Below are 55,788 nucleotides of genomic sequence, written 5' to 3'. Positions count from 1 at the left end.
GCTGATCCTGTCCGGCATGTGCCTGATGGGCTGGCACATGTGGAAGACCTGGAAGATGGCGTCCGGCGTTGCCGAACATCCGGTCATGGCACCCGACGTCGCCGAAGCGCAGGGCTGAGGACAAGACATGGCAATCGCACACGAGAAACTCGAGAAGAACATCGGCCTGCTGGCCGTGCTGGTGGCCGTCGCCGTCTCCCTCGGTGGCCTGGCCGAGATCGTCCCGCTGATGTTCCAGGCCGAGGCGATCAAGCCGCTGCCGGGGGTCAAGCCGTACCCGGCGCTGGAGCTGGCCGGGCGCGACGTCTACGTCCGCGAAGGCTGCTACAACTGCCACTCGCAGATGGTGCGCACGCTGCGCTTCGAAACCGAGCGCTACGGCCACTATTCGCTGGCCGGCGAATCGGTCTATGACCGTCCGTTCCAGTGGGGTTCCAAGCGCACCGGCCCGGACCTGGCCCGCGTCGGCGGCCGCTACTCCGACGACTGGCACCGGGTGCACCTGATCAATCCGCGCGACGTGGTTCCGGAATCGAACATGCCGTCGTTCCCGTGGCTGCAGAAGAACACCCTGGACGGCGTCACCGTGCAGTCGCACATGCGCGCGCTCAAGCGCCTGGGCGATCCCTACACCGACGCCGAGATCGCGGCCGCGCCGGCAGCCGTCGACGGCAAGACCGAACTGGATGCGCTGGTGGCCTATTTGCAGGGCCTCGGCAAGCACGCGCCGCGGGGGAACTGAGCAGATGATTTCCGGAATCGTGACAACGCTGCTGCTGCTGTTGTTCGTCGGCCTGTGGGTCTGGGCCTGGCAGCCGCGCCTGCGCAGCGGCTTCGACGCCACCGCGCGACTGGCGGTGGATGACGGCGTGCCGGCGGGCGAAGCCCTGGCCGGCGACAACGGGAGGACGAAGGCATGACCACCGCATGGAACTGGTACGTCATCATCCTGGTGCTGTTCAACCTGCTGGGCGTCACCTGGCTGCTGTGGTGGACGGCCAAGCGCCGCCCCGGCGATCCCAAGCCGGAAGACACCAGCCACTACTGGGACGGCGACATCACCGAATACAACAAGCCGATGCCGCGCTGGTGGATCAACGGCTTCTACATCGCCATCGTGTTCGCCTTCGGCTACCTGTTCTGGTACGGCGGCTTCGGCACTTACCAGGGTTTCGGCAAGTGGAGCTCGCAGGGCGAACATGACCGCCAGGCAGCCGTCGCCAACGCGCGGCTGGAACAGACCTTCGCTCCCTACAAGGGCCTGGCGATCGATGCGCTGGCGCGCGATCCGCAGGCGCTCAAGCTGGGCAAGTCGATCTTCGCCAACACCTGCGCAACCTGCCACGGCTCGTCGGCGAAGGGCGCGGTGGGTTATCCCGACCTGACCGACGACATCTGGCACTGGGGCGGTGCACCCGAGCAGATCCTGCACACGGTGGTGCAAGGCCGCGAAGGCGTGATGCCGCCGTGGGGCAAGGTGCTGCAGGGCATGGGCGGCCCGGATGCGGTGGACTACGTGATCGCCTACGTGCACCAGCTGGGCGAGCCGGCCGGCGGCAACCGCAACGATTACGCCGCGGCCCGTGGCAAGACCCTGTACGAGGGCGTCTGCGTGGCCTGCCACGGCAAGGACGGCAAGGGCGATGCGAAGGTCGGCGCGCCGGACCTGACCGACGGTTACTGGCTGTACGGCGACGGCCGCGAAGCGCTGCGGGTCACCATCGGCGACGGTCGCCATGGGGTGATGCCGGCGTGGGGTAAAATACTGGGCGATACCCGTTCACGCCTGGTCGCGGCCTATGTCTGGTCGCTCTCCCACCAGGCCAAACCCGGCGCCCAGACCCAGCAATGACCTCGTTCACCACCCCGGATTTCGACCATCCGCCGCGCCCGATGGCGCAGCGGATCGGGGCCATCCTGTGGCCCAGCTTCTTCGCGGCCGGGGTGGCGACGATGGTGTTCTTCGCCTTCATCGATCCGCTGGAACTGCGTGACCTGACCTTCCCCGGCCTGGCGATCACCCGCGGGCTGGGCTACAGCATCGGCTTCTTCACCTTCTGGCTGGCGACGGCGTCGTCCAGCCTTTTCACCTGGATCCTGCTGCGGCCTTCCAGCCGCTTCAACGGACCCAGCACCAGGTAACAGGCAGTGAGCAAACGCATCGACATCGACCTGCTGGATTCCGGCGGCGATTCCGTCTATGTGAGCGAGCGGAAGGTCTATCCGCGCGACGTTTCCGGGCGCTTCGACCGCCTGCGCAAGTTGGCGGTGTTCTGGCTGCTCGGGATGTACTACCTGTTCCCGTGGTTGAACTGGGACGGCCGCCAGGCGGTGCTGTTCGACCTGCCGGCGCGCAAGTTCCACGTGTTCGGACTGACCTTCTGGCCGCAGGACTTCAGCCTGCTGGCGCTGCTGCTGATGATCCTGGCCTTCACCCTGTTCTTCACCACCGCGCTGGCCGGCCGCCTGTGGTGCGGCTACGCCTGCCCGCAGACGGTGTGGACCGAGTGCTTCCTGTGGATGGAACGCTGGACCGAAGGCGACCGCGCCAAGCGGATGAAGCTGGATGCCGGCCCGTGGAATCGGGAAAAGATCCTGCGCAAGGGCGGCAAGCACCTGCTGTGGCTGCTGTTCGCGCTGTGGACCGGGTTCACCTTCGTCGGCTTCTTCACCCCCATCGCCAGCCTGGGCGCGCGCCTGCTGCCGTTCGACTGGAATGGCTGGGAGTTGTTCTGGGTGCTGTTCTACTCGCTGGCCACCTGGGGCAACGCCGGCATCCTGCGCGAGCAGGTGTGCAAGTACATGTGCCCGTACGCGCGCTTCCAGAGCGCGATGTTCGACCGCGACACCCTGATCATCGCCTACGACCCGATGCGCGGCGAGCCGCGCGGCCCGCGCAAGAAGGGCCTGGCCAGCGTGCTCGAACGCGCGCGCGGCCTGCTCGACGTGCGCACCGCCTACGACTATGTGTTCCGCGCCAGCAAGCATCCCAGCGCCGCTGCGTCGCGGCTGCAGGCCGCCGGCACGGTGATGCTGGACGGCACCGATGCCGCGCCGCTGCCGAAGTTCCAGACCGAGGAGCTGGGCGACTGCATCGACTGCACCATGTGCGTGCAGGTCTGCCCGGTCGGCATCGACATCCGCAACGGCCTGCAGTACGAGTGCATCGCCTGCGGCGCCTGCATCGACGCCTGCGACGACGTCATGGACAAGATGGGGATGCCGCACGGTCTGATCCGCTACACCACCCAGCACGCGCTGGACGGTAATTCCGGCCGGGTGCTGCGCCCACGCATCTTCGTCTATGGCTTCCTGCTCACTGCGCTGGTCGGGGCCTGGACCTGGGGCGTGTTCAACCGCAGCCCGCTGATCGCCGACGTGCTGCGCGACCGCAATGCGCTGTACCAGCAGCAGGGCGACCGCACCGCCAACGGCTACACCCTGAAGCTGGTCAACAAGACCGACGCCGACCGCAGCTACCGGGTGCGGATCGAATCAGCCGACGCCGCCTCGCTGGTGCTCAAGGATGCGCCGCTGGACGTGCGCGTGCCGGCCGGCGAAGTGGTGTCGCAGGCGGTCGAGGTGGGCGCGCCCGCCACCCTGCGCGGCCGCCACGCGCTGGTCTTCGTGATCGAGGCCGACGACGGCAGTGCCAAGGCGCGCGTTGACAGCACGTTCTTTGGCCCCATGTAACCCTCATCGTTGCGAACTGCTGCGCTTCCCGCAGCGGCCCGCGCACTGGCTTCCAGGAGAATCCGGATGGAACGCGAATCGTCGTCGCCGTGGCGGCAACCCATCGTCTGGCTGATGGTGGTACTGGTCGGCGCCGTGGTCGTGGGCAGCGTCTGGATGCTCAAGGTCGCCGGCAATGGCGACGCGATCGACGCGGTGCCCGACGAGGTCCAGCGCACCGGCCAGACCCAGCAGACCGATCTCGGCCCCGATGCGCGCGCGGCCGAGCGCAAGCTGGGCGCGATCGTGCGCATCGACGAGGAACACGGCTTCGTCGAAGTGCTGCCGGTGAGCGGCGACTTCGACCACGCGGCCGCGCTCACGCTGCGCCTGCACCACCCCACCCGCGCCGAGCAGGACCTGTCGCTGGCGCTGGCCGCCACCGACACCGGTTGGCGCGCCGATGCCAAGCCGGCCGGCGACCACGACTGGCTGATCCAGCTGCAGCCGGCCACCGGCGACGCCTGGCGCCTGCGCGGGCGGATGCCGAAGGGCCAGCTTGCCGCGCAGCTGCGGCCGTCCCTGGACGACGGGCAACCGTAGCGCGGTGAATGCCGTGGCCGGGGTCTGCCACCACTGCGGCGAAACGCTGCCGCAGTCGCCGGTGCGCGCCGACGCCGAAGGCGGCACGCGCGAATTCTGCTGCGAAGGCTGCGCCGCCGCTGCGCGCTGGATCGCGGACGCCCACCTGGATGACTACTACCGCCTGCGCAGCGCGCCGGGCGGACGGGTCGATGCCGACGCGCCGGCGCTGGCCGCCTGGGACCGCGAGGAACTGCTGGCCGGCCACGCCCGCGAGGTGGACGGCGGCCGCGAGATCACCGTGCTCACCGACGGCATGCGCTGCGCCGCCTGCGCCTGGCTGATCGACCGCGCGCTGGCGCGCGAGCCGGGCGTGCTGGAGTCCTCCGCCAACGCCATCACCGGGCGCATCCGCATCGCCTGGGATCCTGCGCGTACCGCATTGTCGAAGCCACTGGCGCGGCTGGCCGCGCTCGGCTACCGGCCCTACCTCGCCACCGGCCAGGCGCGCGAAGCGGCGCGCCGGCGCGAACGCAACCGCGACCTGCTGCGGATCGGCCTGGCCGGCATCGGCGCGATGCAGGCGATGATGTTCGCCGAAGCGCTGTATCTCGATACCCGCGGCGAAATGCCGCTGCCCACCCGCGATTTCTTCCGCTGGATCACCTTCATGGTGTCGACCCCGGTGGTGTTCTGGGCCGGCTGGCCGTTCATCGTCGGCGCGTGGAACGAACTGCGCGGGCGCCGCCTGGGCATGGACGTGCTGATCGCCGGTTCCACCCTGCTGGCGTGGGCGGTGAGCACCATCGAAACCGTGCGCGGCGGCGTCCACGTCTGGTTCGATGCGGCGGTGATGTTCGTGTTCCTGCTGCTGGTGGCGCGCCAGCTGGAGCAGCGCGCGCGCGGCATCGCTTCCGCGCAGGTGGATGCGCTGGCACGGGCGCGGCCGGCGTTCGCCACCCGCGAACTGGCCGACGGCAGCCGCGAGTCGGTGCCGATCGATGCGCTGGCGGTGGGCGACGTGGTGCGGATCGCGGTGGGCGAGCCGGTGCCGGCCGACGGCGTGCTGCTGGAAGACGAGGCGCATTTCGAGGAGTCCCTGCTGACCGGCGAATCGGTGCCGGTCACCCGCCATGCCGGCGATGCGGTGTTTGCCGGCACCGCCTGCCGCGAGCACGCGGCGAAAATCCGCGTGACCGGCGTCGGCACCGGCACCCGCCTGGCCGAGCTGGCACGGCTGGTGGAAAGCGCGCAGGCGCACCGCCCGGCGCTGGCACGGGGCACCGAACGCATCGCCGGCTGGTTCGTCGCCGGGCTGCTGCTGGCCGCGGTGGCGGTGTATGCGTGGTGGCGCGTGCATGAGCCCGCGCGCGCCTTCGAAGTGGTGCTGGCGCTGCTGGTGATCAGCTGCCCGTGCGCGCTGTCGCTGGCGGTGCCGGCGGCGCTGGCCGCCGCCCACGGCGCGCTGGCCAGGATCGGCGTGCTGTCGGTGCGGCCGGACGCATTGCAGCGGCTGGCGCAGGCCACCGACGTGGTGTTCGACAAGACCGGCACCCTCGGCGACGGCAAGCCGCACCTGCAAGGCGTGGATGCCTGCCGCGGCATCGACGCCGATGCCGCGCTGCGCATCGCCGCCGCGCTGGAACGCGACAGCAACCATCCGCTGGCCGCCGCATTCGCGCAGGTGGCCGACGCGCAGGTGGCAGGCGGCGTCCGCGCCATTGCCGGACGCGGCGTGGAAGGCACGGTCGAGGGCGTGCGCTGGCGCATCGGCACCGCGCCGTTCGCGACCGGCAGCGATGACGACGGCGCGGTCTGGCTGGGCAATGACGCAGGCGCGCGCGCGCGCTTCACTTTCGCCGAACACCAGCGCGTGGACGCCGCGCAGGCGCTGCAGCGATTGCGCGAACAGGGCCTGACACTGCATCTGGCCAGTGGCGACGCCGCCGCGCCGGTGGCGCGCTTCGCCAGCGCAATGGGAATCGCCGACCCGCATGCGCGCCAGTCGCCGGAAGACAAGCTGGCACTGGTACGCGCGATGCAGCGCGATGGCCGGGTGGTGGCGATGGTCGGCGATGGTCTCAACGACGCGCCGGTGCTGGCCGGCGCCGATGTCTCGCTGGCAATCGGCGATGGCGCCGCGCTGGCCCAGCGCTCGGCGGATCTGGTGCTGTCCGGCAGTTCGCTGGGCAACGTGCCGGCCGCCATCGAGATCGCCCGCCGCACCCATCGCATCGTCCGCCAGAACCTGGCCTGGGCGATCGGCTACAACCTGCTGGCGCTGCCGCTGGCCGCCGCCGGCATGGTCACCCCGTGGCTGGCGGCGCTGGGCATGGCATTGTCCTCGCTGGCGGTCACCGCCAACGCCCTGCGCCTGACCAAGGTTCCGCCGCGATGAACATCCTGCTGTTCCTGATTCCCATCAGCCTGGTGATGATCGGCGCCGCCGCGCTGCTGTTCGCCTGGGCGGTGAAGCACGGCCAGTTCGAGGATCTGGACACTCCCGCGCTGGATATCCTGCGCGACGACGACAGGCCACCGCCCCCCGCGCAGGACGCGCCAGCGGAAGACCGCGATGCCGGTTGACCTGCTGGTGCTGGGCGCGGCGCTGCTGACCGGCCTGCTGGGCGGCGCGCACTGCGTGGCGATGTGCGGCGGCATCGCCACCGGGTTCTCGGTGCATTCGCGCGGCTGGTTCGCGGCGTTGCAGCCGAACCTCGGCCGGGTCAGCGGCTACGTGCTGGCCGGCGCGCTGGTCGGCGGCCTCGGCGGCGGACTGCTGGGCGTGGCCCGCATCCCGCAGCTGGGCATCGCGATGCGCGCGCTGGTCGGGATCGTGCTGGTCATCGCCGGGCTGCGCATGCTGGATGCCAAGGGGCGACTGCCGCGCTTCTCCGGCGGCCCCGGTAATCGCCTGTGGCGTGCGCTTGCCCCATTGCAGCGCCGACTGCTGCCGGCCGACACCGCCGGCAAACGGTTCCTGCTCGGGATGCTCTGGGGCTGGATGCCCTGCGGCCTGTCCACCACCCTGCTGGCCGCCGCGTGGCTGAGCGCCAGCCCGCTGCACGGCGCGCTGACCATGGCCGCGTTCGGGCTGGGCACGCTGCCGGTGATGGTGTCGCTGACCTGGGCCGGCGCGCGCATCGGCCAGCGCCTGCAGCGCGGCGCGCTGCGCAACGCCGCCGGCGTGCTGGTGATCGGCGCCGGCCTGCTCACGATCGCCGCGCCCTGGCTGATGCAGCTGCCGGCGATGCACGGTCTGCTCGCCGCGCTAGGCTGCCGCAGCCTGCCGGTCTGACCCGGCTCAAGGCCTGCGCTGATTCCACGTCGCGGCTGCTGCATAATCGGGATGGCCGCAAGGCAGTCACACCGCGCCAGCACTTCCACAGGAACCCTCCCGATGCCGGCCGGATTCGCTTTGGCCAACGCCCGCCAACCCATCGCCGCCCTGCCCCAGCGCATCCTGCTGCTGGAGAATTCGCGCGCCTACACCTCGATGTTGCGCGAAGCCATCGAGCAGCGCATGCAGCTGCCGATCAGCGTGGCCTCCACGCTGGCGGAAGCGCGCGAACTGCTGGACCGCGAATCCGACTGGTTCCTCGCCCTGACCGGGCTGGTGCTGGCCGACGGCGACCGCGACCAGGTCATCGATTTCTTCGTCGAGCGGCGCATGCCCACCATCGTGGTCAGCGGCGTGTACGACGACGCGCTGCGCGAACGCGCGCTGCAGCAGCACATCATCGACTACGTGCTGAAGAGCACGCCGGACAGCCTCGACTACTTGGTCTGGCTGGTGCAGCGGCTGGAGCGCAACCGCCGGATCAGCGCGCTGGTGGTGGACGATTCGCTGTCGGCCCGCTCCTACATCGCCTCGCTGCTGTCGCTGCAGGGCTACCGCGTGTCCCACGTCGCCGACGGCCAGTCGGCGCTGCGCATGATCGAAGCCGATCCCGACATCCGCCTGGCCATCGTCGACCAGGAAATGCCGGGCATGGACGGGATCGAGCTGACCCGCCGCCTGCGCCAGCTGCGCGCACGCGACCGGATGGCGGTGATCGGCGTGTCCGGCAGCACCGATGCCTCGCTGATCCCGCGCTTCCTCAAGAACGGCGCCAACGACTTCCTGCGCAAGCCGTTCTCGCGCGAGGAATTCTTCTGCCGGGTCTCGCAGAACATCGACCAGCTGGAGCTGATCGGCACCCTGCAGGACCTGGCCACCCGCGATTTCCTGACCGGCCTGCCCAACCGCCGCAGCTTCCTCGAGCAGAGCGAGAAGCACATCGCCCGCAGCAGCAGCGGCGACGTGACCGTGGCGATGATCGACATCGACCACTTCAAGCACATCAACGACAGTTTCGGCCACGAGGCCGGCGACCGCGCGTTGCGGGCGATGGCCGACATCCTGCACGCCCACAACCGCCCGGAGGACTACTGCGGGCGCTTCGGCGGCGAGGAGTTCTGCATGCTGATCGACGGCCTCGACGCACAGGCCAGCCTGCGCCACCTGGAGGGCCTGCGGCAGGCGGTGGAAGCGATGGAAATCGACATCGACGGCCGGCCGCTGCGGATGACCATCAGCATCGGCGCCAGCCGGCGCTCGCCGCAGTTCCCCAACCTGCACAAACTGCTGGGCGAGGCCGACCGCCAGCTGTACCTGGCCAAGGCCGGCGGCCGCAACCAGGTGCGCGGGCTGGAAGCAGGCTGACTCAGCCCGCCGCTGCGGCGATGGCATCGTTGTGTACCCCAGCCACCGCGCGCCCGGACGGGTCGGCCATGCCGGCGAAGCTGGCATCCCACGCGATCGCCGCCGCCGACGAACAGGCGATCGACTTGCCGCCCGGCACCGTTTCCGCCGCCGCGCGGCTGGGATAGAACTGCTCGAAGATGTGGCGGTACCAGTACGCCTCCTTGGTCTGCGGCGGGTTGACCGGGAAGCGTTTGTCGGCGGCGGCCAGCACGCGGTCGGATACCTGCGCCTCGGCGTGCACCTTCAGTCCGTCGATCCAGCCGTAGCCGACGCCGTCGCTGAACTGCTCCTTCTGCCGCCACAGGATCTCCGGCGGCAGGTAGCCCTCGAACGCCGCGCGCAGCACGCCCTTTTCCATCCGCTGCGGGCCGGCATCACCCTTGCGCACCATCTTGTGCGCCGCGTCCATCCGCATCGCCACATCGAGGAATTCGCGGTCCAGGAACGGCACCCGCGGCTCCACGCCCCAGGCCATCATCGACTTGTTGGCGCGCAGGCAATCGTAGTTGCTGAGCGCGTCGAGCTTGCGCACCAGCTCCTCGTGGAACTCGCGCGCGTTCGGCGCCTTGTGGAAGTACAGGTAGCCGCCGAACACCTCGTCGCTGCCCTCGCCGGAGAGCACCATCTTCACCCCCATCGCCTTGATCCGCCGCGCCAGCAGGAACATCGGCGTGGAGGCGCGGATGGTGGTGACGTCGTAGGTTTCGATGTGGCGGATCACCTCGGGAAGCGCGTCGAGCCCTTCCTCGAAGGTGTACTCGAAACCGTGATGCACGGTGCCCAGCATGTCCGCCGCCACCTTCGCCGCGGCGAGGTCGGGCGAGCCCTTCAGGCCGATGGCGAAGCTGTGCAGGCGCGGCCACCACGCTTCCGATTTGTCGCCGTCCTCGATCCGATGGCGGGCGTAGCGTGCCGCCACCGCCGCCACCAGCGAGGAATCCAGCCCGCCCGACAGCAGCACGCCGTAGGGCACGTCGGTCATCAGCTGGCGGTGCACGGCGGCCTCGAACGCCTCGCGCAGTTCGGCCAGCGATACTTCCACGCCTTCCACCGCCGCGTAGTCGCGCCACGGGCGCTCGTAGTATTTCGTCAGCTCGCCGGTCGCGCTGTCGTACCAGTGCCCCGGCGGGAACTGCGCCACGTCGGCACAATCGTCGGCCAGCGACTTCATTTCCGAAGCCACCCGCAGCCGGCCTTCGGCATCGTGGCCCCAGTACAGCGGCACCACCCCGATCGGATCGCGGGCGATGATCGCGCGCCCTTTCGCGCGGTCCCACAGCGCGAACGCGAAGATGCCGTTGAGGCGGTTGAGGAAGCTGGCGGGCTCATCTTCCCGGTAGAGCGCGCTGATGACCTCGCAATCCGACTCGGTCTGGAACGCATACGGCTGCGACAGTTCACGCTTCAGCGCCAGATGGTTGTAGATCTCACCGTTGACCGCCAGCGCCAGTTCGCCGTCCGCCGACAGCAGCGGCTGCGAACCGCCGGCCGGATCGACGATGGCCAGCCGCTCGTGCACGAGGATCGCGCCGTCGTCGGTGTAGACGCCGCTCCAGTCCGGGCCACGATGGCGCTGCCGCTGCGAGCGTTCCAGCGACTGCCGCCGCAGGGCCTGGAGATCGTCGCCGGGCTGCAGCCCGAAGATGCCGAAGATGGAGCACATGGTTGGGGGTTCCTTGCTGGATGGGTGAAAACCGCACAACGAAAAAGCCCGCATCCTTCGATGCGGGCTTTTGGTGATTCCGGCTTGCTGTCGCTTCGCCTATGCGCGGGCCCGCAGCCGCGCACGATGATTCGTGCCGCGATTATTGCGGTTGAGGTTGTTGGCGTTGGTGGCGAAGCGGCGCATGGCCCGACTATGGCACGCCGGATCGGGGGGGCGCAAGCGCCCCTCTCAACCCGCCAGCATCCGCTCCATCAGCGCCAGGTAGAGGTCGGGCAGCCGCTGCAGGTCGTCCACCCGCACGTGCTCATCGACCTTGTGGATGCTGGCATTGACCGGGCCGATCTCGATGCACTGCGCGCCCAGCGGGGCGATGAAGCGGGCGTCGGAAGTGCCGCCGCCGGTGCTTTCCTCCGGCAGGGCGCCGGAGAACTGCGCCAGCACCTCGCGCGCCGTCGCGCGCAGCGGGCCTTCCGGGGTGTGGAAGGGCTCGCCGCTGCGATGCCAGCGGATGTCGAAGTGCAGCCCGTGCGCGCGCAGGATCGCCTCGCATTCTGCTTCCAGACGCGCCGCATCCCAATGCGGGTTGTAGCGCAGGTTGAACAGCACCTGCAGCTCGCCCGGAATGACGTTGTTGGCGCCGCTGCCGGCGTGGAGATTGCTGATCTGCAGGCTGGTGGGCGGGAAGCTCTCGTAGCCGTCGTCCCAGCGCCGCGCCGCCAGTTCGGCCAAGGCCGGCACGGCCTGGTGGATGGGATTGCGCGCCTTCTCCGGGTAGGCCACGTGGCCCTGCACGCCCCGTACGGTCAGGGTTGCGGACAGGCTGCCGCGGCGACCGACGCGCAGCAGATCACCCAATGCCTCCTTCGATGATGGCTCGCCGGTGATGCACCAGTCGATGCGCTGGCCGCGCGCGCGGAACAGCTCCGCCACCTTGCGCACGCCGTCGATGGCATCGCCTTCCTCGTCGGAGGTCAGCAGCAGCGCCACCGTGCCGGGGTGATCCGGGTGCGCGGCGACGAACTGCTCCAGCGCAATCACGAACGCCGCCACGCTGCCCTTCATGTCGGCCGCGCCGCGCCCGTACAGAACCCCGTCGCGCAGCTCCGGCATGAACGGGTCGGAGGCCCACGCCTCCACCGGGCCGGCGGGCACGACATCGGTATGCCCCAGCAGCGCCAGCACCGGGCCGCCGTTGCCGTGGGTGGCCCAGAGGTTGTCCACTTCCCCGAAACGCAGGTGTTCGATGGCGAAGCCCGCAGCTTGCAGGCGCTCCGCGATCAGGCGCTGGCAGCCGGCATCGTCCGGGGTAACGGTCGGGCGCGCGATCAGATCACGGGTCAGGGCGACGACATCGCTCACGCCCCGACCCCGAACAGCTTCTTGAAACCATTGTCGGAAAAGCCCTGCGAAATGCTGGCGTCATCCAGCAACACCAGCGGGCGACGGATCAGCTGCGGGTATTCCTTCAGCAGCAACTTCCACTCCGCATCGCTGCCGGGCGCCTTGCGGTTCGGCGGCAGCTGCCGCCAGGTGGTGGACGACCTGTTGACCAGCGCATCCCAGCCGCCCACCGCGTCCTTCCACGCCAGCAGCGTTTCCGGCGATTGGCGCTCGTCGCGGTAATCGACGAACGCATGCTCGATGTCGAAGCGCTTGAGCCAGTTCAGCGCCTTCCTGCAGGTGTCGCAGTTCTTCAGTCCGTAAAGCGTTGCGGCCATGTCAGCGTTTCACCACCGGCAGTTCGATGTAGCTGGAATTATCCGCCGAATGATGGATCGCGTTGTCGGCCACCACCGCCTCGCGCTCGGTTTCGTTGGGGCCGCCGGTGTTGAGGTTGCGGGCGAACTTGGGGAAGTTGGAGCTGGTGATCTCGACGCGGATGCGGTGGCCCTTGCCGAACTGGATCGAGGTGGTGATCGGCGTGGGCTTGAGCGTGTACACCGTGCCGGGCTGCATCAATGCGGGCACCGTGTAGCCATCGCGATAGCGCGCGCGCAGCATGGTGTCGCCGATGATCCAGGCGGTGCCGTCCGGCGCCACGTCGACCAGCTTCACCGCGAAGTCGGTGTCCTTGGCGCTGGAGGACACCTTCAGCACCGCATCGACGAAGCCGGTCACTTCCATCGGCGCCTCCAGCGGCGCGCTGGTATAGACCAGCACGTCATGGCGCGATTCGATCTGGCGCTGGTCGAACGCACCGGGGATAACCACACCGCCGTTGCAGCAGTCGCCACCACCGATGGTCTGCACGGGGTTGGCCGGGTCATAGCGATAGCTGTCCTTCGGCTCGTCGGCGCGCGGCGCTTCGAATGACAGCAGGCCGTCGCCGTACATCGAATTGGCATTGCCGCCGGAGCGCAGGTACATGCGCACCGGCTGCGCCGCCTTCGGCGGCCACTGCGCATCCGACTGCCAGCGGTTGGCGCCCATGGTGAAGTAGCGCACGTGCGGCGTGTCGGCAGCGAACGCCTTCGGCTGGTCCTTCAGCCAGCGGTCGAAGAAGCCGAAGATCTGCTGGTTGACCGGGAAACCGGCGTCGCCCATCTCGCGGTCGCCGACCTTGTAGTCCTTGCCCAATCGTGCGAACTGGCAGTGCGGGTTCGGCCCCACCACCACGTACTGGTTGGCGCTGGCCTCCCTGTCGGAGTTGACGCTGCGGGCGTGGTTGTACAGCGCCATGTTGGGGCCGATGGACACGTCGTACCAGCTGTTGAACCACAGCGCCGGCACGCCCCAGCCCATCGAGTCGTCGTACAGGCCGCCTTGCTTCCAGGCCGGATCACCGGGATCGCGCGCAATCATCGATTCGAACGTCGCCGGCGGCTCGCCCAGCGACGACAGCAGGCTGGCGTAAGGCAGGTGCCAGATGTGTTTCTTCCACTCGACATCGGGCTTCTTGGCGTCGAGGTCGTTGTACTGCGCGATCCGCGCGCGCATCGGCCCGGACAGATCCTGCGGCAGCTGTGCGCGCAGCGGATTGTCCACGCCGTACATCCAGATCGCGAACAGGGTGCGCGGCACGCCGCCGGTGTAGAAGTTGCCCTGCTCCCAGAACGGGCCGACCTTGCCGATGCCCGCGCCCGCCGCCATCGGCACCATCGCCGCGTGCGCGGGATGGTTCATCGCCGCCAGCGCCAACTGCCATTCGGCGGAAGACGAGCAGCCCAGCGTGCCGACCTTGCCGTTCGACCACGGCTGCTTTGCAATCCAGCTCAGGGTGTCGTAGCCGTCGGTCTGCGGATAGCCGAGGATTTCGTACTTGCCCTGGCTGAAATAGCGGCCGCGCTCGTTCTGCACGATGAAGGCGTAACCGTTGCGCACCGCCTCGGCGGCGAAGCGCGCGGTGCTGCCGCTCGGTACGTGTTCGTTGTACGGCGTCTTCCACAGGATCGTGGGCAGCGGACCCTTCGCGCCCTTCGGCCGCCAGATGTTGGTGGACAGCCCCACGCCGTCGCGCATCGGCACCAGCAGGGCGATCTCCGACTCGGCGATCGCGCCCAGCTCCGCACGCAGGCCGTCCTCGCCGTAGCGCGAAAGATCCTGCGCGGAATTGGCCGAGGCGGCCGTCAGCGCGGCGACCAGCAGGGTGATGGACAGGCGCTTCTTCATGGCATCGCTCCGGTGAGGATGCCTATCCTGTCGCATGGCGCGCCGCGCGGCTCCCCTGCCGAAAGTCATGGATCTCCGGAATGGGCGGCGGGCAGTCAATCCCGCGACACGCCACGAGTCATGCCTGGGGGTTCGAAAGGCTGGCCGGCGTGCGTTGGCCGCGACCTTCGGCGACATGGATGTCGCCGATGAGCCTACATGGACGTATTCACGGCGTGTCGCGGACAACGCATGCCGGCCAGCCCAGCGACGACACCATTGATCAATCCGCCAGTCCACGCAAAAGATCGTTGACCGAAGTCTTGCTGCGGGTCTTTTCGTCCACCTGCTTGACGATCACCGCGCAGTACAGCGAATGGCTGCCGTCGGCTGCCGGCAGCGAGCCGGACACCACCACGCTGTACGGCGGCACCGAGCCGTAGCTCACCTCGCCGGTCATGCGGTTGTACACGCGCGTGCTCTGGCCGAGGAACACGCCCATCCCGACCACGCTGTGGTGGCCGACCACGAAGCCTTCCACCACTTCCGAACGCGCGCCGATGAAGCAATGGTCCTCGATGATGGTCGGCCCCGCCTGCAGCGGCTCCAGCACGCCGCCGATGCCGACGCCGCCGGACAGATGACAGCCCTTGCCGATCTGTGCGCAGCTGCCCACCGTGGCCCAGGTATCGACCATCGTGCCTTCGCCAACGAAGGCGCCGATGTTGACGAAGCTCGGCATCAGCACCACGTCCTTGCCGATATGGCTGCCCGCGCGCACTACCGCGCCCGGCACCACCCGCGCGCCAAGCTGGCGGAACGCGACCTCGTCGAAGCCGGCAAAGCGCGCCGGCACCTTGTCCCAGAACGGCGCCGGCGCGGCATCGACCAGCGCCATCTCCTGCGTGCGGAAATACAGCAGCACCGCCTTCTTCAGCCACTGGTTGACCTGCCAGCCAGCGTTGCCATCGGGCTCGGCCACGCGCAGCTTGCCGCTTTCCAACCCGGCGATGGCCGCGTCCACCGCGGGCCGCACGCGGCCGGCGATGTCGTCGGCGGTCAGCTCGGTGCGGCGCTCCCACGCATCTTCAAGCGTCGTGCGCAGGGCGGAAAAATCGGTTGCACTCATCGGTTGTCTCCGTCGAAAACCGCCAGCAGTGCGGCGCGCAGTGCGTCGCAACGGTCCGGCGAAAGGGGGTGGTTATGTTCGTCGCTGACCAGCAGCAGGTCCTCGGCGCGCGCGCCGAAGGTGGCGATGCGCGCATCGTGCACGCGCAGCCGTTGTTCGCGCAGCACCCGCGCCACGTCGGCCAACAGGCCGGGGCGGTCGGTGCAGATCAGGCCGATGCGGGTGCCGCCGGCCATGTCGGTGAAATCCAGCTGCGGAGCCACGCGGAAGTGGCGGAGGTGGCGCGGCTGGCTGCGCCGCGCCGGCAGCAACCGGCCCAGATCGCCGGCCAGCGCCCGTCCCAGCGCCGCGGCCAGCAGCGCCGGTTCCGGCGCCTGCCGCTGCTCCGCCGGCAGCACGTGGAAGGTATCGAAGATGGTGCCGTCCGGTCCGTCCAGCACCCGCGCCTGCAGCACGCTCATGCCCAGGCGATCAAGGGTGATGACGATGGCGGCGAACAGGCCGTCGCGGTCGGGCATGTGCACCAGCACGTCCAGCCCGTCGCGACCGTCGCGGCCGGGGATCGCGCGCGCCGCCACCACCGGCTCGAACGGCAGCGCGCCGTGCAGCGCAGTGGCCTGCCAGGCGATCTGTTCGGGGCGGCTGCGCAGGAAATTCTCGTCCGGCATGCGCGCGAACATGGCGTCGACATCGGCATCGGCATGCCCGGTATCCAGCAACAGCGCGCGCGCCGCAGCGCGGTTCTCGGCGATGCGTTCGGCGGCGGCCACCGGCTGCCCCAACCCGCGCCGCAGCGCCAGCCGGGTGGCAGTGTGCAGGTCGGCCAGCAGCCGGTCCTTCCAGCTGTTCCACAGCTTGGGCGACGTGCCGGCGATGTCGGCGCAGGTCAGCAGATAGAGCGCATCCAGCCGCTGGCGGTCGGCAACGATGGCGGCGAAGCGATGGATCACCTCGGGATCGGTGATGTCCTGCTTCTGCGCGGTGACCGACATCAGCAGGTGCCTGCGCACCAGCCATTCGACCAGCGCGGTGTCGGCCTCGGACAGGCCGTGCGCCTCGCAGAACGCGCGGGCATCGACCGCGCCGAGTTCGGAATGGTCGCCGCCGCGGCCCTTGCCGATGTCATGGAACAACCCGGCAAGCAACAGCAACTCCGGCTTGCGCAGCGACGGCCACACGTGGTGCGCGATGGAGAAGCGCGGATCGGCCTCGCCGCTGGCGAAGCGGTCGAGATTGCGCAGCACCGCCAGCGTGTGCTGGTCGACGGTGAACACGTGGAACAGGTCGAACTGCATCCGCCCGGACACGCGCTGGAACGCCGGGATCCAGCGCCCCAGCACGCCGGAGCGGGCCATGCGCTCCAGCGTCTTGACCGGTTGCGGGCCGCGCAGCAGCTGCATGAACGCTTCGCGCAGCGCCGGCGAGGCATCGGCGTAGGCGGGAATCTGCGGCAGTTCCTGCGCCAGTTCGCGCGCGCTTTGCGAATGCAGGCCGCGCAGGCCGGAATCGGCTGCCCACGCGGCGAACAGCGCGAACAGGTTGGCGGGATCGCCGGCCAGCCAGCCCGGCGATCGCGCCGCCAGCCAGCCGCCGCGGCGCTCGAAATCCGCATCGATGGGTTCGGGCGCGGCCACGCCTTCGAAATGCTCCTCGAAGCGCTGCAGCAGGCGGTCCCCGATCCGCCGCACCACCGCGGCGCTGCGGTAGAAGTCCTGCATCATTTTCTCGACGCCGAGCGAATCGGCATCGTCGACGTAACCCAGACGCACCGCCAGCAGCTTCTGGTAATCGAAACGCAGCCGCTCCTCGCGCCGCCCGGCCACCAGATGCAGGCCGTAGCGCAGCCGGCACAGCGCGCGGCGCTCGCGCTCCAGCGCGGCAGCCTCGTCCCAACCCAGCCGGCCCCGTTCGATCAGCCGGTCCAGCGCGTGCACGCCAAAGCTGCGCAGCGCCAGCCAGCCCAGCAGGTGCAGGTCGCGCAGGCCGCCGGGGCCGTCCTTGAGATTGGGCTCGAGGTTGTCGGAGGTATCGCCGAAGCGCGCGTGGCGGCGACGCTGTTCCTCGCTCTTGGCTTCGAAGAACGCTTCCGCCGGCCACACCCGCTCAGGCGCGACGGCCGCGCGCAGCGCCTCTTCCGTCGCCGCCGCGGCGCACAGCGGACGCGCCTCGATCAGTGCAGTCAGCACGCTGTGGTCGTCGCCCGCGGCGGCGGTGCATTCCCGCGCCGAGCGCACCGCATGGCTGGCTTCCAGGCCTGCGTCCCACAGCAGCGCCACGAAGCGTGCCAGCGCCGCCTCCCAGGCGCGCTGCGCCTCGGGTTCGGCCAGCACCAGCAGGTCGATGTCGGATTGCGGGAACAGTTCGCCGCGGCCGTAGCCGCCCACCGCGAACAGGGCCAGCGGTGCGTCCTCCGGAATGCAGCGCCGCCATGCGGCGCGCACCTGCGCATCGACGGCGCGGGCGCGCAGCGCGATCAGGCGATCAGCGGGATGGCCGGCGTCGAAGCGTCGCGCCAGGCGGGCATCGATGCGCGCCTGCGCGGCCTTCGCCGCGGCGGACCAGGCCGGGTCACCGCCCGCCGGCGCGCTCACAGGTCGTTGTCGTCGCCCGGCAGCCGGGTCAGGATTTCCACGCCATCGCGGGTCACCACCACGGTGTGCTCCCACTGCGCCGACAGCTTGCGATCCTTGGTGACCACGGTCCAGCCGTCCGGCAGCAGGCGGGTGTGGCGTGCGCCTTCGTTGATCATCGGCTCGATGGTGAAGGTCATGCCCTCTTCCAGCACCAGGCCTTCGCCCGGGCGCCCGTAATGCATCACCTGCGGGTCGTCGTGGTAGATCTTGCCGATGCCATGGCCGCAGTAGTCGCGCACCACGCTGAAACGTTCCGCCTCGGCGTAGCTCTGGATCGCGTGGCCGATGTCGCCCAGGGTCGCGCCCGGCCTGACCGCGCGGATGCCGCGGAACATCGCCTCGCGGGTGACGTCCACCAGCCGCTTGGCCATCACCGACGCGGTGCCGACGATGTACATCCGGCTGGTGTCGCCATGCCAGCCGTCCTTGATGACGGTCACGTCGATGTTGACGATGTCGCCGTCCTTCAGGATCTTGGCTTCGCTGGGAATGCCGTGGCAGATCACGTTGTTGACCGAGGTGCACACGGTCTTGGGATAGCCGCGGTAGCCGATGTTGGCCGGGATCGCGCCCTGCACGTTGACGATGTGGTCGTGGCAGATGCGGTCGAGTTCCTCGGTGGTGACGCCCGCCTTCACGAACGGGGCGACCACCTGCAGCACTTCGGCGGCCAGCCGGCCGGCCTCGCGCATTTTCTCGATCTCGGCCGGGGTCTTCAGATTGATAGTCATTTGCGGATTATCGCGCATTGCGCGGGTGGCGGCAGAGCGGCGTCTGCAAGACCATTGTCCGGTGCTGGGATGCGCCGGGGGAAGAGCCCGCCGCTCGATCCAGTCATCCAAGACTGATGTCGCGGCCGCGGGCCATCCATGGCCCGCTCGGCCTCTTCCCCCGGCGCACCCATCACCTCCATGCAACCAGACCGCCGGCAGGGGGCGAGCGCAAAGCCGGGCAGGATGCCCGGCGCCCGAATCGGGCCAGGGATGGCCCGATTGAGGGACAAGCCGCCTCCGGCCGGCGGCCTGGTTGCGGCCATGATTTGCCCGCAAACCCCTCCTCCCCTATAATTCCGCGGCTGTAAACGCCATGTCGAGCGCCATCGGCAAATCCACACCTGTCGGCAACCCCCGCTCCGGGGTGCCCGCGCAAGCGGGTTCGGAAGCGGTGACGACAGGGAGGCCCAACCCCGGAATCCAGCGCCAGCCCCTGCGGCCACGGCACAGCGCCTTCATCCAACCGGCGCGGGTTCCCTCATCGGAGTTTCAGAAATGCCCCAGATCACCATGCGCCAGATGCTGGAAGCCGGCGTCCACTTCGGCCACCAGACCCGCTACTGGAATCCCAAGATGGGCCCGTACATCTTCGGCGCCCGCGGCAAGATCCACATCATCAACCTGGAAAAGACCGTCCCGCTGTTCAACGACGCGATGAACTTCATCTCGGGCGTTGCGCAGAAGCGCGGCACCATCCTGTTCCTGGGCACCAAGCGCAGCGCGCGCGATGCGATCAAGGAAGAAGCCGAGCGTTGCGGCCAGCCGTTCATGAACCAGCGTTGGCTGGGCGGCACCCTGACCAACTTCGCCACCGTCAAGAAGTCGGTGTCGCGCTTGAAGGAACTGGAAGCCGCGGAAACCGACGGCACCTTCCAGAAGCTGGTCAAGCACGAAGTGATGGGCCTGCGCCGCGAGCGCGACAAGCTGGAAGCCTCGCTGGGCGGCATCAAGGAAATGAACCGCCTGCCCGACGCGATCTTCGTGATCGACATCGGCCATGAAGACATCGCCATCAAGGAAGCCAAGAAGCTCGGCATCCCGGTGATCGCGGTGGTCGACACCAACTACAACCCGGAACTGGTGGACTACGCGATCCCCGGCAACGACGACGCCATCCGCGCCGTGCAGCTGTACGCCCGCGCCGCCGCCGACGCCGTGCTGGAAGGCAAGGCTGCTGCCCCGAATTCGGCCACGGTGCGTGAAGAAGACTTCGCCGCCGCCGTCGAAGGCGAAGAGGCCAAGCCGGCCCGCCGCAACGGCAAGAAGGGCGAGTAATCGCCCCGTCCCGCGGTCGCGCCCAGCTGCGCGGCCGCGGGTTACTGCTCGCCATTCCCGCGCAGGCGGGAGTCCAGGGACGTCGAACCCCGAACGGGCAAGGTCTCCGGATCCTGCTTTCGCAGGGATGGCGTTTCCATACATCTAGAGGTAATCCCCATGGCTGAAATCACCGCTTCCCTGGTCAAGGATCTGCGCGAGCGCACCGGCGCCGGCATGATGGAGTGCAAGAAGGCACTGACCGAAAACAACGGCGACATCGACGCCGCCGCCGAGGCGCTGCGCAAGTCGGGTCTGGCCAAGGCCGACAAGAAGGCCAGCCGCGTCACTGCCGAAGGCCGCGTGGCCGCTGCCGGCAACGGCGGCAACGCCGTGCTGGTCGAGATCAATTCCGAAACCGACTTCGTGGCCAAGGACGGCAGCTTCGTCGCCCTGTGCGACGCCATCGCCGCCGCCGCGCTGAGCTCCGGTGCTGCCGACGTTGAAGCCCTGAAGACCGCCAAGCTGGCTTCCGGCGAGACCGTCGAGGAAGCCCGCGCCGCCGCCATCGCCAAGCTGGGCGAGAACATCCAGGTGCGCCGCATGGTGCGCGTGGACGGCAACAACAACGTGGCGGCCTACGTGCACGGCGGCAAGATCGGCGTGCTGGTCGAGCTGGCCGGCGGCGACGCCGACCTGGCCCGCGGCCTGGCGATGCACATCGCCGCGATGAACCCGCCGCACAACAAGGCGTCCGACGTGCCGGCCGAGTTCGTGGCCAAGGAAAAGGAAATCGAGCTGGCCAAGATGAGCGAAAAGGACAAGGCCAAGCCGGCCGAGATCCTGGAGAAGATCATCAGCGGCAAGATCAACAAGATCGTCAACGAGGTCACCCTGTACGGCCAGCCGTACGTGCTGGACGGCGACAAGACCGTCGAGGCCGTGGTCAAGGCCGCCGGCGCCGACGTGCTGGGCTTCCAGCGCCTGGTGGTGGGCGAAGGCATCGAGAAGGTGCAGGAAGACTATCTGGCCGAAGTCGCCAAGGCGATGCAGGTCTGATTCTTCGCGACACCCGACCCACGAAAAACCCGCCGGAAACGGCGGGTTTTTTGTTGCCCGCGTGCGCTGTGATCAGGCGCGGTGGTAGGGATGGTTGGCCAGTAGCGCCGCCGCGCGGTAGATCTGTTCGGCCAGCACCAGCCGCACCAGCATGTGCGGCAGGGTCAGCGGGCCCAGCGACCAGTGTTCGTCGGCGCGGGCGATGACCTCGGCGGCATGGCCCTCGGGGCCGCCGATCAGGAAGGCGAGGTCGCGGCCCTGCCCGCGCCAGTGTTCGAGGCGCTGGGCGAGCTGTTCGGACGAATGCATTTTCCCGCGCCCATCCAACGCCACCACATGCGCGTTCTTCGGCAGCGCCGCCAGCACCCGCGCGCCTTCGTCGCTCATCGCGCGGGCGGTGTCGCGGCCCTTGCCGCGCACGCCGGGTTCGACCTCGACGAGATCGAGCGGCAGCCAGTGCGACAACCGCTTCTGGTATTCGGAAAAGCCCTGCGCCACCCAGCCGGGCGCGCGCTCGCCCACGGCGATCAGACGCGCCTTCATCAGTACCAGTACCCGGCGTCATCCTGAGGGAAGCGCGCATCCTCATCGCCCAGCTGGCGCTGCTGTTTGAGCCAGCGCTTGAACGCCTGCGGTTGCTGCAGGCCGCGCAGGTCGGCGCGCATGATCGCCAGGTCGGCTTCGACTTCGCGCTTGCAACGCGCCAGCAGCTTGTCGAGCTGCTGCGGCTTCAGCCGCCGCGCCGGATCCAGCCCGTAGTCCGCGCAGAAGCTCTGCTCCACCTGCGCCAGTTCCCGCGCGACCTCCTCGCATTGCCGGGACAGCTCGCGGTTGTACTGCTGCAGGCGCGCGTCGGTGAGTGCATCCACGCCGGCGGCGTCCAGCAGGCCGATCTCCACCTGCAGCTCGATCAGGCCGATCAGGTCGCCAGCCTTGTAGCTGGCGTTGAGCCGCTGCATCAACACGGTGCGGCGCTGGCCGTCGGCGGCGTCGCGGGCGCGATCCGGATGCAGGCTGGCCGCGAGCTTGCGATAGAGCTCGCGCAGCGGCGGCGGTTCGTCCGCCTGCTGTTTGGCGGCTTCGCGCTGCTGCCGACGCGCCTTGCGCTGCCGCGCATGCGCCTGCTGCTGGTGCATCCGCGCCTGCGCCTGTGCGAACACCGCGTCCGGCGACCCCATCGCATCCACGTCCTCGGGCGACAGGCCGAACGCGGCACCCAACACCTGCTTGAGCATCGCATCCGATTCGGACACATCCGCGTCATAGCCCTGCCAGCTGTGGCGATCGTAAAGCGGCTTGAGATCCTCGCGGCCCTCCGCGATCAAACCTCCGGCGAGCTGGCACAGCAGTTCGGAGAGAAAGGCGCGGTCGCCCTTGGCCAGCTTGATGCTTGCGTGCGCGTGGTCCAGCAGTTCCACCAGCGCCACATCCAGCTCGATCCGCTGCGCCAGCAGCGGCGCCAGCTGCGACTGGTGGCGCTGTTGCCAGCGCGGCAGGGCCTCGGCCCAGGCACGCAGCTCGCCGCGCTGCCGCTCCAGCTCGGACACCAACTTGTCGAAGCGCTTGCGCGCCGGGCTGGCCGGGGCGCGGAGGCCGGACTGCGCCTGCAGCTGCTGCAGGACGCTGGCTGCCGCCACCGGCGCAACCGCCGTGACGGCACCCGGCTTATTCGTCTTCGCCACCCGCTGCCGGCGGCTGGTCGCCGACCGACCACAGCCGTTCCAGCGCGTAGAACTCGCGCACCCTCGGCAGCATGACGTGGACGACCACGTCGCCCAGGTCCACCAGCACCCATTCGGCCTCGCGCTCGCCTTCCACGCCCAGCGGCATCACGTCGAGCTTCTTGGCGAAACGCACCACTTCGTCCGCCGCCGACTTCACGTGGCGGGTGGAGGTGCCGGAGGCAACCACCATGTAATCGCAGACGCTGCTCTTGCCGCGTACGTCTATTTCAACGATGTCCTTGGCCTTGAGTTCTTCCAGCCCGTCGTGCACGGCCTTCAGCAGGGCCTCCACGGAGGGCGGCGGGTTGGGCAGGCTGGTCTTGATGACTTGGGCGGCGGTGGTCAAGGGCGATCGCTCGATGGAAACGCAGGCAGTATAACGGCCGGGCTGCGGTAGAGATGAAGACTGTCGATACGCGCGGCCACGGCCGCCGGCACCCACTCCCGCCACGGTTCGCCGGCGGCGATGCGGCGGCGCAGCTCGGTGGAGGACTCCGGCCGCAGCTCCGCCAGCGGCAGCAGGACGAAACCACCAGCCGGACCATCAGCCAACGCATCGGGCGGCAGCCAGCGGCCATTGACCTGCGCCAGCACCTGCGGCGCCTGTTCGCGCAGGCGCGCGGCATCGACCTCGGCACGCGGGCGCTGCACGGCGACGATGTGGGCGAGGTCGAACAATTCGCGCCAGCGGTGCCAGGTATGCAGCTGAAGCAGCGAGTCGGCGCCGACCAGCCACGCCAGCGGCGCGCTGGCGCCGGCTTCGGCGCGCAGCTCGGTCAGGGTGTCGAAGGTGTAGGACGGACCGGCGCGGTGCAGTTCGCGCGTGTCCACCCGCAGCCCCCGCTCGCCGTCGATCGCCAGCGCCAGCAGCTGCGCGCGCTGGTCGCTATCGGCATGGGTGGCGTCCTTGTGCGGCGGATCGCGCGCCGGCACCAGCGCCACCTCGGCGCGCAGGGCATCGCGGGCGGCGCGGGCGATCGCCAGGTGCCCGTTGTGCACCGGGTCGAAGCTGCCGCCGTAGAACACCCGCAGCGGGCTGCTCACGATGCCAGCAGGCGCAGCGCGCCCGGATCCGCGACCGCCAGCAGCAGGCGTTCCAGCTGCAGCCAGGCGTCGTGGGATTCGCGGCCCGGCCGCACCCGACCCTTTGAAATGCGGTCCACGCTGCCGGCTTCCACCAGCAACCGCTGCCAGCGCTCCGGCGGATGCCGCGACAGCGCGCGCTTGTACACGGCTTCCTTGGCCGGCCAGATGCGCTGCGCCTTGCACTCGGCGGCGAAATTGCGCGCGCGCGCCAGCGCGGCGACGGTGTGGAGCTCCTTCACCACCATGCCCATCAGCGCCGGGATCGCCTCGCCTTCCGCCTTCAACCCGGCGATCACCCGCGAGACCTGCGCGGCTTGTCCGTTGAGGGCGGCATCGACCAGCCGGAACACGTCGAAACGCGCGGAATCGGCGACCAGCGCGTCCATCCGCTCGACATCCAGCACCTCGGCCTGACCCCGCAGCAGCAGCGCCAGCTTGTCCACTTCCTGCGCCGCCGCCAGCAGGTTGCCTTCCACCCGCTGCGCCAGCCGCGCCACCGCGTCGGGCGCGGCCTTGATGCCGCGGCTGCGCAGGCGCTGGCCGATCCAGCCGGACAGCTCATGCGGCTTCACCGGCCACGCGATGGCCAGGTGGCCGGTGCGGGCGACCGCCTCGCTCCACTTGCCGGCGTGCGACTTCGACCATTCGCCGGCGATCACCAGCAGCACCACGTCCGGCGGCGGCGCGGCGCAGAAGCCGGAAATCAGCTTCGCGCCCTCCGCGCCCGGCTTGCCGGTGGGCAGACGGACTTCGATCAGGCGACGGCTGGCAAACAGGCTGGGGGCATGGATCGACGCATCCAGCCCGTCCCAGTCGGCATCGCGGCCTTCCATATCGTGCACTTCGCGGTCGGGGATGCCCTGCGCGCGGGCGGCGGCACGGACCGCGTCGGCGGCCTCCAGCACCAGCAGCGGTTCACTGCCGGCGACCAGATAGACCGGCCGCAGCGGCTCGTTGGCCAGTTGCCCGGCAAGACGGTCGGCGCCCAGCTCCATCCGCGGCCTGCCGGCGTTACGGCGCGGCGGGCTTGGAAGCGGCGTCGACGCGGCGCAGGATCGCCGCCGCCATGTCGCGGCGCAGCTCGCGCACCAGCATTTCGCGCTCGCTGGCCTTGCCGATGGAGTCCACCGCCGGGGCCAGGTAGTCGCGCGACAGTTCCACCGCCTGCTGCGGCACCGCAGTGCTGCCGTCGGCGCGGCGCAGGCTGAACACCACCGCGTAGCGCAGCGCGTATTCCTGCGCGCGGCCGGACTGGTCATTGCTGATAGGGGTGTCGGCCCACTGCTCGGACACCACCTGCAGGGTGGCGACACCCTCGCTGGCCTCCGCCGGGGCCGCCTGCGCACCGGCGCGCTGCAGGCCTTCGGCCAGCATGTCGGCCAGCGGGCTGTAGCGATCCGCCCCCAGCACCCGCACCGGGCCGAGGTCGGCCGGCAGGTTGAGCGCGTTGCGCAGGTGGAAACCGCAGCCGGACAGCAGCGCGGCGGACAGGGCGATGACGGCTAGGCGGGATTTCATGTGGGAAGTCTAAGCCATGGTGGTCGCCATCCCCGCGAAATCGGGGATGGCGAACGGGAATCACACCACGATATTGACGATCTTGCCGGGAACGACAATGACCTTCTTCGGCACCTGCCCGGCCACGAACGCGGCCACGTTCGGTTCCGCCAGCGCGGCGGCCTCGATCGCCTCGCGCGGGGTATCTACGCCGACCTCGATCGTGCCGCGCAGCTTGCCGTTGACCTGCACCGCCAGCGTGACCGCATCGCGCACCAGCGCAGCCGCATCCGGTTTCGGGAACGGCACGTCCTCCAGCAGCGTCTCCGGATGGCCGAGCACCTGCCACAGCGCATGGCTGATGTGCGGGGTGATCGGATTCAGCAACAGGACGATGGCTTCGAACGCCTCGTGGCGCACTGCGCGCCCCTGCTCGCTCATGTCGTTGAACTTGCCGATCGCGTTCATCAGCTCCATCAGCGCGGCGATGGCGGTGTTGAAGGCGTGCCGGCGCGCGTAGTCGTCGCCGACCTTGGCGATGGCCTCGTGCACCTGCCGGCGCAGCGCCTTCTGCGGTGCGTCCAATGCGGCGGGGTCGACCGCCGGATGGTCCGGCTGCGCGGCATGCGCATGCACGTCGCGCCACAGCCGGCGCAGGAAGCGGGCCATGCCCTCGACGCCGGCGTCACTCCATTCCAGCGACAGATCCGGCGGCGCGGCGAACATCGAGAACAGGCGCACGGTGTCGGCGCCGTAGCGGTCCACCAGCAGCTGCGGATCGACGCCGTTGTTCTTCGACTTCGACATCTTCTCGGTGCCGCCCACCCGCACCGGCTGGCCATCGGCCACCAGCGTCGCGCCGGTCACGCGGCCCTTGTCGTCACGCTGCAGCTCCACGTCGGCCGGGTTGATCCACTCCTTGCCGCCGTTGTCCTGCTCGCGGAAGAAGGTGTCGGCGATGACCATGCCCTGGGTGAGCAGGCGGGTGGCCGGCTCGTCGCTGTGCACCAGCCCGGCGTCGCGCAGGAGCTTGTGATAGAAGCGGAAATACATCAGGTGCAGGATCGCGTGCTCGATGCCGCCGATGTATTGGTCCACGGGCAGCCAGTAGTTGGCGCGCTCGTCCACCATGTCGGCGGCGCCCGGCGAGGTGTAGCGGGCGTAGTACCAACTCGACTCCATGAAGGTGTCGAAGGTGTCGGTCTCGCGCTCGGCCGCGCCACCGCACTGCGGGCAGGTGGTCCTGCGCCATTCGGGATCGGATTTGATCGGCGAATGCACGTCGCCCGATGCGAAGGCATCGGCCACGTCCTCGGGCAGCACCACCGGCAGCTGGTCTTCCGGCACCGGCACCACGCCGCAGCCGGGGCAATGGACGACCGGGATCGGGCAACCCCAGTAGCGCTGGCGCGAGACGCCCCAGTCGCGCAGGCGGAAGTTGACCCGCCGGGTGCCGGTCCCGGCCAGCTCGAATTTCACCGCCAGCGCCTCGAACGCGGCGTCGAAGTCCATGCCGTTGAACTCGCCGGAATTGATCAGCCAGCCGCGCTCGGTATGCGCGCCGTCTTCCTCGATCCGGCGCAGGTACTCGCGCACCATGGCGACCGCCGCGTCGATCTCGTAGACGTCCACCGGGGCGTGGCCACCCAGCGCCACCGCCATCGGATCGTCGTGTTCCTTCAGGTGCGAGGACATTTCCTCCAGCGCGTCGCGGGTCGCCGCATCGACGATCACCGGCTTGACCGGCAGGCCGTAGGCCTTGGCGAATTCCCAGTCGCGCTGGTCGTGCGCCGGCACCGCCATCACCGCGCCGGTGCCGTAGCCCATCAGCACGAAATTGGCGACGTAGATCGGAATGTCCTCGCCGGTGACCGGGTGCCGGGCCCACTGGCCGGTGGCCATGCCGCGCTTTTCCTGGGTCTCCAGCTCCGCCTCGGAGACGCCGCCCTGCTTGAGACCGGCGATGAATTCGGCCAGCTCGGGGTTGGTGCGCGCGGCCTTCTGCGCCAGCGGGTGTTCGCCGGCGATGCTGATGAAGGTCACGCCCATCAGGGTGTCGGGACGCGTGGTGAACACGGTCAGCGGCCGGGTTTCGCCATCGACCGCAAAATGGATTTCCAGCCCCTGGCTGCGCCCGATCCAGTTGCGCTGCATGGTCTTGACCGAGTCCGGCCAGCCTTCCAGCTTGTCCAGATCGTCCAGCAGCTCCTGCGCGTAGTCGGTGATGCGCAGGAACCACTGCGGGATCTCGCGCTTTTCCACCAGAGCGCCGGTGCGCCAGCCGCGGCCGTCGATCACCTGCTCGTTGGCCAGCACGGTCTGGTCCACCGGGTCCCAGTTGACCACCGAATTCTTGCGGTAGGCCACGCCCTTCTTCAGCAGGCGTACGAACATGCGCTGTTCGTGGGCGTAGTAGTCGGGCTTGCAGGTGGCGAACTCGCGGCTCCAGTCGATCGCGTAGCCCAGCGACCGCAGCTGCGTGCGCATGTGCTCGATATTGGCGTAGGTCCACTTGGCCGGCGCGGTCTTGTTCTTGATCGCGGCGTTCTCGGCCGGCAGGCCGAACGCGTCCCAGCCCATCGGCTGCAGCACGTTGTGCCCGGTCATGCGCTTGTGGCGGCTGATGACATCGCCGATCGTGTAGTTGCGCACGTGGCCGACGTGCAGCGCACCGGACGGATACGGCAGCATCGACAGGCAGTAGTACTTGGGCTTGCCGCCGCCCTCGCGCACTTCGAAGGCACGGGTGTTGGCCCAGAACGACTGGGCGGCGGACTCGACGGTGCGGGGATCGTAGATGGCGGGCTCGGACACGGCAGGGGACGCTGGAATCGGGCCTGAGAGCCTACCGCAGCGCAGCAGACCCCGCCATTGCCTCGCCAATCCCCTCGCCCCCGGCCGAACGCGTGCAATCTGCGAACGCTTGTGCAACAACGACGCAGCGGCGAGGATGGCCGCCGCTGCCGCGCCGCGCAGCCGCAGAAGCCGGGAGCCGAACACCGATGGAGTTGCTGACGCTGGAACACTTTGCCGGCTGCGTGAACGAGCCCTTCTCCGCCGCGCTGAACGGCATGGACGTGGAGTTCGTGCTGGTGGAAGCACGCCCACTGCCGCCGCCTTCCGCGAACGCTGCGCGGGCGCCCTTCTCGCTGCTGTTCCGCAACACGGCGCCGGTGCTGTTTCCGCAGCAGATCTACCCGATGCGGCATGCGCGGATCGGCGAAGTCGGGATCTTCCTGGTGCCGATCGCCCAGGAGCGCGCCGGCTTTCTCTACCAGGCCGTCTTCAACTGAGCAGCGCGCGTCGCTGCATCCAAGCGTCTTTCCAGGTCAGGAACGCGCGGGCGACCAGCGCATCGACAGATACCCGCCATCGCCGCCCTCCGCGATGAAGCCCAGCCGCTCGTAGAGCCGGCGCGCCCCGGGATTGGTTTCCAGCACGTGCAGCCGCATGCCGCGCCCGAATGTCGCGGCCTCGCGCTGGCTGTGGCCGATCAACGCGCCGCCCAGCCCGGCGCCGCGCAGCGCCGGCGACAGGCTGATGTCGACGAGCACGTGCTCCGGCGCCGTGCGCCGCAGGTAGTAGCGGCCGACCGGGCCCTGCCCGTCCCGCTCAATCGCCAGGAAATCGGCATCGCCGTAGTGGGCGATGTAATGGCGGTGCTGCAGATCGAACTGCCCGTCGAGGAACGCACGCTTGGCGGCATCCGGCCACGGCACCGGCGCCATTTCCTCCGCCCGGGTGGTGGCGTAGAGGTCGCGCAGCCAGGGCAGGTCGACATCGCGAAGCCAGCGCAACGAAAACCCGCGCTCGGCCAGGAGCGCGGGCGCGGTCGTGCGGCCGGGCAGTTCCGGAGGGAACAGTGCCTGCCTGGCGGAAGGCTCCGCCGTCATGTCACGGGAACGACGGGAACACGCCCTGCAGTGCGATGCAGAAGTTCACCGCAAGATACGGCTGCTGGTTCTGGTGCGGCAATCCGCCGCCCGCGCTCGGCGAGATCATGTTCGGCGCGAACGTCGCATTCGGAGCACCCGCATTGAACGGCTTGTTGACCGTCGTGCCGGGCTGCGACAACCCCCCGTTGGCGACGGGCGCACCGCTCCTCTTGGTTGGGTCGGTAGGCAGATAGGCATTGATGCCGTGGTTGTGCTGCGGAATCTGGTTGCCGGTCAGGGTGACGGCATCGACGCCGAATGTTTCGCCCAATGAGCGCGGCGTCAGCCCTGGGCCCTGCCCCTGCTCGCAACCTGCCCGGCCGGCGAAGTTGGGCAGTTGGAACGTGCTCTGGCCGTTGCCGCCATACGTGGTGCCCAGCAACGAGAAGAGCGCGGTGTTCTGCGAGATCGGCAGGGTGGCGCCGTTGCAGAACGCCCAATAGCGTGGATTGAAATTGAAGCCGAACATCTGGATTTCACCGATGAAGGGTTCGGTCATGTCTTGGTTCCTCCGATGAGGTGCCACGTGGTTGTCGTGGCGGCGTCTGCGCGACGCGGGGGTGACGGATGCGGGTGGAGGACTGCTCAGCCCTGCGACGGGAAGATGCCGGCCCACGCGATGCAGAACTGCACCGTCAGCGTGGGCATGCAGTTCTCGTGCGGCTGGCTGCCGCCCGCCAGGCTTGTGGACTGCGGGGACATCGGCAAGGCGGTCGCGCCGGCGACGTCGGACACATAGAAGGAATCGCCGCTGACCGTGCCGGGCAACAGTGTGTTACCGGGTGTCACTGCGCCAGCCGCGCCCGTCGTGGCGGCCAGGGTGTGGGTGTGCGCCGGCATCTGGGTGGCAAGCACGGTCACCGTCTCGGTGCCGGCGCGCTGACCGATGACATAGTTGCTCAGACCGGGGCCCGTGCCTTGATGGATCGGCAGGCGGCCGCGCAGGTCGGGAACCGCGAACGTGTTCACGCCATCGCCGCCGTAGGTGGTGCCGAGCAGCGTGTACAGCACTTCGTATTCGGCGATCGGCAGCAGGCTGCCGTCGCAGGCCTGCCAGCCATTGGGGGCGCCTCGATTGCCGAAACCGAACATGCGGATCTCGCCGACGTAAGGGGTACTCATTGGGGTTTTGCTCCGGAAATTGGATGGACGGTGCGCGGCCCTGTGGCGCGCAGGTGCGTTGTTCCAGGAGAACGCGGCGTCAGTCGCGGGAGGGGAAGATGCCACTCAGCGCGACGCAGAAATTGATGACGCTGTAAGGCTGGAGATTGGGGTGCGGCTGGTTATCGCCAGCAGGCGCGACCGTCTGCGGATTCTGTGGCACCAGCGGCCCGGTGCTGGCGGCATACAGATTGGGCGGCGCGGACGTGCTGGTACTGGCGGCGAAGAGACGCCCGCTCGGATTGCGGTTGTCGCCGTTCGCGGCGGATGCGTTCATCGCATGCGTGTGCGCCGGCAGGTTGGTGCTCAGCAGGGAGACGTTCTCCACGCCGCCCGACTGGCCGATCTGCGCCGGCGTCGGCTGCCAGCTGGGGTCGACCGAGGATGGGTAGCCGATTGGCGTGCGGCTGCGCAGGTCCGGCAATGCGAAATTGGTGGTGCCGTTGCCCCCGTACTGCGTCCCCAGCAGCGAGAACAATGCCTGGTTCTGATTGATCGGCAGCAGCTGACCGTTGCACAGCGCCCAATACTTCGGCGCGAAGTTGAAACCGGCCATCATGATCTGGCCGATGAAGAACTCGCTCATCGTGATCCTTCCCCTCGGGTGATGGCACCGCACGCGATGCGCGGCGCCGATGCACTCTGGACCCACATCGGTGGCCAACAAGGCCCGAGGCGGCATGGTGATGCCGGATCGTCGCCAGAGCTTTACCTCATCACGCGATCCCGTTCCAATACCGGCCACTCTTTGCGGAAGTGCCGCGCTGGTTGGCCGGTTGGGGACATAATCGGCGTTGGGTGAGTAGCTGCAGCGCGTGCTGAGTGATCGGTGCGCCGGCTCCGCAACTTGCGGATGGATTCTCCGGGGAAAAAATACATGCACATGTTTTCGAGGCTTCTCATGCGCCGTCTCGGCGATCGCGCGTCCCTGCTCGCTTGCCGGCTGCTGCTGTGCAGCCTGGCGCTGCTGTGGCCCGCGTTGGCAAGCGCGCAGCACACGTCCGCGGAATGTCCGCCCCAGACCGGCACCGTCAGCGCGGGCGGAACGGTTACGATCAACATTTCCGATTGCGAATATGACTACTATTTCGGCGGCGATGGCGCCGTCGATGGCGGCAGCTACGGCCCTCTGGATTTCGAGGATCACGGCACCGCTACCCTCCGGCACGCCAGCGGCCAGTGGTTCTTGGACTACAGCAATAACGGTTCTGGCACGACCGATGTTTTCGAATTTGCAGACGGTTCCCTGACAGGTGCCGGTGATGTGCGGGTCACCATCACCATCACGCCCTCCGCCTCCGCCATCACGGTGTCCCCGGCCTCGCTGCCGACCCTGACCGCCGGCACGCCCTTCTCGCAGACCCTGAGCTCCAGCGGAGGCGTGGCGCCCTACACCTACAACGTGCAGAGCGGGGCCCTGCCGCCGGGCCTGACCCTCAGCAGCAGCGGCGTCCTCAGCGGCACGCCCACCCAGCGCGGCGCCTACAGCTTCAGTGTGCGCTCCACTGACAACACCAGCGCCTTTACCGACAAGGGCTACACCGGCACGGTGGCAAACCCGACCTTGGCGCTCACCACGGCCAGCGGCACCGCCATCCAGGGCGTGGCGTTCTCGCAGACCCTGTCCACCAGCGGCGGCGTTGCGCCTTACACGTATGCGCTCGAAACCGGCAGCTTCCCGGCCGGCATCAGCGTCTCTTCGGCCGGCGTGGTCAGCGGCACGACCGCCGCCGCACCCGGCAACTACCCAGTCACGATCCGGGTGACGGATGCGAGCACCGGTCCCGGCAGCTATTTCGAGGTCGAGAACTACACCCTGACCGTCAGCCCGCCGCCGAGCGTGGCGATCGCGGTCTCGCCCGCGTCCGTCAGCGAAGACGGCGCAACCAACCTGACTTACACCGTCACCCGCAGCCTCAACCTGAGCTCGCCGACGGTGGTGAACATCACCACCACGGGCACCGCCACCGCGGGCACCGATTACACGGGCAGTGCGGCCACCGTGACCATCCCGGCCGGTGCCACTACCGCCAGCCTTACCATCGACCCGACCGGCGACGGCACCGTGGAGGCGAACGAAACGGTCATCCTGAATGTCGCCGCCGGTACCGGATATACCGTCGGCGTACCGTCCAGCGCCACCGGCACCATACTCAATGACGACGTGCCGACCGCGACGATCACCGTTTCCCCAGCCGCAGTGGCCGAGGACGGCGCGCCAAACCTGGTCTACACCGTCACCCTGAACCAGGCGTCGGCCTCCGCCCTCTCGGTCAACTACACGGTCGGAGGCACTGCGACCAGCGGCACCGACTACGCCGCCATCGCCTCGCCGCTGGTCATCGCCGCCGGCAACACCGTCGGCACGATCACGGTCAACCCGACCGCGGACGCGACCATCGAATCCGACGAAACCGTCACGCTCACGCTGGCCGCCGGCGCCGGCTACATCGTCGGCGCGCCGAACAACGCGACCGGCACCATCCTCAACGACGACCTGCCCAACCTCACCATCAACGACGTCACCGCCAGCGAAGGCAACGCCGGCACCACCAACTTCACCTTCACGGTGAGCCTGAGCGCGCCGGCCGGGCCGGGCGGCGTGAGCTTCGACATCGCCACTGCCAACGGCACCGCCACACTGGGCGTGGACTACGTCGCCCAGAGCCTGACCGGCCAGACCATCCCTGCCGGCAGCAGCAGCTACACCTTCACGGTGCTGGTCAATGGCGACGCGTTGAACGAGCCGAGCGAGACGTACTTCGTCAACGTGACGAACGTCACCAATGCCATCGTGGCCGATGGTCAGGGCGTGGGCACAATCGTCAATGACGACCCGCTGCCGAGCATGTCGATCAACGATGTCACCGTGGTCGAGGGCAACGCCGGCACCACCAGTGCGGTCTTCACCGTCACCCTGAGCGCGGCCAGCGGGCAGACCGTGACGGCCAACTACGCCACCGCGGACGGCACCGCCACGGCGGGCAGCGATTACACCGCCAGCAGCGGCACCCTGACCTTCGCCCCAGGCCAAACCACCGGAACGCTTACCGTGCTTGTGACCGGTGAAACCGTGCCGGAAGCGAGCGAGACCTTCTTCGTTAACCTGTCCGGGGCCGCCAACGCAACGATCAGCGACAACCAGGGCGTGGGCATCATCAGCAACGACGACGTACCGGTGACGGTGAGCCCCGCCACTGTTCCGGGCGGCGGGGTGGCCACGGCCTACAGCCAGACCATCACCGCCAGCGGCGGCGCTGCGCCCTACAGCTTCGCCGTGACCGCCGGCTCGGTGCCGACCGGATTGACGCTCTCTGCTGGCGGCGTCCTCAGCGGCACGCCGACGGCCGGAGGCACGTTCAACTTCACGATCACCGCCACCGACAGCAGTCCGTTCCCGGGCCCGTTTGCGGGAAGCCGGGCGTACACGTTGACCATTGCCGCACCCACCATCACGCTGCCGGCCAGCGCACTGGCGGGCGGCACCCTGGGCTCGGCCTATTCCGGGGCCATCACGGCAGCATCCGGCGGCACCGCGCCTTACAGCTATGCGGTCACTGCCGGCGCGCTGCCGGGCGGGCTCACGCTGAATACCGCGACCGGCGCCATCACCGGTACGCCCTCGGCCCTGGGCACCTTCAATTTCAGCATCACCGCCACCGACAGCAGCACCGGCACCGGCCCCTATTCGGCCACGCAGAGCTACGCCATCACCGTCATCGACGTGGCGCCGGTGGCCAACCCGGTCAGTGCCACCGTTGCCTACGGCAGCAGTGCCAATCCGATCACGCTGAACATCAGCGGCGGCGCGCCGACCTCAGTTGCGATCGGCACCGCGCCGACGCACGGCACGGCGGTCGCCAGCGGCACCACGGTCACCTACACCCCGACCGCGGGTTACGCCGGCCCGGACAGCTTCACCTACACGGCCACCAACACCGGCGGGACGTCTGCCCCGGCCACGGCGACCATCACAGTGAGCGATCCGATCATCACCATCACCGCTTCCGGTGCGCTGGCCGCCAGCGTGGCGGTGCCGTATTCGCAGACCTTCACCTTCAACGGCGGTGCATCGCCCTGGAGCGGTTACCAGGTGACCAACCTGCCCGCAGGCTTGTCGATCACCGGCACCACCGCGAACAGCGTGACCGTCTCGGGCACGCCCACCCAGGCCGGCACGTTCAACCTCAACGTGTCCGCCACCGATAGCAGCACCGGCAATGGCCCCTACACCGTTGGCCAGGCGTTCGCGCTGGTGGTATCCGGGCCTGCGCTGGCGCTCGCCCCGGCCAGCACCAGCTTCAATGCACCGTACGGCGCGCCGTATTCGCAAGCCTTCACCGCCAGCGGCGGTACCGGCCCGTACACCTACGCGGCCACCGGCACGTTGCCGCCGGGCATCACCTTCAGCGGCGACACGCTGTCGGGCACCGCGACCACCCCGGGCAGCTACAGCTTCACGATCACCGCCACCGACACCGGTTCCACTGGCACTGGCGCACCGTTCACCGTGGCGGAGAACTACACCATCAACGTCGGCACGCCGACCATCGTGGTGAATCCGGCAAGCCTGCCCGACCCGACGGCCGGCACGGCCTACAGCGAGACGTTGACCGCCAGTGGCGGCGTGGCGTCCTACACCTTCGCGGTCACCGCCGGCGCGCTTCCCAGCGGCATCACCCTGGCATCCAACGGCGCGCTGTCGGGCACCAGCAACACCGTGGGCACCTTCAACTTCACCGTGACCGCCACCGACGCCAACGGCCAGACCGGCAGCCGGGCCTACACGCTGACCATCGCCGCACCGGTGCTGGGCATGACGCCCGCGGCCGGGACCTTGAACGCGCCCTACGGCGCCGCTTACTCGCAGGTGTTCACCGCCAGCGGCGGCTCGGGCAACTTCAGCTACGTGCTGACCGGCAGCCTGCCGGCCGGCATGAGCTTCAGCGGGAACACGCTCTCCGGCACGCCCACCGTGCCGGGCAGCTACCCGATCACGGTCACCGCCACCGACACCACGCTCACCGGCGTCGGCGCGCCGTTCTCGATCGCGCAGAACTACACGATCGACGTGCCGGCACCGACCATCCTGGTCACGCCGGCGACCCTGCCGGATCCCATCGCCAATACCGCCTACAGCCAGACCATCAGCGCCAGCGGCGGCGTCGCCCCGTATGTCTTCGCGATCACCGCCGGCGCCCTGCCGGGCGGCCTGTCGCTCAATCCGGCCACCGGCGCAATCACCGGCACCAGCAACACCGTGGGCACCTTCAACTTCACCGTGACCGCCACCGATGCCAACGGCCAGACCGGTAGCCAGGCCTACACGCTGACCATCGCCGCGCCGGTGCTGAGCATGACGCCTGCCGCCGGGACCTTGAACGCGCCCTATGGCGCCGCCTACTCGCAGGCGTTCACCGCCAGCGGCGGCTCGGGCAACTTCAGCTACGTGCCGACCGGCAGCCTGCCGGCCGGCATGAGCTTCAGCGGGAACACGCTCTCCGGCACGCCCACCGTGCCGGGCAGTTACCCGATCACGGTCACCGCCACCGACACCACGCTCACCGGCGTCGGCGCACCGTTCTCGATCGCGCAGAACTACACCATCGACGTTCCCGCGCCGACCATCGTGATCGACCCGGCCACCCTGCCCAACACCACGGCCGGCCTGGCCTACAGCCAGTCCATCAACGCCAGCGGCGGCGTCGCGCCGTATGCCTTCACGGTGACCGCTGGCAGCTTGCCCAATGGCCTGACCCTTGCCGGCGACGGCACCCTGGCCGGAACCACCACGACCTCCGGCACGTTCAACTTCACCGTGACCGCCAGCGACGCCAATGGCCAGACCGGCAGCCAGGCGTACACCGTCGTGGTGGCGGTGCCCACGCTGACGGTGACCCCGGCCACGCTGCCCGCCGGCACGGCAGGCAACGCCTACAGCCAGACCCTGTCGATCAGCGGCGGCATCACCCCGTACACCGTCGTCGCCAGTGGCACGCTGCCGACCGGGTTGTCGTTCGATCCGGGCACGCTGACCTACAGCGGCACGCCGACGCAATCGGGCACGTTCAACGTCAGCGTGACCGTCACCGACAGCACCGGCGGCACCGCGGCGACCGCGACCAACAACTACACGCTGGTCATCGCCGCGCCCGCCCTGACCCTGACGCCGGCGACGGTGCCGGCAGGCACGGCCGGGGTCGCCTACGCGCAGACGTTCGTCGCCAGCGGCGGCATCGCGCCCTACGCCTATGCGGTGTCGGCCGGCGCGCTGCCCGCTGGCGTCTCGCTGGATGCCTCCACCGGCGCGCTGTCCGGCACGCCCACGGTGGCCGGCAGCTTCAGCTTCAGCGTCACCGCGACCGACAGCACCACCGGCACCGCCGGCAAGATCACCCAGACCTACACGCTCGAGGTGTCAGCGCCGACGATCACCCTCACGCCCGACACCCTGCCGGCTGGCACCTACATGGTTGCCTACACCCAGCAGATGTCGGCGGCGGGGGGCACCGCGCCCTACCAGTACGCGGTGACGGCCGGCGCGCTGCCGGCCGGCATCACCCTGAGCCAGGCCGGGCAGCTGTCGGGGTCGCCCAGCGTCACCGGCGCCTTCGGCTTGACCGTCACCGCAACGGACGCGCTGGGTTTCACCGGCGAACGCGCCTACACGCTGACCGTCGAGGCCCGTCCTGATCCGGCGCAGGATGCGGAAGTGCGTGGGTTGATCAACGCCCAGGCCGAAGCGGCGCGCCGCTTCGCCTCGTCGCAGATCAACAACTTCCAGCGACGCCTGCAGCAACTGCACGGCGATGGCGACAGCTCCGGGTTCAGCAATGGCTTGTCGATGGCGATGCGCCAGTCGTGCGTGCCGGGCCTTGACATCGGCCCGGGCAACAACCGCTGCGACCTGCGTCGGCAGACGCCGTTCGACGCCGAGGGTTCCGCGCTCGACGACGAAAGGGACCAGGCGGCGACGTCGACCCCGGTGGCCACGGCCTTCGGCGTGTGGGCGGCGGGCATGCTCCGCTCCGGCGCGCTCGACAGCCGCGGCAACACGTCCGAGCTGGCGTTCGAAACGGACGGCATGTCCGCCGGCGCGGATTACCGACTGAACGATCGCGTGGCGCTGGGCATGGGCGTGGGCTACGGCCGCGACCGCACCCACGTGGGCGACAACGGCACCCGCAGCGACGCCAGGGCCTACACGCTGGCCGGCTACGCGAGCATCAACCCGGCCGACCGCTTCTTCATCGACGCCGTGCTGGGCTACCAGACGCTGGACTTCGACCTGCGCCGCTACGTGACCGCGGACGGCAGCATGGCCGCGGGCTCGCGCAACGGCTCGCAGTGGTTCGGCTCGGTGTCGGCCGGCACGGACATGACGTTCCAGTCCATGCAAGTCACGCCGTACCTGCGCCTGGACATCGCCCGCGGCGAGCTGGACGGCTACGCCGAGCAGGCCGAAGCGCCCAATGCGTTGACCTACGGAAAGATGGACATGGACAGCTCCACCGGGAACGCGGGCGTGCGCTTCGACTGGCGCCGGCAGACCACCTGGGGCTCGTTCTCGCCGCAGCTGAAGGCCGAATACCAGCACGACTTCAGCGGCGACGGCACGGCCACGGTGCAGTACAGCGACCTGCTGCAGATGCCGTTCTACCGCACCAGCCTGGAAGGCTATGCGCGCAACCGCTGGATCCTGGGTGCGGGCATGCAGTTCGACTGGACCAAGGGCTGGGGCCTGCGCTTGGACTACCGCGCCCAGATGGGCGGCGATGCCAGCGACCACGGCCTGGAACTGCACGTGGACGCGAAGTTCTGACCAAGCGCCCATCGCAACCGGCGGACGCGTCCACACAGCGCGTCCGGGACCCGAAAGCCCTGGGCAACCGGGGCTTTCGAGTAACTGGAGAATGCTCGTCGGCGCAGGCGGCACTACCGGGCCGTCCCCGGCAACATCGACCCAAGAACCGCCCCGTACCTGCGACCAGCGCATGGCACACTCCGCGTTTCTCGCGGAGATCCGCCATGCGCACCCGCCTCGCCCTTGCCGCCAGCCTGCTGGCTGCCGTTGCCCCCACTGCGTCCGCGGCCACCTCCGGTGACGCCGTACTCGCCTGCGGCCGCCTGTTCGACAGCCGCAGCGGCGCGCTGCTGGGCCCGCACACGGTGGTGGTGCGCGGCGGGCGCATCGCCGAAGTGGTGCCGGGGCGCAGCCCGGACGCGGCCGGTGCCATCGACCTGTCCGACCGCACCTGCCTGCCCGGCTTCACCGACCTGCACGTGCACATGGGCAGCCAGTCCAGTCCGCAAAGCTATTCCGAAGGGTTCCGGCTGGACCCGGTGGACTACGCCTACCGCTCGGTCGGCTACGCGGAAAAGACCCTGTCCGCGGGCTTCACCAGCGTCCGCGACCTCGGCGGCGAGGTCGCACTGCACCTGCGCGATGCGATCAACCAGGGCCTGGTGAAGGGGCCGCGGATCTTCGCCGCCGGCAAGTCCATCGCCACCACCGGTGGCCATGCCGATCCCACCAACGGCTGGAACGACGCGCTCTCGCACTTGGTCGGCCCGCCCGGCCCCACCGACGGCGTGGTCAATTCGGTCGACGACGCCCGCCAGGCGGTGCGCCAGCGCTACAAGGACGGCAGCGACGTCATCAAGATCACCGCCACCGGCGGCGTGCTCAGCTACGCGGCTTCCGGCGACGCGCCGCAGTTCACCGTCGACGAAGTGAAGGCGATCGTCGATACCGCGAAGGATTACGGCTACCGGGTGGCGGCGCACGCGCACGGCAAGGAGGGCATGACCCGCGCCATCCTCGGTGGCGTCACCAGCATCGAGCACGGCACCTACATGGATGAGGAGGTGATGCGGCTGATGAAGGCGCGCGGCACCTGGTACGTGCCCACCATCTACGCCGGGCGCTTCGTCGCAGAGAAGGCCAAGATCGACGGCTATTTCCCCGACGTCGTCCGGCCCAAGGCGGCGCGGATCGGCGCGCTGATCCAGGACACCGCGGGCAAGGCGTACCGCAACGGGGTGAAGATCGCCTTCGGCACCGACATGGGCGTGGGCCCGCACGGCGACAACGCGCGCGAGTTCCTGTACATGGTCGAGGCCGGCATCCCCGCCGCGCAGGCGCTGCAGGCCGCCACCATCCGCGCCGCCGAGGTGCTGGGCGTGGACGACCAGGGCGTGCTGGCGCCCGGCAAGCGCGCCGACATCGTCGCCCTGCCCGGCGACCCGCTGGCCGACATCGGCAACGTGCTGAAGGTGGATTTCGTGATGAAGGACGGCGTCGTCCACCGCGAGCCCGCGCGATGAACCTGGAATGGCTGGGTTACCTGGCCGCCACCTGCACCACGCTGTCGTTCGTGCCGCAGGCGGTGAAGACCATCCGCACCCGCGACACCTCCGGCATCTCGCTGGGGATGTACGTGGTGTTCACCTTCGGCATCGTCTGCTGGTTCGGCTACGGGATCTTCCTCGACTCGTGGCCGATGATCGCCTCTAACGCGGTCACTTTCCTGCTGGCGGCAACGATCCTGGGACTGAAGTTGAAGCACGGCTGAGCACCAGCGCCGCCAGCAGCCACCAGCCCAGCCACAGCGCGAACGCCTGCCGCTGCGCCAGCCCCACCCACGCATCCACCGGCGCCAGCACCGCCAGCAGCGGCACCAGCAGGCCGGCGGCAAGACAGGCAACGGCAAACCCGGCGCCGCGCCGCGCGCCCAGCGCCAGCAGCAGCATCGCCGGCACGAACGCGATCCACCACAGCATCCACATCAGCGCATGCAGGCGCATCGCGTGCTCGTCCTGTCCGCTGGCATCCAGTGGCAGCGCGCCCTGCAGCCCGAACGCCAGCGCCGACAGCTGCGCCAGGGTCAGCCCGATCCGCGCCGCCCAGCCCTGCCCGGCCAGTGAAGGCCGCAGCGCCTGCGAAGCCAGCAGCAGCGCGATCCCCGGCAGCAGGAACGCGCCGGCGTTGAACAGCATCGCTCCCGGCAGGCCGCTGGCACCGCGCAGCGCGACCGGGTGGATGCGATGCGAGTACTCCGGCAGGCCGAGCCGGGCCAGCAGCAAGGTGAGCGTGAACAGGCCGATGGCGACACCCACCCAGACGGGTCCTGCGCGCAATGGTTTCATCATTCCGGCCTGCTCCAATGAAAGACATCCTCGATGCGCACGCCCAGCGCATCGGCGATGCGGAAGCCCAGCTCCAGCGACGGCGCATAGCGCCCCGCCTCCAGCGCGATGATGGTCTGGCGGGTCACGCCGCAGGCGTCGGCCAGCGCCTGCTGGGTCATCTCGCCGCGATCGAAACGCAGCCGGCGGATGTCGTTGGCGATCGCGGTGCCGGTCATGTCCGGTCGCGCCGATACAGCAGCGCCACGGTGGCATGCCCCGCGATGTTGGCGACGATCAGGCCGAGCAGGAGCAGGCCGGGAATGACACAGCCGTTCGACGAAACGGCGGCGCGACCGACATCGAGGTCCAGCACCAGCGCCAGGGCCAGAACGCCGTACCAACACGATGCCGCGATGCGGAACGCGCGATCGGCATGTGCGCGAATCACGGCATCGCGCTCATCCTCCAGTGCCTGCCCCCGCCGCTGCTCGTCGGCGGCCGCCCGCAGGCGGAATCCGTACGACAGCGGCAGGGCGATCAGCACCGCCAGGAGCGGAGTCGGCCGACCGTCCAGAATCGAACCGACGCTCAGATACAGGGCCATCCCCGCGAACATCACGACCATGCGCCACGCAAAGCGCTCCCCGAACGCCCGCAGGTCGCGCTCGCCCCGATCCCGCGTCCAGAACTTCATGCCTGCGCTCCGCGACGATCCCGCCGATACAGCGCCGCCATCGCCAACTGCTGCTCCTCGTCGCCCCGCGGGATCGCGTGCAGCTTCGACACCGCGAACCACGCCGCCGCCACGAAAAGGCCTGGACCCAGCCAGCCCAGCGGCAGATCCAGGTTGCGGTATTCGCCGGTGAAGAACAGCGCCGGACCAACACCGGCCAGCGCCAGCCAGGTGACGAACCACGAACGGGGCGAGAGGCGCAGCATCGATGTCATCTCCAGCGGACTAAATGTAATGCAGACATTACATTCGTCGCTTCGCATGTCAACTATTTTTTACATCGGCTTGCGATTGCGGCCTTCGTCGCCATCTACTGGGCCATGTCCCTTTCCGACCCCGCCATGAACCAGACCGCCAGCCCGAACGTGTTCGACGCCACCGCCGCCCAGTTCGAGGAGGAGGTGATCCGCCGGTCGATGCAGACCCCCGTGCTGGTGGATTTCTGGGCCGAATGGTGCGGCCCGTGCAAGACGCTGGGGCCGCTGCTGGAGAAGCTGGCCGCCGATTACCACGGCGCTTTCGTGTTGGCCAAGGTCGACGTGGACAAGCAGCAGGAGTTGGCCGCCGCGTTCCAGATCCGCTCGGTACCCACGGTCATGCTGGTCAAGGACGGGCAGCTGGTGGACGGTTTCCCCGGCGCGCTGCCGGAAGGCCAGCTGCGCGAATTCCTCAAGCACCACGGCATCGAGCCGGCCGCTGCCCCCGCCGAGGAAGAAGCGCCGGCCGAAGCCGCGCCGCTCGACCCGCACCAGGAAGTGCTGCGCCTGCGCAAGGCGGTGGAAGCCGAGCCGGACAAGGACGAACACAAGCTCGACCTCGCCCTGGCCCTGCTGCAGACCGGCGCAGCCGGCGAAGCAGAACAGCTGCTGGACCGGCTGCCGGCCAACCTTGCCACCGACGACCGCGCCATCAAGGCGCGCGCCAAGCTGGGCTTCGCCGCCCTGCTGGCCGACGCGCCGCCCGCGGAAGTGCTGGCAGCCGCCGTCGCCGCCGATCCGGGCGACCTGCGCGCGCGCCACCTGCTGGGCGTGCGCCAGCTGGTCGCCGGTGATGCCGAGGCCGGGCTGGCCCAGTTCATCGAGATGTTGCGCCGCGACCGCAAGTACGGCGACGACCTAGCCCGCAAATCGCTGATCGACGCCTTCCGCGTGCTCGACGACGAGGATCTGGTGTCGAAGGTGCGCCGCCAGATGTCCGCGCTGCTGCTGGCCTGACCCGCGCGAACGCGCGCCCGCCCTCACGCGGGCGCTGCGCACACCCGCCAGTACGGCTGCGTATGGGATCATGTCCCTCCCCCCGCATCCGGCACCCCCATGCGAGCCAGCCTGTTCCGCCACGGCCTCAACCTGTGGCCGCCCTACCTGCTTGCCGGCATCCACCTGACCGACCTGTCCGACGACTACCGTCGCGCGCAGGTGGAACTGCGGATGCGCCCGTGGAACCGCAACTACGTCGGCACCCATTTCGGCGGCAGCCTGTTCGCGATGACCGATCCGTTCTGGATGCTGATGGTGCTGCACCATCTCGGCCGCGATCATTTCGTCTGGGACAAGGCCGGCGAAATCGAGTTCGTGAAGCCCGGCCGCGGCGTGGTGCAGGCCAGCTTCACCCTCGAGGACACGGTGCTGGAAGCGTTGCGGGATGACGCCGCCGGTGGCGGGAAAGTGCTGCGCTGGTTCGAGAATGACATCGTGGATGCCGGCGGCGAGGTGGTCGCGCGCACCCGCAAGCAGCTGTACGTCCGGCGCAAGCCCGCGCGCTGATCGTTCCATCCATCACCACGGCCGTCGTATGCTCGGGGCTGCGCCCGGGGAAGCAACAGCGACGTGACCGACAAGACCTATCCCAGCATCGACGGCTACCGCATCCTGCGGGTGATCGGCCACGGCGGCATGTCCACCGTCTATCTCGCAGAGCAGGCATCTCTGGACCGCAAGGTGGCGCTGAAGGTGATGCTGGCCGACGCGCTGGCCGACGAGGTCAGCCGCGCCCGCTTCGAGAACGAGGCGCGCACCATCGCCCGGCTGGAACACCCCAACATCGTCGGCATCTACGAGGTCGGGCGCACCGGCGACGGCCTGCCGTTCTATTCGATGCCCTACCTGTCGCGCGGCCATCTGGCCCAGCGCCGGCTGGCCGGCGACCAGCCGAAGGTGGCGGCGATCCTGCGCAGCCTGCTGGACGCACTGGACTACGCGCACGTGCGCGGGGTGGTGCATCGCGACGTCAAGGCCGAGAACGTGTTGTTCGACGACGCCGACCGGCCGATGCTGGCCGACTTCGGCATCGCCCTGCGCCGCGGCAGCAACCCGCGCCTGACCAGCGCCGGGCTGGCGGTGGGCAGCACCGCCTACATGCCGCCGGAGCAGGCGCGCGGGCAGGACGTGGATCGCCGCGCCGATCTCTACAGCATCGGCGTGCTCACCTGGGAAATGCTGGTCGGGCAGCTGCCGTACAACGCCGGCGACGCGCTGACGATGGCGCTCAAGCACGTGCAGGAACCGGTGCCGCGGCTGCCGGCGGCGCTGAAGCACTGGCAGCCGCTGATCGACAAGGCCATGGCCAAACAGCCGGACCAGCGCTACGCCAGCGCCGACGACATGCTGCAGGCACTGGACGCGCTGGAACGGCGCAGCGGCAGGGCGTTCACCGCGGTGGAAGTGCCAGCTGCGGCGCGCGAGCCGGAGGCCGCGGCTCGGCGGCCGCGCTGGCTGCTAGCCGGCATCGGCGCGATCGCGGTGCTGGCGCTGGCCGCGGGCTACCTCTCCATGCGCGAATCGACATCGCAGCCCGCAGCCGGCACGCCGAGCGCCGACGCAGCCGGCGCAGCCGGCCTGCCGGTCCCCGCCGAAGGCGCAGTCACCGGACTGGGCGATCCGCTGGCCGCGGCAGGCGGCAGCGTCGCCGCCTTCGTCGCCAATGCCGAGCAGCAGCTGCGCAACGGTGCGCTGCTTTCGCCCGCCAACGCCAACGCCTGGGACAGCATCGAGGCGGCGTGGCGGACCAACCCCACCGACCCCGACACCCTGCGCCTGACCGCGGAACTGTTCGATGCGCTCGGCAACGCCGCCGAACGCGCGCTGCTGGGCGGTGACACCGCCGGGGCGCGCGCCGCCTTCCACCGCGCGCAGCAGCTCGATGTCCGCCGCGGCGGCACCGGCGCGTCCATCATCCTCCTGCGCAAGCGGCTGGACGCCGCGCTGGAGCGGCGCCTGACCGCGCTGCTGGCCAAGCCCGCCACCCGCGCCAGCGCCGCCACCCTGCTGGCCGAAACCGGCTGGCTGGGGCTGGACGCCGCGCGCCAGCGGGCGCTGCAGGCACGGGTCGGGCCCGCCACCCGGGCGGCTACGGGAACCGCCAAGGCGAGCGAAACCGCGGCCAACGTGGAAATCTTGACGGTCAGCCGCGCCGACTACGCCCGCTTTGCCAACGCCACCGGCCGCGCCGCGGCGGACTGCGGCAAGGGCTTCTTCGGCCGCAAGCTGAAGTGGAACAACACCGGCAGCGACCGCAAGCCGGTCGCCTGCGTCTCCGCCGCCGACGCGCAGGCCTATGCGTCCTGGCTCAGCGTGCAAGACGGCGTGCGCTACCACCTGCCCAGCGCCGGCGAACTGCGCGCCCAGCCCACCTCGGCGGGCGGCTGGCTGGCGCTGTGCGCCGACCATGCCTGCAGCAACCGCATGGCCAACGGCAAGCGGCAGCCGCTGGACGCCTCGCGCGGCTATTCCGACGTCGGCATCCTGCTGGTGCGCCCGCGCTGAGGCGCAGCGTTCGCGCGCCGGGCTGCCGCTAGAATGCTCGGATGCCTCCTTCCCCCTCGCTCGGCCTGCGCCTGCAGCGCCTGTTCCTGACCGGCCTGCTCACCCTGTTGCCGCTGTGGCTGACCTGGGTGGTGGTGAAATTCGTGTTCGTGCTGCTGGGCGATCTCAGCAAGCCGCTGATCGAACCGGGTCTTGCCGGCATCGCGGCCGGCAATCCGCGCACGTTCGGATGGCTGGTGGAGCCGTGGGTGCAGAACGGAATCGCCCTCGTCGCCACGGTGGGTTTCGTCCTGCTGGCCGGCTGGCTGGCCCGGCGGGTGGTAGGACAGCGACTCCTTCGCTGGTTCGAGGCGCTGGTGGCGCGGATCCCGCTGGCCAGCACCATCTACGGCAGCGCGCGCAAGCTGCTGGATATCCTGCAGACCAAGCCCGATGGCACCCAACGGGTGGTGCTGATCGACTTTCCGCACAACGAGATGAAGACGCTCGGCTTCGTCACCCGGGTGATGCGCGAAATCGGGACCGGCCGCGAACTGGCGGCGGTGTACGTGCCGACCACACCCAATCCGACCTCGGGCTACCTCGAGATCGTGCCGATGGAGAAGATCACCCCGACCGACTGGACCGTGGACCAGGCGATGAGCTTCATCATCAGCGGCGGCGCGGTGGCGCCGGACACCATCCCGTTCGCGCCGCCCCCGGCAAAGTCGCGCTGAGGCATGCGCCTGCTGGACGACCGCGCGACCCGCCTGTTCGCCGCGCTGGCGGCGTTCTTCTGCGCCAACGCGGTGCTGGCGGAGTTCATCGGGGTCAAGATCTTCGCGCTGGAAGGCACGCTGGGGATCGCGCCGCTGCACTGGAACCTGTTCGGGCAGGGCGGCACCCTGGATTTCACCGCCGGTACGGTGGTCTGGCCGATCGTGTTCATCATGACCGACACGGTCAACGAGTACTTCGGCAAGCGCGGCGTGCGCATGGTCAGCTGGCTGGCCGCCGGGCTGGTGGCCTACGGCTTCCTGTTCGCGTACGTCGCCATCCGCCTGGCGCCCGCCGGCTGGTGGGTGGGCGCGGCGCGGCATCAGGGCGTGCCCGACTACCAGGCCGCGTATGCGGCGGTGTTCGGCCAGGGCATGTGGATCATGGTCGGCTCGCTGGTGGCGTTCCTGATCGGCCAGCTGATCGACATCCACGTCTTCCACCAGATCCGCCGCCGCACCGGCGAACGCCACGCCTGGCTGCGCGCCACCGGCTCCACCGCGGTGTCACAGCTGGTGGACAGCTTCGTGGTGCTGTACATCGCCTTCGTGATCGGCCCGCAGCACTGGCCCACCTCGCAGTTCCTGGCGGTGGGCACGCTCAACTACGCCTACAAGATGCTGGCGGCCATCGCCCTGATCCCGCTGCTCTACCTCGCCCGCGCCGGCATCCACCGTTATCTGGGCATCGATCGCGCCGCGCAGCTGCGCGCACAGGCGGCGTCGGCCTGAAACCGGGAGGCAACGACCAGCCGCCGGCTGATCCCGGTCAAGGCGCGGCCGGCGGTGCCTGCGGATCATGTCCACACCGCGCACAGCGCGTTCCGCCATTTCCTGGAGTTTCCCCATGCTGTTCGACGTCCTGGGCCTCGTTGACGAGGCCACCGCCCGCTCCATCGCTTTCGCCGTGCATGCGCTGGACCCGCAGGCCAAGATCACCGCCAACATCGGCCGCGGCCGCCTGCTGGTGGAAAGCGAGATGAAGGAAAACGACATCAGCGACGCCCTGCGCGCCGCCGGTTTCCCCGCCACGCTGGCACCGGAGCACGCCGAAGGGACCACCTGCTGCGGCAGCTGCGGCTGATCGCGCGCGCCACCACCGGGTGAACGCCGGGGCCCGCAAACGCGGGCCCTGCGCGTTTCCAGCTTCGCCTTCACGTTGCCCGCACCCCGCTGCGGCGCGACAATAGGCGGATGATCGATGCGTCCCGCTACCCCCTGTTGTCGAAGATCGACAACCCTGCCGACCTGCGCCAGCTGCCCGAAACCGACGTCCGCGCGGCGGCCGACGAGCTGCGCGGCTTCCTGATCGAGTCGGTCGGCAAATCCGGCGGGCACTTCGGCGCCGGGCTGGGCGTGGTGGAGCTGACCACGGTCCTGCACTACCTGTACGACACGCCGCACGACCGCATCGTCTGGGACGTCGGCCACCAGTGCTATCCGCACAAGATCCTCACCGGCCGGCGCGACCGCATCCACACGGTCAAGCAGAAGGACGGCGTGGCGCCGTTCCCCAAGCGCGAGGAAAGCGAATACGACACCTTCGGCGTCGGCCATTCCTCGACCTCGATCTCGGCCGCGCTGGGCATGGCCATCGCCAATGCGAAGGCCGGCATCGACCGCCGCATCGTGGCGGTGATCGGCGACGGCGCGATGACCGCGGGCATGGCCTGGGAAGCACTGGGCCACGCCGGCGGCATGGACGAGGAACCGGACATCCTGGTCATCCTCAACGACAACCGCATGTCGATCAGCGAGGCGGTGGGCGGGCTGACCAAGATGCTCGGGCGGATGTCCGGCAACCGCACCCTCAACGCCATCCGCGAAGGCGGCAAGAAGCTGCTGGGCGACAAGCGCAACCCGCCGGCACGCTTCGTCAAGCGCTGGGAAGAACACTGGAAAGGCATGTTCGTGCCCTCCACCCTGTTCGAGCAGATGGGCTTCCACTACACCGGCCCGATCGACGGCCACGACACCGACGCCCTGCTGCAGACGTTGAAGACGCTGAAAGGCCTGAAAGGCCCGCAGCTGCTGCACGTCATCACCACCAAGGGCAAGGGCTACGAACTGGCCGAAGGCGACCAGATCGGCTACCACGCGGTCAGCCCGTTCGACCCGTCCATCGGCGTGGTCGGCAAGCCCGCGGCGAAGAAGCCCACCTACACCGACGTGTTCGGCGACTGGCTCTGCGACATGGCAGCAAGCGATCCCAAGCTGCTCGGCATCACCCCGGCGATGCGCGAAGGCTCCGGTCTTGTGCGCTTCAGCCAGGAATACCCGGACCGCTATTTCGACGTGGCCATCGCCGAACAGCACGCGGTGACGCTGGCCGCCGGCATGGCCTGCGAAGGCGCCAAACCGGTCGTGGCGATCTATTCCACCTTCCTGCAGCGCGGCTACGACCAGCTGGTGCACGACGTCGCCATCCAGGAACTGGACGTGCTGTTCGCCATCGACCGCGGCGGCGTGGTCGGCCCGGACGGTGCCACCCACGCCGGCAACCTCGACCTCAGCTACCTGCGCTGCGTGCCGAACATGCTGGTGATGGCGCCGGCCGACGAGAACGAGTGCCGGCAGATGCTCTCCACCGGCCACCATCATCCCGGCCCGGCCGCGGTGCGCTACCCGCGCGGCACCGGCCCCGGCGTGGCCGTGCAACCGGGCCTGGACACGCTGCCGATCGGCAAGGCGCAGCTGCGCCGCAGCGGTGCGCGGATCGCCCTGCTCGCATTCGGCGCACTGGTGCCGGCAGCGCAGCAGGTGGGCGAGGATCTTGGCCTCACCGTGGTCAACATGCGCTTCGTCAAACCGCTGGACCGCGCGCTGATCCTTGAACTTGCGAACAGCCACGAGGGCTTCGTCACCCTTGAAGACAACGTGGTGGCAGGCGGGGCCGGCAGCGGCGTGGCCGAACTGCTGGCCGCCGAGGGCATGGGCCTGCCGATCCTGCACCTCGGCCTGCCCGACGCCTTCCAGCACCACGCCAGCCGCGAAGACCTGCTGGCCGAAGCCGGGCTGGACGCGGCCGGCATCCGCGCGGCGGTGCTGAAGCGCTGGCCGGATCTGCTGCAGGCGCCGCGCGCGCAGGCCGCATCCTGACTGCGCAACGCGGCCGCATCCGCCAGCCTGGGCTCACTCGTCCGGCGCGATCACCGTATAGCCCTTGGCTTGCAGCGCGGCCAGATAGCCATCCGTGCCCAGCATGTCGCTGAGCGCCAGCGTGGCAAAGCTCACCGTATTGCGCTCCAGCGCCGCTTCGGCTGCCGCCAACCATTTGGCGCGCAGCTTGCGCTGCGCGTCGCCAAAACCGAGCCGCTTGCCGATGCCGGCTTCGGAGATCGCGTTGTTGCACGCCTCCCAGCGGTAGGCCGGCGGCAATCCACGCAGCGCGGCGACATCGCCGGTGGCCCAGGCATTGGCGCGGGCGCGCATGGCGTCGAGGTCTGTCTCGATATGGGTCATGGTGCTGTCGAAGCAGGCCAGGTCGTCCAGCGTCGTCTTCGACCATTCCTTGAGCAGCGGCTTGGGGTCCTTGATGGTGATGGTTTCCCGCACCACCGTGACCGTGGGACCGTGCGCCTCGATCGCCTCGGCCACCACCGGCCAGGCCAGGTCTTTGGTGTCCAGGCCGCTTTTCTTGATTGCCGCCGCATACAGCTCCTGCGCGGCGAACAGCGGGCGCCGCTTCTCCACGCCGCCGTCGCTGCCGATGTAGCGCGTTTTCAGCGCCTGCCAGCGCGCGTAGGAGGCCGGCGATACCACCTGCTGCAGCTTCTTGTCGTCCGGGTTGTTGCGCGCGCCCAGCAGCTTCGGCATCAGCAGCAGGCCCTTGAAGAATCCAACGTCGGCGTCGATCTGCACGCCGCGCATGCGGATCACTTCCTGCGCTTGCGCCAGCACCTGCTGCAGCTGCGCGGACTGCCACTGCATCTTCATCGGCAGCGGCCGCAGCGTGCCGAGGACGTAGAGGTCGTGGCTGCCCTTGCGCACCAGCCACAGGCCGGGGCCCGGCTGCTCGCCTTCCACCACCACGGTGGCCTCGGTGCGGATGCCGTCCGCCGGCGGCGCGGCCTGCTGCGCCTGCAGCGGCATCGACATGAAGCCCAGCGCCATCGCCGCCGCCAACATCGTCTTTCGCATCCATTCGCTCCATCGACTACCGGAAATAAAATTGTGACGCCTATCACTGGAAAAAGTTCAACCGCCGACTGAATCCGCGGCGGCCATGCAAACGCTGCGCTACCCTCGATGGCGGCCACTGCCGAGGAACCCCGCATGTCCGTTCGCATCGTCCGCCTCGGCACCCCGCGACTGCCTGCGGAAGGACTGCGGATCGGCACCGTGCGGCGGCCGCCGCGCGGCGTGCCGAAGTCCGAATTCGCCAAGCGCGACTTCTACGACGTCTGGCTGCCCACCGTGGCGCCCAGCCAGGCGGCGATGGACATTGCCCATGCCGCCGTCACCGCCAAGGATTGGGCCAATTTCTTCAGGCATTACCGCAGCGAGATGAAGCGTCCCGATGCCGCGCATGCCATCGCGCTGCTGGCGGCGCTGTCGCAGGGCACGGATTTCAGCGTGGGCTGCTACTGCCAGGACGAGGCGCATTGCCATCGCCACGAACTGCGCAGGCTGCTGCAGGAAGCCGGTGCCAAGGTCGCTCCCTAGGCAGCCCCGCGACGCTCAGTCCTGCGAACGCGCTACTGCCTGTTTCGCGCCAGCGGCGGCATCGGCGATGCGCCACAGGTAGAAGCTGGCGTAGCTGCGGTACGGTCCCCAGGCTTCGCCGCGCGCCGCCAGCTGCTTCGGCGTCGGCATCGCGTCCAGCTTGTCCACCGCCTGCGCGCCCTTGCGGATGCCGAGGTCGTCGATCGGCAGCACGTCGGGACGGCCGAGCCGGAACATCAGCATCATCTCCACGGTCCAGCGGCCGATCCCGCGGATCGGCACCAGCGCGGCGACGATGTCGTCGTCGCTCATCGCCGCCATCCGCCGCAGGCTGGGGATTTCATCCGCTTCCTCGCGCCGCGCCAGGTCGCGCAGGGCGAGCAGCTTGTTGCCGGACACGCCGCAACCGCGCAGCGCTGCATCGTCGATGCGCGCCAGCGTGTCGCAGTGGAAGCGGTCGCTGCCGATCGCGGTCTCGACGCGGCCGACGATGGTCGCCGCCGCCTTCCCGCTGAGCTGCTGGTAGAGGATGGCGCGGGCCAACGCGTCGACCGGGTCGAAGGGTTTGCGCCACTGCGGGTTGGCCGCGATCGGGTCCAGACGGCGCATCCACGCGCCCAGCTTGCGATCGCGTTTGCACAGATGCGCGAATGCCGCCTCCACATCGAATCCACGCGCCATGATCCCGTCCCCCTCAGCCCCGCAACCGGTCGTAGGCGTGCAACAGCCAGCCGCTGATCATCAGCGCGCCGCCGAACGGCGCCAGCGTCGGCGCCAGCCCCAGCAGCACCACCGCCAACAGGCTGCCGCAGAACAGGAATACCCCGCCCAGCAGCATCGCCAATGCCAGCAGGCCCAACGGCCGCTGCGCCAGCGGTGCCAGCGCAGTCAGCGCCACGCCGTGGGCGAAGGCGAAGATCGCGGCCTGCAGCAGCCGCGGCTGCGCCTCCGGTGCAGCGGCGTGCATGGCATAGGCGGACAGCGCCACCGCCAGCGCGGCCAGCAGACTGCCGATGGCGGCGAGGTAGCGCCGATAGACGACGAAGGCGGGAGCACCGTGGCTGTTCATGCGTGCATTCTGCCTGCAGGGGGCGGCACAAATGCAAACGCCGCGTCAGGACGCGGCGTTTGCGGGTATCGCGATGGCTTGCGCGAAGCGCTTACTTCACCGGCCAGTAGACGTCGAACTGGCCGTTCTCGGTGAAGGCCCCCGCCACGCCGGACTTGTAGTCCTCGAAGGCGCGGTCCTTCACTTCGTGGCCGTGGGTCGCAGCCCAGGCACGCAGCGCGTTGCGGACGTTCTCCAGCTCCGCCATGTAGCCGGTGTAGGAAGCCACCACGGCCTTCGCCGCCGGGCTCTGCACGTGCTGCACGGGGCCCTGGGTGGCGACGCTGGTGATGGCGCTGCCGTCCTTCTTGCGGACCGGCTGGACCACGTCGAAGGTGTAGGTTTCGCGGCCCAGGTCGGTGGTGACGATGCGCAGCGGGCCAACCGCTTCGAGGCCGTTGGCGTCGATCACGCGCTTGATCCACTCGCTGTTGGAGGTCATCGACGCCTGGATCTGCGCGTTGCCGCGCTCGACCGCACCCGCGCTGACGACCAGCAGGTCTTCGGCCGGACGATCGACCACCTTCGGGGTGGTCATCTTGCTGTCCTTGATCGCGTAGTCGACGTTCGGCACCGCGGCCAGCATGTTGACCAGGCGGGTCAGGCCCATCTTCATGTCGTCGCCCACGTGGCGGGTGACGTACATGCCGGCGTAGCGACCGATCAGGTTCCAGCCGTAATCGACGTCGTAGGTCTGGGTGATCTCGACGTTGCGGTTGTTGCGGCCGGTCGGCTTGAAGGTGAACGCGGTGCGCTTGTTGCTGCCGCGCTCCTCGTTCTCGATCGCGAACGCGATCTTTTCGCGCGGCACGCTCTCGACGATCTTCCACGAACCAGCGCCCACACCTTTCTTGTCCGAGACGTAGTCGAGCTGGGCGCCTTCGCCTTCCTCGGGACCGGACAGGGTGACCTGCATGCGCGGGTCGCGCAGCACCACCGTGTTCCAGTCCTTGAAGCGACGGAAGCTGTTGAGGGTATCGAACACGATGGTGAGCTTGCGGTTGGTTTCGATCTTCTCCACCAGGTGGCGCGAAGACGGCAATGCGATGCCGACCACCAGGTACAGCGCCACGACGATTGCGAGCGAAATCAGGATCTCGAGCAAACGAGTCATTCAGGAATCTCCGGGAAAGGCCGCCAGCGGCCTTGAGCCGCACAGACCGGCCATCCTAACAAACTGCAGCCATCGGCGGCGAGGGGATGGAGGCGAAAAAACGCGACGGCGGCCACCAATCCGGACAGCGCCGCCCGCGCCCGGCGCGGGCGGGCACCGGGCGGGCGCCGGTCAGACCAGCTGCAGCTCGAACGCCTTGAGCACCGCACGGGTGCGGTCGCGCACGCCCAGCTTGCTGAGGATGTTGGATACGTGGTTCTTGATGGTGCCCTCGGCCACGCCCAGCGAATTGGCGATCTCCTTGTTGGAAAAGCCGGAGGCCATCAGCCGCAGGATCTCGGTCTCGCGGTCGGTCAGCGGGTCCGGGCGATCGAGGCTGACGAACTCGTTGCGCATGTGCTCCAGCCCCGACAGCAGGCGCTGGGTCACCGCCGGCTGCACCAGCGAACCGCCGCCGGCCACGGCCTGGATGGCACTCACCAGCTGCTCCAGCGACACGTCCTTGAGCAGGTAGCCCTTGGCGCCGGCCTTGATTCCCGCCAGTACCAGCGCGTCGTCGTCGAACGTGGTGAGGATGATGGTGGGCGGCAGGGTGCCGGCGCGCCCCATCGCCTGCAGCGCCTCCAGCCCGGACATCGCCGGCATGCGCATGTCCATCAGCACCACGTCTGGCTTCACTTCCGGGATGCGCTCCACCGCCTGGCGGCCGTCGGAGGCTTCCGCCACCACTTCGATCCCTTCAGCCAGGGCGAGCAGCGAACGGATGCCCTGGCGCACCAGGGTCTGGTCGTCCACCAGGAACACGCTGATCGGGGTGGGTCGGGTCATGCGATGACTCCTTCGGGAAGGCGGGTGGCCGCATTCGGCGCCACCGGCAGGGTAATGGTGAGCTGGAAACCCTGGCCGCGGCGAGTCTCGATGTCCAGGCGGCCGCCGTGCTGGCGCAGGCGTTCGCCGATGCCGCGCAGGCCGTTGCCCGGGAGCACCTGGTCGCTGCCGCGGCCATCGTCGCGCACCTGCAGGACGATATTGTGCCCCTCCCGCCGCGCCGCCAGCCACAACCGGCTGGCACCGGCATGCCGCACCGCATTGGTGATGGCTTCCTGCGCGCAGCGCAGCAGCACGTGCGCGCGCTCCGGGTCGTCGACGGTGAGCGGTTGTTCGATGTCCGTTTCGATGGCGAGCTTGGGCACGTTCTCGGCCAGCGGACGCAGCGCCGCGCCCAGATCGATCGCGCCGCCCTCGCGCAGCTGGCTCACCGCCTCGCGCACGTCGGTCAGCAGCAGCCGGGCCAGGGTGTGGGCCTGCTGCACGTGCTCGCGGACGCGGCCTTCGGACAGGTGGCCGGCCACTTCCAGGTTCAGGCTGAGGGCGGTGAGGTGGTGGCCCAGCAGGTCGTGCAGTTCGCGCGAGATGCGGGTGCGTTCGTTGACCCGCGCACTGTCCGCCAGCAGGGCGCGGGTGGCGCGCAGCTCCGCATTGAGGCGGCGCTGGTCCTCGCGCGCCTGCGCCTGCTGCAGGGCGACCAGGCTGACCACGAACACGAAGCCGGAAAAACCCGCGTACAGCATTGATTGCATCAGCGCTTCCATCGGCGGGAAGCCCAGCCAGCGGATGAACACCGGCGCCACCGCCAGCTGGCTGACCAGCAGCCAGGCCACCCCCAGCGGCAGCGGCAGCAGCCACGGGAACACGCAGGCCGCCACCATCAGCAGCACGCTGCCCATGCCGGTGCCGCTGAAATAACTGACCCCCAGCGCGGCCGCGGTCAGCACCAGCAGCAGCAGGTAATCGGCGGCGCTGCGCCGGCGCCCGCCCAGGTTGCGGGTCAGCCAGACGTAGCCGGCGCCGAACGCGACATAGGCCACCCAGCCCTGCCAGGGCATGGCCAGGTTGTCGCCGCTGGCGACCTGCGGCGGCCGCAGCCAGAAATACAGCAGCGGCAGGCCGACCATCGCCCAGGTGAACAGGCCGGCATAGCGCAACAAGCGGGTGTGGGGGATTCGCGCGAACATGGCGTCTTATACCGCCTTGCGCCCCGCCCCGCCCTGCATCGAAGGTCATGGCGCGCGCCCCGGCGGCGCATGCGATAATCGCCTGTGGCCCGCACCGCGGACCACGCGCAGCAGCCACCGGAGTTTCAAGGAGTTCCAAGGAATGTCGATCGCCATCCGCGACGTGCGCGAGCACGAGCTGGATTCCGTCCTGGCCCTCAACAACGCGGCAGGTCCTGCGATCCTCCCCCTGGACTCGGGCCGCCTGCGCCAGCTGTTCGACCGCGCCGAATATTTCCGCGTTGCCGAGCGCGACGGCGCCATGGCCGGCTTCCTGATCGGCTTCGGCGCGCATGCGCAGCACGACAGCGTCAATTTCGCCTGGTTCCGCGAGCGCTACCCGGATTTCTTCTACATCGACCGCGTTGTGGTGGCCAGCCGCCGCCGCGGCGGTGGCGTCGGCCGTGCGCTGTACGCCGATGTGCAGAGCTATGCCGAGCTGCGCTATCCGCATCTGGCCTGCGAGGTGTTCCTCGAACACGGCGCCGACCACGCCCTGCTGTTCCACGGCAGCTTCGGCTTCCGCGAAGTCGGCCAGAACGTGATGCCCTCGGCCGAAGGCCCCGGCCACGACCTGCGCGCGGCGATGCTGATGAAGTTCCTGTGCAGCTATCAGTGGGTGCGCGACACCTACGGCGACGCCCTGCCCGACGAGCCCTGGCTGCAGCGCCCGCGCAGCCACGTCGCCGCCGCGCTGCCGGCGCACGGAGCCTGCGCATGAGTGCGCAGACCGATTACGCACAGGCCGGCGAACTGAAATTCGGCCAGGTCGGCATCGCCAACCTGCGCGTGCGCAGCCTCGACCCGGCGCAGCTGGCCGCGGAGATGGCCGAACGCGTGCAGCGCGCGCCCAACCTGTTCGCGCGCGCCGCGGTGGTGCTGGATTTCGGCGGCCTGAGCAAGGCGCCCGGCATCGACGAGGCGCGCGCGCTGGTGGACGGCCTGCGCGCGGCCGGCGTGC

At 69.1% G+C, this 55,788-nt stretch carries 55 protein-coding genes (2 of these 55 only partly in view); 27 read left to right on the top strand and 28 right to left on the bottom strand.

Translation table 11 applies throughout. The features are described from left to right. The 11 genes from ccoN to E5S66_RS05000 form a co-directional block, all read left to right on the top strand. Positions 1-118: the end of a cytochrome-c oxidase, cbb3-type subunit I gene (gene ccoN / locus E5S66_RS05050; protein ID WP_028838528.1), read on the top strand. 1,322 nt of this gene lie to the left of the window's left edge; only the last 118 of its 1,440 coding nucleotides appear in the window; its start codon lies off the left edge, out of view; its stop codon occupies positions 116-118. A 9-nt stretch (positions 119-127) separates the two neighbouring features. Continuing rightward, positions 128-742 carry a cytochrome-c oxidase, cbb3-type subunit II gene (ccoO, locus tag E5S66_RS05045; protein WP_028838527.1) on the top strand — a complete coding sequence of 205 codons (615 nt, stop codon included), beginning with the start codon at positions 128-130 and terminating at the stop codon, positions 740-742. A 4-nt stretch (positions 743-746) separates the two neighbouring features. Next, positions 747-920: a CcoQ/FixQ family Cbb3-type cytochrome c oxidase assembly chaperone gene (locus E5S66_RS05040; protein ID WP_083960914.1), complete on the top strand. Its 174-nt coding sequence runs from the start codon at positions 747-749 to the stop codon at positions 918-920. Further along, a complete protein-coding gene (gene ccoP, locus E5S66_RS05035; RefSeq protein WP_138348083.1) occupies positions 917-1,852 on the top strand; it encodes a cytochrome-c oxidase, cbb3-type subunit III in 936 nt (311 codons plus the stop codon). Before E5S66_RS05040 ends, ccoP begins: the two co-directional genes overlap by 4 nt. After that, entirely contained in the window at positions 1,849-2,142 is a 294-nt protein-coding gene (locus E5S66_RS05030) for a hypothetical protein (RefSeq protein ID WP_038052538.1), read from the top strand. The genes ccoP and E5S66_RS05030 overlap by 4 nt, the downstream gene beginning before the upstream one ends. Positions 2,143-2,148: 6 nt before the next feature. After that, positions 2,149-3,693: a 4Fe-4S dicluster domain-containing protein gene (locus E5S66_RS05025; RefSeq protein WP_138348081.1), complete on the top strand. Its 1,545-nt coding sequence runs from the start codon at positions 2,149-2,151 to the stop codon at positions 3,691-3,693. A 66-nt stretch (positions 3,694-3,759) separates the two neighbouring features. Continuing rightward, positions 3,760-4,275, top strand: a complete 516-nt coding sequence (locus E5S66_RS05020) for a FixH family protein (RefSeq protein ID WP_028838523.1) — start codon at positions 3,760-3,762, stop codon at positions 4,273-4,275. Positions 4,276-4,288: 13 nt separating this feature from the next. Continuing rightward, positions 4,289-6,652 carry a heavy metal translocating P-type ATPase gene (locus tag E5S66_RS05015; RefSeq protein WP_246037149.1) on the top strand — a complete coding sequence of 788 codons (2,364 nt, stop codon included), beginning with the start codon at positions 4,289-4,291 and terminating at the stop codon, positions 6,650-6,652. Further along, positions 6,649-6,840 (top strand): cbb3-type cytochrome oxidase assembly protein CcoS, encoded by a 192-nt coding sequence (gene ccoS / locus E5S66_RS05010; protein WP_138348077.1) that lies wholly within the window; start codon positions 6,649-6,651, stop codon positions 6,838-6,840. Before E5S66_RS05015 ends, ccoS begins: the two co-directional genes overlap by 4 nt. After that, entirely contained in the window at positions 6,830-7,552 is a 723-nt protein-coding gene (locus tag E5S66_RS05005) for a sulfite exporter TauE/SafE family protein (protein ID WP_138348075.1), read from the top strand. The genes ccoS and E5S66_RS05005 overlap by 11 nt, the downstream gene beginning before the upstream one ends. Before the next feature lie 102 nt (positions 7,553-7,654). Then, a complete protein-coding gene (locus E5S66_RS05000; protein ID WP_138348073.1) occupies positions 7,655-8,959 on the top strand; it encodes a diguanylate cyclase in 1,305 nt (434 codons plus the stop codon). A gap of 1 nt (position 8,960) precedes the next feature. On the opposite strand, the gene asnB is transcribed toward E5S66_RS05000, so the two are convergent. The 7 genes from asnB to map form a co-directional block, all read right to left on the bottom strand. Then, positions 8,961-10,664, bottom strand: a complete 1,704-nt coding sequence (asnB, locus tag E5S66_RS04995) for an asparagine synthase B (protein ID WP_138348071.1) — start codon at positions 10,662-10,664, stop codon at positions 8,961-8,963. 231 nt (positions 10,665-10,895) lie between these two features. Next, positions 10,896-12,026, bottom strand: coding sequence for a succinyl-diaminopimelate desuccinylase (dapE, locus tag E5S66_RS04990; RefSeq protein WP_138348069.1), 1,131 nt, complete (start codon positions 12,024-12,026; stop codon positions 10,896-10,898). Next, a complete protein-coding gene (locus tag E5S66_RS04985) occupies positions 12,023-12,385 on the bottom strand; it encodes a Spx/MgsR family RNA polymerase-binding regulatory protein (RefSeq protein ID WP_138348067.1) in 363 nt (120 codons plus the stop codon). Before E5S66_RS04985 ends, dapE begins: the two co-directional genes overlap by 4 nt. Position 12,386: 1 nt before the next feature. Next, entirely contained in the window at positions 12,387-14,276 is a 1,890-nt protein-coding gene (locus E5S66_RS04980) for a CocE/NonD family hydrolase (RefSeq protein ID WP_138348065.1), read from the bottom strand. Positions 14,277-14,538: 262 nt separating this feature from the next. Further along, positions 14,539-15,384 (bottom strand): 2,3,4,5-tetrahydropyridine-2,6-dicarboxylate N-succinyltransferase, encoded by an 846-nt coding sequence (gene dapD / locus E5S66_RS04975; RefSeq protein WP_138348063.1) that lies wholly within the window; start codon positions 15,382-15,384, stop codon positions 14,539-14,541. After that, the gene (glnD, locus tag E5S66_RS04970) at positions 15,381-17,975 is read right to left on the bottom strand and encodes a [protein-PII] uridylyltransferase (protein WP_138348061.1); all 2,595 of its coding nucleotides are present in this window, start codon (positions 17,973-17,975) and stop codon (positions 15,381-15,383) included. Before glnD ends, dapD begins: the two co-directional genes overlap by 4 nt. Next, positions 17,972-18,748: a type I methionyl aminopeptidase gene (gene map, locus E5S66_RS04965; RefSeq protein WP_138348059.1), complete on the bottom strand. Its 777-nt coding sequence runs from the start codon at positions 18,746-18,748 to the stop codon at positions 17,972-17,974. Before map ends, glnD begins: the two co-directional genes overlap by 4 nt. Positions 18,749-19,285: 537 nt before the next feature. Here map and rpsB point away from each other — a divergent pair. Beyond that, a complete protein-coding gene (gene rpsB / locus E5S66_RS04960) occupies positions 19,286-20,065 on the top strand; it encodes a 30S ribosomal protein S2 (protein ID WP_028838512.1) in 780 nt (259 codons plus the stop codon). A 159-nt stretch (positions 20,066-20,224) separates the two neighbouring features. Further along, complete coding sequence (tsf, locus tag E5S66_RS04955; protein ID WP_138348057.1) at positions 20,225-21,103, top strand: translation elongation factor Ts; 879 nt, start codon at positions 20,225-20,227, stop codon at positions 21,101-21,103. 72 nt (positions 21,104-21,175) lie between these two features. On the opposite strand, the gene rlmH is transcribed toward tsf, so the two are convergent. The 7 genes from rlmH to leuS are packed head-to-tail and all read right to left on the bottom strand — an operon-like array spanning position 21,176 to position 28,224. Continuing rightward, positions 21,176-21,646, bottom strand: coding sequence for a 23S rRNA (pseudouridine(1915)-N(3))-methyltransferase RlmH (gene rlmH / locus E5S66_RS04950; protein ID WP_138348056.1), 471 nt, complete (start codon positions 21,644-21,646; stop codon positions 21,176-21,178). After that, complete coding sequence (locus E5S66_RS04945) at positions 21,646-22,740, bottom strand: J domain-containing protein (protein ID WP_138348685.1); 1,095 nt, start codon at positions 22,738-22,740, stop codon at positions 21,646-21,648. The genes rlmH and E5S66_RS04945 overlap by 1 nt, the downstream gene beginning before the upstream one ends. 28 nt (positions 22,741-22,768) lie before the next feature. Further along, positions 22,769-23,173 (bottom strand): ribosome silencing factor, encoded by a 405-nt coding sequence (gene rsfS / locus E5S66_RS04940; RefSeq protein WP_028838508.1) that lies wholly within the window; start codon positions 23,171-23,173, stop codon positions 22,769-22,771. Further along, positions 23,170-23,871 (bottom strand): nicotinate-nucleotide adenylyltransferase, encoded by a 702-nt coding sequence (gene nadD / locus E5S66_RS04935; protein WP_246037148.1) that lies wholly within the window; start codon positions 23,869-23,871, stop codon positions 23,170-23,172. The genes rsfS and nadD overlap by 4 nt, the downstream gene beginning before the upstream one ends. Next, positions 23,868-24,908, bottom strand: a complete 1,041-nt coding sequence (gene holA, locus E5S66_RS04930) for a DNA polymerase III subunit delta (protein ID WP_138348054.1) — start codon at positions 24,906-24,908, stop codon at positions 23,868-23,870. Before holA ends, nadD begins: the two co-directional genes overlap by 4 nt. Positions 24,909-24,924: 16 nt before the next feature. Then, positions 24,925-25,431, bottom strand: a complete 507-nt coding sequence (locus E5S66_RS04925; RefSeq protein ID WP_138348052.1) for an LPS-assembly lipoprotein LptE — start codon at positions 25,429-25,431, stop codon at positions 24,925-24,927. 60 nt (positions 25,432-25,491) lie between these two features. Continuing rightward, positions 25,492-28,224 (bottom strand): leucine--tRNA ligase, encoded by a 2,733-nt coding sequence (gene leuS, locus E5S66_RS04920; RefSeq protein ID WP_138348050.1) that lies wholly within the window; start codon positions 28,222-28,224, stop codon positions 25,492-25,494. A gap of 188 nt (positions 28,225-28,412) precedes the next feature. On the opposite strand from leuS, the gene E5S66_RS04915 reads away from it, so the two are divergent. After that, entirely contained in the window at positions 28,413-28,703 is a 291-nt protein-coding gene (locus E5S66_RS04915; protein ID WP_138348048.1) for a DUF6916 family protein, read from the top strand. A 36-nt stretch (positions 28,704-28,739) separates the two neighbouring features. Here the strand turns inward: E5S66_RS04915 and E5S66_RS04910 are convergent, their stop codons facing one another. The 4 genes from E5S66_RS04910 to E5S66_RS04895 all read right to left on the bottom strand — a co-directional run bounded on the left by E5S66_RS04910 (position 28,740) and on the right by E5S66_RS04895 (position 31,092). Next, complete coding sequence (locus E5S66_RS04910) at positions 28,740-29,303, bottom strand: GNAT family N-acetyltransferase (RefSeq protein WP_138348046.1); 564 nt, start codon at positions 29,301-29,303, stop codon at positions 28,740-28,742. Between the two features lies 1 nt (position 29,304). Further along, entirely contained in the window at positions 29,305-29,844 is a 540-nt protein-coding gene (locus E5S66_RS04905; protein WP_138348044.1) for a phage tail protein, read from the bottom strand. 86 nt (positions 29,845-29,930) lie between these two features. Further along, entirely contained in the window at positions 29,931-30,467 is a 537-nt protein-coding gene (locus E5S66_RS04900; protein ID WP_138348042.1) for a phage tail protein, read from the bottom strand. A gap of 79 nt (positions 30,468-30,546) precedes the next feature. Then, on the bottom strand, positions 30,547-31,092 hold the full coding sequence (locus tag E5S66_RS04895) for a phage tail protein (protein WP_138348041.1): 546 nt from the start codon (positions 31,090-31,092) through the stop codon (positions 30,547-30,549). 315 nt (positions 31,093-31,407) lie between these two features. Between E5S66_RS04895 and E5S66_RS04890 the strand changes: the two genes are divergently transcribed. From E5S66_RS04890 to E5S66_RS04880, 3 genes are all read left to right on the top strand, one after another. Continuing rightward, positions 31,408-38,328 (top strand): putative Ig domain-containing protein, encoded by a 6,921-nt coding sequence (locus E5S66_RS04890; protein ID WP_138348039.1) that lies wholly within the window; start codon positions 31,408-31,410, stop codon positions 38,326-38,328. A gap of 206 nt (positions 38,329-38,534) precedes the next feature. Next, positions 38,535-39,833, top strand: coding sequence for a metal-dependent hydrolase family protein (locus tag E5S66_RS04885; RefSeq protein WP_138348037.1), 1,299 nt, complete (start codon positions 38,535-38,537; stop codon positions 39,831-39,833). Then, positions 39,830-40,081: a SemiSWEET transporter gene (locus E5S66_RS04880; RefSeq protein ID WP_138348035.1), complete on the top strand. Its 252-nt coding sequence runs from the start codon at positions 39,830-39,832 to the stop codon at positions 40,079-40,081. Before E5S66_RS04885 ends, E5S66_RS04880 begins: the two co-directional genes overlap by 4 nt. Here the strand turns inward: E5S66_RS04880 and E5S66_RS04875 are convergent. Genes E5S66_RS04875 through E5S66_RS04860 form a run of 4 tightly spaced genes read right to left on the bottom strand, consistent with a single transcriptional unit; the run spans position 40,029 to position 41,576 of the window. Next, a complete protein-coding gene (locus E5S66_RS04875) occupies positions 40,029-40,655 on the bottom strand; it encodes a DUF998 domain-containing protein (protein ID WP_212745321.1) in 627 nt (208 codons plus the stop codon). The genes E5S66_RS04880 and E5S66_RS04875 overlap by 53 nt on opposite strands. After that, on the bottom strand, positions 40,655-40,873 hold the full coding sequence (locus E5S66_RS04870) for a helix-turn-helix transcriptional regulator (RefSeq protein ID WP_138348032.1): 219 nt from the start codon (positions 40,871-40,873) through the stop codon (positions 40,655-40,657). The genes E5S66_RS04875 and E5S66_RS04870 overlap by 1 nt, the downstream gene beginning before the upstream one ends. Then, a complete protein-coding gene (locus E5S66_RS04865) occupies positions 40,870-41,331 on the bottom strand; it encodes a hypothetical protein (protein ID WP_138348030.1) in 462 nt (153 codons plus the stop codon). Before E5S66_RS04865 ends, E5S66_RS04870 begins: the two co-directional genes overlap by 4 nt. Further along, complete coding sequence (locus E5S66_RS04860) at positions 41,328-41,576, bottom strand: hypothetical protein (protein ID WP_138348028.1); 249 nt, start codon at positions 41,574-41,576, stop codon at positions 41,328-41,330. The genes E5S66_RS04865 and E5S66_RS04860 overlap by 4 nt, the downstream gene beginning before the upstream one ends. A 135-nt stretch (positions 41,577-41,711) precedes the next feature. Here E5S66_RS04860 and trxA point away from each other — a divergent pair, with 135 nt between their 5' ends. The 7 genes from trxA to dxs all read left to right on the top strand — a co-directional run bounded on the left by trxA (position 41,712) and on the right by dxs (position 48,985). Then, entirely contained in the window at positions 41,712-42,584 is an 873-nt protein-coding gene (trxA, locus tag E5S66_RS04855) for a thioredoxin (RefSeq protein ID WP_138348683.1), read from the top strand. A gap of 99 nt (positions 42,585-42,683) precedes the next feature. After that, entirely contained in the window at positions 42,684-43,133 is a 450-nt protein-coding gene (locus tag E5S66_RS04850; RefSeq protein WP_138348026.1) for a DUF4442 domain-containing protein, read from the top strand. 63 nt (positions 43,134-43,196) lie between these two features. Then, complete coding sequence (locus tag E5S66_RS04845) at positions 43,197-45,131, top strand: bifunctional serine/threonine-protein kinase/formylglycine-generating enzyme family protein (RefSeq protein ID WP_138348024.1); 1,935 nt, start codon at positions 43,197-43,199, stop codon at positions 45,129-45,131. Between the two features lie 41 nt (positions 45,132-45,172). Further along, positions 45,173-45,847, top strand: coding sequence for a DUF502 domain-containing protein (locus E5S66_RS04840; RefSeq protein WP_138348022.1), 675 nt, complete (start codon positions 45,173-45,175; stop codon positions 45,845-45,847). A gap of 3 nt (positions 45,848-45,850) precedes the next feature. Beyond that, positions 45,851-46,618 (top strand): queuosine precursor transporter, encoded by a 768-nt coding sequence (locus E5S66_RS04835; RefSeq protein ID WP_138348021.1) that lies wholly within the window; start codon positions 45,851-45,853, stop codon positions 46,616-46,618. A gap of 115 nt (positions 46,619-46,733) precedes the next feature. After that, positions 46,734-46,970, top strand: a complete 237-nt coding sequence (locus E5S66_RS04830; protein WP_138348019.1) for a hypothetical protein — start codon at positions 46,734-46,736, stop codon at positions 46,968-46,970. Positions 46,971-47,080: 110 nt separating this feature from the next. Beyond that, positions 47,081-48,985: a 1-deoxy-D-xylulose-5-phosphate synthase gene (dxs, locus tag E5S66_RS04825; RefSeq protein WP_138348017.1), complete on the top strand. Its 1,905-nt coding sequence runs from the start codon at positions 47,081-47,083 to the stop codon at positions 48,983-48,985. 33 nt (positions 48,986-49,018) lie between these two features. On the opposite strand, the gene E5S66_RS04820 is transcribed toward dxs, so the two are convergent. Next, positions 49,019-50,026 carry a TraB/GumN family protein gene (locus tag E5S66_RS04820; protein ID WP_138348016.1) on the bottom strand — a complete coding sequence of 336 codons (1,008 nt, stop codon included), beginning with the start codon at positions 50,024-50,026 and terminating at the stop codon, positions 49,019-49,021. Positions 50,027-50,161: 135 nt separating this feature from the next. On the opposite strand from E5S66_RS04820, the gene E5S66_RS04815 reads away from it, so the two are divergent. After that, on the top strand, positions 50,162-50,551 hold the full coding sequence (locus E5S66_RS04815) for a DUF488 domain-containing protein (protein WP_138348014.1): 390 nt from the start codon (positions 50,162-50,164) through the stop codon (positions 50,549-50,551). A 15-nt stretch (positions 50,552-50,566) separates the two neighbouring features. On the opposite strand, the gene E5S66_RS04810 is transcribed toward E5S66_RS04815, so the two are convergent. The 5 genes from E5S66_RS04810 to E5S66_RS04790 form a co-directional block, all read right to left on the bottom strand. Continuing rightward, positions 50,567-51,232, bottom strand: coding sequence for a DNA-3-methyladenine glycosylase family protein (locus E5S66_RS04810; RefSeq protein WP_138348012.1), 666 nt, complete (start codon positions 51,230-51,232; stop codon positions 50,567-50,569). A 13-nt stretch (positions 51,233-51,245) separates the two neighbouring features. Beyond that, positions 51,246-51,620 (bottom strand): DUF423 domain-containing protein, encoded by a 375-nt coding sequence (locus E5S66_RS04805; RefSeq protein WP_138348010.1) that lies wholly within the window; start codon positions 51,618-51,620, stop codon positions 51,246-51,248. A 91-nt stretch (positions 51,621-51,711) separates the two neighbouring features. Then, positions 51,712-52,773, bottom strand: coding sequence for an SRPBCC family protein (locus tag E5S66_RS04800; RefSeq protein ID WP_138348008.1), 1,062 nt, complete (start codon positions 52,771-52,773; stop codon positions 51,712-51,714). Positions 52,774-52,944: 171 nt separating this feature from the next. Then, positions 52,945-53,601 (bottom strand): response regulator, encoded by a 657-nt coding sequence (locus E5S66_RS04795; protein WP_038052520.1) that lies wholly within the window; start codon positions 53,599-53,601, stop codon positions 52,945-52,947. Next, on the bottom strand, positions 53,598-54,788 hold the full coding sequence (locus E5S66_RS04790) for a sensor histidine kinase (protein ID WP_138348006.1): 1,191 nt from the start codon (positions 54,786-54,788) through the stop codon (positions 53,598-53,600). Before E5S66_RS04790 ends, E5S66_RS04795 begins: the two co-directional genes overlap by 4 nt. Positions 54,789-54,930: 142 nt before the next feature. Between E5S66_RS04790 and E5S66_RS04785 the strand changes: the two genes are divergently transcribed. Further along, positions 54,931-55,548: a GNAT family N-acetyltransferase gene (locus tag E5S66_RS04785; protein ID WP_028838490.1), complete on the top strand. Its 618-nt coding sequence runs from the start codon at positions 54,931-54,933 to the stop codon at positions 55,546-55,548. Further along, positions 55,545-55,788, top strand: partial view of a septum site-determining protein MinC gene (gene minC / locus E5S66_RS04780; protein WP_138348004.1) — the start only. Its footprint extends 524 nt past the window's final position; the window shows 244 of its 768 coding nt (coding positions 1-244); its start codon is at positions 55,545-55,547; the stop codon falls past the right edge of the window. Before E5S66_RS04785 ends, minC begins: the two co-directional genes overlap by 4 nt.

The sequence above is a fragment of the Thermomonas fusca genome (assembly GCF_005862345.1).
GTDB classification, from domain to species: domain Bacteria; phylum Pseudomonadota; class Gammaproteobacteria; order Xanthomonadales; family Xanthomonadaceae; genus Thermomonas; species Thermomonas fusca.
This window is presented reverse-complemented; position numbering and strand designations above follow the sequence as displayed.

Excerpts from the sequence above, each read along its gene's own strand:
- ccoO (WP_028838527.1), top strand. The coding sequence starts at position 128 with ATGGCAATCGCACACGAGAAACTCGAGAAGAACATCGGCCTGCTGGCC.
- E5S66_RS05040 (WP_083960914.1), top strand. The coding sequence starts at position 747 with ATGATTTCCGGAATCGTGACAACGCTGCTGCTGCTGTTGTTCGTCGGC.
- ccoP (WP_138348083.1), top strand. The coding sequence starts at position 917 with ATGACCACCGCATGGAACTGGTACGTCATCATCCTGGTGCTGTTCAAC.
- E5S66_RS05030 (WP_038052538.1), top strand. The coding sequence starts at position 1,849 with ATGACCTCGTTCACCACCCCGGATTTCGACCATCCGCCGCGCCCGATG.
- E5S66_RS05020 (WP_028838523.1), top strand. The coding sequence starts at position 3,760 with ATGGAACGCGAATCGTCGTCGCCGTGGCGGCAACCCATCGTCTGGCTG.
- ccoS (WP_138348077.1), top strand. The coding sequence starts at position 6,649 with ATGAACATCCTGCTGTTCCTGATTCCCATCAGCCTGGTGATGATCGGC.
- E5S66_RS05005 (WP_138348075.1), top strand. The coding sequence starts at position 6,830 with ATGCCGGTTGACCTGCTGGTGCTGGGCGCGGCGCTGCTGACCGGCCTG.
- E5S66_RS05000 (WP_138348073.1), top strand. The coding sequence starts at position 7,655 with ATGCCGGCCGGATTCGCTTTGGCCAACGCCCGCCAACCCATCGCCGCC.
- asnB (WP_138348071.1), bottom strand. The coding sequence starts at position 10,664 with ATGTGCTCCATCTTCGGCATCTTCGGGCTGCAGCCCGGCGACGATCTC.
- E5S66_RS04985 (WP_138348067.1), bottom strand. The coding sequence starts at position 12,385 with ATGGCCGCAACGCTTTACGGACTGAAGAACTGCGACACCTGCAGGAAG.
- E5S66_RS04980 (WP_138348065.1), bottom strand. The coding sequence starts at position 14,276 with ATGAAGAAGCGCCTGTCCATCACCCTGCTGGTCGCCGCGCTGACGGCC.
- dapD (WP_138348063.1), bottom strand. The coding sequence starts at position 15,384 with ATGAGTGCAACCGATTTTTCCGCCCTGCGCACGACGCTTGAAGATGCG.
- map (WP_138348059.1), bottom strand. The coding sequence starts at position 18,748 with ATGACTATCAATCTGAAGACCCCGGCCGAGATCGAGAAAATGCGCGAG.
- rpsB (WP_028838512.1), top strand. The coding sequence starts at position 19,286 with ATGCCCCAGATCACCATGCGCCAGATGCTGGAAGCCGGCGTCCACTTC.
- tsf (WP_138348057.1), top strand. The coding sequence starts at position 20,225 with ATGGCTGAAATCACCGCTTCCCTGGTCAAGGATCTGCGCGAGCGCACC.
- rlmH (WP_138348056.1), bottom strand. The coding sequence starts at position 21,646 with ATGAAGGCGCGTCTGATCGCCGTGGGCGAGCGCGCGCCCGGCTGGGTG.
- holA (WP_138348054.1), bottom strand. The coding sequence starts at position 24,908 with ATGGAGCTGGGCGCCGACCGTCTTGCCGGGCAACTGGCCAACGAGCCG.
- E5S66_RS04925 (WP_138348052.1), bottom strand. The coding sequence starts at position 25,431 with ATGAAATCCCGCCTAGCCGTCATCGCCCTGTCCGCCGCGCTGCTGTCC.
- E5S66_RS04915 (WP_138348048.1), top strand. The coding sequence starts at position 28,413 with ATGGAGTTGCTGACGCTGGAACACTTTGCCGGCTGCGTGAACGAGCCC.
- E5S66_RS04910 (WP_138348046.1), bottom strand. The coding sequence starts at position 29,303 with ATGACGGCGGAGCCTTCCGCCAGGCAGGCACTGTTCCCTCCGGAACTG.
- E5S66_RS04905 (WP_138348044.1), bottom strand. The coding sequence starts at position 29,844 with ATGACCGAACCCTTCATCGGTGAAATCCAGATGTTCGGCTTCAATTTC.
- E5S66_RS04900 (WP_138348042.1), bottom strand. The coding sequence starts at position 30,467 with ATGAGTACCCCTTACGTCGGCGAGATCCGCATGTTCGGTTTCGGCAAT.
- E5S66_RS04895 (WP_138348041.1), bottom strand. The coding sequence starts at position 31,092 with ATGAGCGAGTTCTTCATCGGCCAGATCATGATGGCCGGTTTCAACTTC.
- E5S66_RS04890 (WP_138348039.1), top strand. The coding sequence starts at position 31,408 with ATGCGCCGTCTCGGCGATCGCGCGTCCCTGCTCGCTTGCCGGCTGCTG.
- E5S66_RS04885 (WP_138348037.1), top strand. The coding sequence starts at position 38,535 with ATGCGCACCCGCCTCGCCCTTGCCGCCAGCCTGCTGGCTGCCGTTGCC.
- E5S66_RS04880 (WP_138348035.1), top strand. The coding sequence starts at position 39,830 with ATGAACCTGGAATGGCTGGGTTACCTGGCCGCCACCTGCACCACGCTG.
- E5S66_RS04875 (WP_212745321.1), bottom strand. The coding sequence starts at position 40,655 with ATGAAACCATTGCGCGCAGGACCCGTCTGGGTGGGTGTCGCCATCGGC.
- E5S66_RS04870 (WP_138348032.1), bottom strand. The coding sequence starts at position 40,873 with ATGACCGGCACCGCGATCGCCAACGACATCCGCCGGCTGCGTTTCGAT.
- E5S66_RS04865 (WP_138348030.1), bottom strand. The coding sequence starts at position 41,331 with ATGAAGTTCTGGACGCGGGATCGGGGCGAGCGCGACCTGCGGGCGTTC.
- E5S66_RS04860 (WP_138348028.1), bottom strand. The coding sequence starts at position 41,576 with ATGCTGCGCCTCTCGCCCCGTTCGTGGTTCGTCACCTGGCTGGCGCTG.
- trxA (WP_138348683.1), top strand. The coding sequence starts at position 41,712 with ATGAACCAGACCGCCAGCCCGAACGTGTTCGACGCCACCGCCGCCCAG.
- E5S66_RS04850 (WP_138348026.1), top strand. The coding sequence starts at position 42,684 with ATGCGAGCCAGCCTGTTCCGCCACGGCCTCAACCTGTGGCCGCCCTAC.
- E5S66_RS04840 (WP_138348022.1), top strand. The coding sequence starts at position 45,173 with ATGCCTCCTTCCCCCTCGCTCGGCCTGCGCCTGCAGCGCCTGTTCCTG.
- E5S66_RS04835 (WP_138348021.1), top strand. The coding sequence starts at position 45,851 with ATGCGCCTGCTGGACGACCGCGCGACCCGCCTGTTCGCCGCGCTGGCG.
- E5S66_RS04830 (WP_138348019.1), top strand. The coding sequence starts at position 46,734 with ATGCTGTTCGACGTCCTGGGCCTCGTTGACGAGGCCACCGCCCGCTCC.
- dxs (WP_138348017.1), top strand. The coding sequence starts at position 47,081 with ATGATCGATGCGTCCCGCTACCCCCTGTTGTCGAAGATCGACAACCCT.
- E5S66_RS04820 (WP_138348016.1), bottom strand. The coding sequence starts at position 50,026 with ATGCGAAAGACGATGTTGGCGGCGGCGATGGCGCTGGGCTTCATGTCG.
- E5S66_RS04815 (WP_138348014.1), top strand. The coding sequence starts at position 50,162 with ATGTCCGTTCGCATCGTCCGCCTCGGCACCCCGCGACTGCCTGCGGAA.
- E5S66_RS04810 (WP_138348012.1), bottom strand. The coding sequence starts at position 51,232 with ATGGCGCGTGGATTCGATGTGGAGGCGGCATTCGCGCATCTGTGCAAA.
- E5S66_RS04805 (WP_138348010.1), bottom strand. The coding sequence starts at position 51,620 with ATGAACAGCCACGGTGCTCCCGCCTTCGTCGTCTATCGGCGCTACCTC.
- E5S66_RS04800 (WP_138348008.1), bottom strand. The coding sequence starts at position 52,773 with ATGACTCGTTTGCTCGAGATCCTGATTTCGCTCGCAATCGTCGTGGCG.
- E5S66_RS04795 (WP_038052520.1), bottom strand. The coding sequence starts at position 53,601 with ATGACCCGACCCACCCCGATCAGCGTGTTCCTGGTGGACGACCAGACC.
- E5S66_RS04790 (WP_138348006.1), bottom strand. The coding sequence starts at position 54,788 with ATGTTCGCGCGAATCCCCCACACCCGCTTGTTGCGCTATGCCGGCCTG.
- E5S66_RS04785 (WP_028838490.1), top strand. The coding sequence starts at position 54,931 with ATGTCGATCGCCATCCGCGACGTGCGCGAGCACGAGCTGGATTCCGTC.